Consider the following 56,753-nt stretch of genomic DNA (forward strand, 5'->3'; position numbering starts at 1 on the left):
ACCGCCGACCATCTGATCGTGATCGGCCAGGGCCGGCTGCTCGCCGACACGTCGATGGCCGACTTCATCCACCACAACTCCCGCAGCTACGTACGGCTGCGCTCCCCGCAGCGGGAGCGGCTGCTGGACGTGCTGCACGAGGCGGGGCTGATCGTGGTCGAGGCGGGCGGCGGCATGCTGGAGGTCGACGGCGCCACCACCGAGGCGCTGGGCGAGCTCGCCGCGCAGCACCAGATCGTGCTGCACGAGCTGAGCTCCCAGCGGGCCTCCCTGGAGGAGGCGTTCATGCAGATGACGGCGGAGTCCGTGGAGTACCACGCGCACGCGGACCACAGCCCGGCGCCACCGCCCGCGGGTCCGCGCTGGGGCGATCAGTGGGACCGGCGGACCGGTGGCGGCCCCGCCGGGGCCGACGGCGGGGAGGGGTGACGGCGATGGCATCGGTACCCGCGGTCCTGGCCTCCGAGTGGACCAAGATCCGTACGGTCTCCTCGACCGTCTGGACGCTGATCTCCGCGTTCGTCGTCACCGTCGCGATGAGCGCGGCGCTCTGCGCCCTGATGAACGCCCAGTTCGACGACCTCCCCGTGATGGAGCGGGCCACCTTCGACCCGACCCTCATCAGCTTCTCCGGCATGGTCCTCGGCCAGTTGGCCATGGTGGTCTTCGGTGTGCTGGTGGTCGGTACGGAGTACAGCTCGGGCATGATCCGGACCTCGCTGGCGGCGGTGCCCCAGCGCGGTTCGTTCCTGTTCAGCAAGGTCGCGGTGGCCGGTCTGCTGGCCCTGGCGGTGGGCATCACGACCAGCTTCGCCTCGTTCTTCCTCGGCCAGGCCCTGCTGGGCGAGCACCGCACCGACATCGGCGCGGACAACGTCCTGCGGGCGGTGGTCGGCGGCGGCCTGTACATGGGGCTGATCGGGATCTTCTCCATGGGCGTGGCGACGATGCTGCGCAGTTCGATGCTGTCGCTCGGCATCCTGATGCCGTTCTTCTTCCTCGTCTCCCAGATCCTGTCGGTGGTGCCGGGGGCCAAGAAGGTCGCCCGGTACTTTCCCGACCAGGCCGGTTCCAAGATCATGCAGGTGGTCCCGGACGCGTTGAACAGCGATCCGGCGCCGTACGGGCCGTGGGGCGGGCTCGGCATCCTGATCGCCTGGGTGGCGGCGGCGCTGCTCGGCGGCTACCTCGTGCTCAAGAAGCGGGACGCCTGACGAGGGGGCGGGCCCGCCGGTACGGGGCCGTCCGCCGCCGGTCCGCCGGGTCCGGAGGGCGGCGCGCCCCCGGAACGACTTGGCCGGAACCGTCAGGGGCTGGTTATCCTCCTAACTCTTACGGGGGTGTGCGGCCGCTCGGCCCGGCCCCGACGACAGACGTGAGTCGATGGGGCTGAAGCATGATCGAGGCAGTCGGCCTGACCAAGCGCTATGGCGCGAAGACGGCCGTGCACAACCTTTCCTTCCAGGTGCGGCCGGGCGCCGTCACCGGATTCCTCGGTCCCAACGGGTCGGGCAAGTCCACCACCATGCGCATGATGCTGGGCCTGGACCGGCCGACCTCCGGTCACGTCACGATCGGCGGCCACCCCTACCGCAGCCTGCCGAACGCACCGCGGCTGGTGGGCGCGCTGCTGGACGCGAAGGCCGTGCACGGCGGCCGCAGCGCCCGCAACCACCTCCTCTCGCTCGCCCAGCTGGCCGGCATCCCGGCCCCCCGGGTCGACGAGGTGCTCGGTGTCGTCGGCCTCCAGGACGTGGCGCGCAAGCGGTCCAAGGGCTTCTCGCTCGGCATGGGCCAGCGGCTCGGCATCGCGGCGGCGCTGCTCGGCGACCCGCAGGTGCTGCTCTTCGACGAGCCCGTCAACGGCCTCGACCCCGAGGGCATCCTCTGGGTCCGCAACCTGATGAAGATGCTGGCGGCCGAGGGCCGCACGGTCTTCGTCTCCAGCCATCTGATGAGCGAGATGGCGCTCACCGCCGACCATCTGATCGTGATCGGCCGCGGGCAGTTGCTCGCCGACATGAGCGTCACGGACTTCATCTCCGCCAACTCGGCCGACTTCGCCCGGGTCAGGGTTCCGGACGGGTCCGCCGAGCACCGCGAGAAGCTGACCGCCACGCTCACCGGGGCGGGCGGGCAGGTCATGCCCGAGCCGGACGGGGCGCTGCGGGTCACCGGCCTCCCGCTGCCCCGGATCAGCGACCTGGCGCACGGGGCGGACGTCCGGCTGTGGGAGCTCTCGCCGCACCAGGCGTCGCTGGAGGAGGCGTACATGCGGATGACGCAGGGCGTCGTGGACTACCGTTCGACGGCGGACGAGCGGGCCGGTCTCCAGGAGCCGGTGCACAACGGGTACGGGGCTCCGCAGCCGCCGGTCCCGGAGGCTCCGCAGCACAACTGGTACGCCCCGCCGCCGCCCGGACAGGACCCGTACGCACAGCCCCCGGCCGGTCCCGCGGCCCCCGCCGCTCCCCCGGCTCCCGCCGCTCCCGCGGACCTGACCAAGCACGACACCAGCGAGGACGCCCGATGACCACGCCGCCGCCCCCGCAGGCACCGTACCGAGAGCAGGACCTGTCGGCCGCGCTCGGCTCCTACACCTCGCCCATCCCGGTCCGCGCCGCGACCCTCGGCGACGCGCTCGCCTCCGAGTGGACCAAGATCCGTTCCGTGCGCTCCACGATCTGGACGCTCGGCGTCATGGTCGTGCTGCTGGTCGGGATCGGGCTGCTGACCGCGGTCGCGGTCAACGCCGCCGATGCCGACATGGGCTCGATGCCGGTGCTCAGTCTCGGCTTCTACGGGGTGCTGCTGGGCTCGCTCTGCGTGATCACGCTCGGCGTGCTGACCATCGCCTCGGAGTACGGCACGGGCATGATCCGCACGACGCTGACCGCCTGTCCCAGCCGTTACCGGGTGCTGTGCGCGAAGGCGATCGTCTTCTTCCTGCTCACCTTCGTCATCACGACCGTGACCACCGCCCTGGTCGCGGCGGCGCAGACCGCCATCGTCGGCGGCGAGACACCCTCCGGCGACGACTGGCTGCGCGCGACGGTCGGCGTCGGTCTCTACACGGCGACGCTGGGCCTGCTCTCGCTCGCGGTCGGCGCCATCGTCCGGCACTCCGCCGGGGCGATCACGATCATGATCGGCCTGGTGCTGCTGCCGCTCGTGCTGGGCATGTTCATGTTCTCGGAGTCACTCTCCGACCTGCGGATGAAGCTCTTCGAGTACTCGATCCCCAACCAGCTCAGCGCGTTCTACTCGACCTCGGTGGCCGATTCGGGGCCGTCCGGCTGGGACCCGCTGTGGATCATGCTCGGCGTCTCGGGAGTGGCGCTGTTCCTCGCCTGCCTCTCCATGGACCGCCGGGACGTCTGACCGGACCCGCCCCCGACGGTCCCTCAGTAACGGGGCGCGTTCCTGGACCGCTGCACCTGCGTGGTGCGGCGGTCCTTCGCGTTCCAGCAGGCCTTGTGCCAGTGCCTGCGGTCGTCGATGCCGGCGTACTCGGACCAGGCCACCAGGTGCGGGACGCCGGACGGGATCTCCTGGTCGCAACCGGGGCAGCGGTAGTGCTTGCCCACCGCGCTCGCCCCGCTCACCGGGCGGACCGACCACTGCTCGCCCTGCCACTCCTCGGTGCGCCCGCCGCCGCCGTACCGGGCTCCCGGTTCTGCCGCGCTGTCGTGGGGACTCTCGCCGCCTCGGGAGCGGTTTCGGCGCGGGGACACGTGACACCTCACAAAACAGGCCGGGCAGTTCCCGTCCAGCGTAGGGCCATTCGGCCGACGGCGGCGCCCGGAGCCCTCCGGGGCGTCACCCCCGAAGGGGGTGAGTTACCGGAAAATCGCAACAACCTGTCTCCGGCCCGTGCCCTTGGCACGTGTCAGACGTTGTTGCCTGTAGGGGAGAGCCGCGTCGGCCGCAAGGAGGCAATTGGCGATGCGTGTGGGAACGTTCGTACTGGCAGCCCAGTTTCCGGGGCAGGGGCCTGCCGAGGCGCTGCACCGCGCGGTCCGGTCCGCCGAGGTCGCGGAGGAGTCCGGGCTCGACTCGGTCTGGCTGGCGGAACACCACTTCGTGCCGTACGGGGTCTGCCCGTCCGCCGTCACCCTGGCCGCGCTGCTGCTCGGCCGCACCCGCAGGATCCGGGTGGGCACGGCGGTCAGCGTGCTGCCCACCCAGCACCCGGTCGCGCTCGGCGAACAGGCCGCGCTGCTCCACCTCACCAGCGGCGGCCGGTTCACCCTCGGCGTCGGCCGGGGCGGCCCGTGGGTCGACCTGGAGGTGTTCGGGAGCGGCCTGGCGGCGTACGAGAAGGGCTTCCCGGAGTCCCTGGGGCTGCTGCTCGACTGGCTGCGCGAGCCGCGGGTGGCCGGGCGCGGGGAGCGGTACGGCTTCCGCGAGGTCGCGGTGGTCCCCCGGGCCGACGAGCTGGTCGACGAGGACGGCGAAGGGCTCGGCGGCCCCGAGGTGATCGTCGCGTGCACCTCGCCGAAGACGGTGCGGCTCGCGGCGGAGAACGGGCTGCCGATGCTGCTCGGGATGCACTGCAGGGACGAGGAGAAGGCCGACATGGTCGCCCTGTGGCGCTCCACCGCCCTCGCCGCGGGCCGTTCGCCCGAGAGCGTCCGTGCCGCCGGGCACGTCTCCGCCGGGGTGGTCCAGATCGCCGACCGGCACGAGGGCGCCGTGGAGACGCTCGTGAAGACGATGCCCGGCTGGCTGCGGCAGGGGCTGGACGCCCACGTGACGGTCGACGGACGGCACCGGGTGATGCGCGATCCGGTCGCGTACACGGAATTCCTGTGCGGCCTCCATCCGGTGGGCCCGCCCCGGCTCGCCGCCGACCGGCTCGCCGCCACCGCCGAGCGGACGGGCATCACCCGCTTCGCGCTCCTGGCGGAGGGCTCGGGGGATCTGACGGCCACGGAGGAGAACGTGGCGCGGCTGGGCACCGAAGTGCTCCCGCTGCTCACATGACGCCCCGCCGGGAACACGGGCACCTCCGTTCCGGAGCAGGCCGGCCGGAGCCCATCCGGTCCGGGACGGCGGCGGAAGCGTTCGGATCCCGTACGGCCGCGACCGGCCGGACGGGCCCGGGGCGTGCTGCGGAAGCGACGTCGTCCGCCCACGGACGGGCCGGTGACATCCGGTCCGACGGGGCTCCCGCGACACGGCCCAGGGTCTTCCGTTCGGATCGGGCCGGATCGGTGAGCGGGGTCCGGTGCTTCCCCAAGCTCTCAGCTTCGTTCGAGCAGGGAGACCCCATCGATCGCAAGGCGGAGGAGGGAGCCATGGCTCCGCCATGGCGACCGACGACAACGCGGAAGGGGGTCCCCCTGGCCCTCAAGGCCTTGGGGGAAATGCGCACCGGAGCACGCGAGCCCGGCCCGATCCGAACGAGAGGCCCTAACAGTCCCGCAGTTGGGGGGACTGGTTGAGCAATTGGCCCCGCACCGAGGTGAAGCGGGCCAGCCGCTCGTCGGCCGAGGCGTCCAGCGGGAACACCGCGACGCGGTGGCAGTTCTGGAATGCCAGACGCACCCCGAAGTGCCGTTGGAGCGCGCCGCGGATCGCATCACTCGCGAGCGCGCGCAGCAGCTGACCACGTGCCTGCTCGTCCGGCGGGGGCGTCTGGTTGTCGGCGAACTCTCCGCCGTCCACCTTCAGCTGGGCCACCAGAGAGCTGATCATCTCCCATGCGTAGGGCAGGGAGGTCCGGACGCAGTCGACGAAGTCCGCTTCGTCGACCTCGCCTCGCTCGGCCTGTTCCAACAGCGCCGGTGAGACGTCGAGCGACATGGGTTCTCCTCTCGCGACCCCGTTGCCTTGGCCGGGGCCTTACGGGCAGGGAAGAAGGGCGGCGACGCAGCGTACACGGACGGCGACCTCCTGCTTACACGGTACGGGCGCAGTCCTGGCCGCACCAGGAGATTGGGAACACAACCGGCCATCGACGAACGGACCCAAAGAGGGGCAAGCCCCGTCGAGGACCGTCAACGTGGGGGCGGAGCGACGGGGGTGACGGGGGAGAATCGCGTGGAGCGCCCCTCGTCGAGTAGCGTTGCCGACCATGCGTCTCGTCATCGCCCGCTGCTCCGTGGACTACGCCGGCCGGCTCACGGCCCATCTGCCCTCCGCTCCCCGTCTCATCCTGGTGAAGGCGGACGGGAGCGTGTCGATCCACGCCGACGACAGGGCGTACAAACCCCTCAACTGGATGTCGCCGCCCTGCACCCTCAAGGAGGGCACCGGCGACACCGCGGACGTCTGGACCGTGGTGAACAAGGCGGGCGAGAAGCTCATCATCACGATGGAGGAGATCCTCCACGACTCGTCCCACGAACTGGGCGTCGACCCGGGCCTCATCAAGGACGGCGTCGAAGCGCACCTGCAGGAACTCCTCGCCGACCGGATCGAGACCCTCGGCGAGGGCTACACCCTGATCCGCCGTGAGTACTTCACCGCCATCGGGCCGGTGGACATCCTGTGCCGGGACGCCGACGGGGGGACCGTGGCCGTGGAGCTGAAGCGGCGCGGCGACATCGACGGCGTGGAGCAGCTGACCCGTTATCTGGATCTGCTCAACCGCGATCCCCATCTCGCCCCGGTGAAGGGCATCTTCGCGGCCCAGGAGATCAAGCCGCAGGCCCGGGTGCTGGCGACGGACCGCGGGATCGACTGCGTCGTCCTGGACTACGACGCGCTGCGCGGCATCGAGGACGACAAGCTGCGGCTGTTCTGACCCCGCCGGTCCCCCTCCCCCGCCCGTCTTCCCGGACGCCGGACGTGTGCATCGCGTCCGGCGTCCGCCCGTTCCGGGGTGGGTTCAGGCCGCCACCGGGCCGCCGGCCGGGCCCGCCGCCGCGGCCGAGGACGACGAGGGTCCGCTCGCCGAGTCGGAGGTGTCGGGCGAGGTCGGCTCGGGTTCGGTGGCCGTGTCCGTCGGTTCCGGGGTCTCGGTCTCCGTGGGGGTCGGGCTGGGGCTCTCCGACTTCGTCGGGCTGGAGGACTTGGTGGGGCTCGACGACTTGGTGGGCCGGTCCGAGGACGGTTCGTCGCTGGTGGGCCGGTCCGAGGACGGCTTGTCGCTCGGCCCCGGCGATCCGGTGGACGGCGAGCCGCTGCCGCTCGGCGTGATCTCGCTGCCCGACGGGCCGGGCGTCGCATCGCCGCCGCCGGAGGAGGCGGAACCGGGGGTCGAGCCGTCCGCCGGGTCGCCGGCCGGGTCCTCCTCCGTGCCGCCGTCCTGCTCGCCGGAGGACTGCTCGCTCGTGACGCCCCGGTTCCCCGGTACGTCGTCGCTGCCGGACGTCATGCCCAGCACCACGACGGTGCCGAGCACACCGGCCAGGAGCACGCCCGCGGCCGTCGCGACCAGGTTGCGCCGGGCGAGGCCCAGCACCGAGGGCCGGCCACTCCGCGCGGCGGGCGCGGCCGCGGGGGCGCTCTGGCGCGCTATCACCGTGGTGGGGCCCTCGTCCGGCCGGGACGGCGACATGGGCTGCGTCGTTGCCGCCATCGGGCGGGCGGGCGTCGCCTGTTCCACCGGTTCCGCGAACGGCACGTCCTCGCCCACCTGCGCGAGGGCGCCGGGCAGCGGTCCGCCGGAACGGTCGGCGACCAGGGCGAGCGCCCGCCGTCCGGCCACCGCGCCCGACTTGTCGGCGAGCGCCCCGCGCATGCCGATCGAGGTCTCCAGTTCGGCGCGGGCCCGGTCCGGGTTGCCGGAGAGCAGCGCGAGGACGCCCAGTTCGTGGTGGAAGTACGCCTCCTCGGCGACCTCCCCGGCGATCCTGGCCGCCTCCTGGCCGATCCTCAGCGCCCGTTCCCAGGCTCCCCAGTGCAGTCCCGCCGCGAAGGCCGGGGCGGCGCTGCGGGCCAGCAGCACGGCCGCGCTGGTCTGTCCCGCGCCGTCGCCGGGCACCAGCTGTGCCATCGCCGCGACGACGGCGTCGGCCTCGGCCGCCGCCCGCTCGGGGGTGACGGAGGGGTGGCCGGCCCACCAGGCGTAGTGCTGGGCCGCGGTCCGGGCCCGGTCGGTGGCGTCCTCGCCGTATCCGGCGGCCTCCAGCTGGGCGACGACCCCGGCGGCCAGCCGGTAGCGGGGGCCGGCCGGGGAGAGCAGTCCGCAGCCGGCCAGCTCGCCGAGCGCGGCGTCCGCGTGGGTGTCGCCGACGAGGGCCGGCAGATGGGCCTGGTGCGGCACCTCGCCGCCGAGCGCCACGGCGAAGCGCAGGGTGTCGCGGGCCGGTCCGCTCAGCCGTGAGGCGAGCAGCGCGGCGGGGGCCGCGCCGTCGCCGAGGCTGGGCAGCGGTGCGCGGCCCCCGTCGACGGCCCCGTCGTGCCCGAAGGGCGGGACCGCGGGCCGGTCCCCGGGTCCGTACGCCTCGGGGGCGGCGCCCAGCAGGTCGCGCTGGCGCAGCAGGGCGCCCGCCTGGACGAAGCGCAGCGGCAGTCCCTCGGACTCGAACCAGAGGTCGCCCGCCCAGTTCCGCTCCTCCTCGGTGAGGGGGCGTTCGACGACCTGCTCCAGCAGCTCGGTCGAGGCGTCGCGGCCGAGGCCGGCGAGGAGGACCTCTTCGAGGTACGGGTCCGCGCCGGACACGACGACGTCCGGCGCCGTCGCGAGCAGGAAGGCGCACTCGGGGGTGGCGTCGAGCAGCTCCTCCAGCGCGGCCCCGCCGAACTCCAGGTCGTCGAGCAGGACGACGGCGCCGATGCGCCGGACCTCTTCGAGCAGGGCGGTGCGGTCGGGGCGGTACAGCGGCGCCTCGTTCACGGCCTCGAAGAGCCCGTACAGCAGGTCGGTGGCGGTCCTCCGGTAGCCGGAGAGCCGCACCACTCCGTCCGGCGCGAGGTCCGCGCAGTCCGCGGCGACGGCGTCCAGCAGGGTCGTGCGGCCCGATCCGGCCGGTCCGGTGAGCCGCACCGAGCGGCCCCTGGACAGCAGGCGCACCAGTCGTTCGCGTTCCTCGGCGCGCTCCAGGAGCGGGAGCTGCGGGGCGGGCGGGCCCGGCGGCACCGGCGGGGCGAGGGCGCGCTCGTGGTCGGCGCGCCCGGCCGCGGTGCGCCGGACCGGGGCGGTGGGCTGCTCCCCCGGCGGGCACAGTTCGACCTCGCTGCCGTCGACCGGGTTGACGGTGAGGAGGTAGTCGCCCGATATGAGGCGGACGAAGCGGGCCTGTTGCGGCGTTTGCCGACCGAAATCCGGGGCCCCGGGGGTGCCCTTGGCCGAGCGGGGCCGGGGGCCCTGGGAACGGCCGTGGTCCGGTCCGTCACCGGGTCCGTCGGTGTCCCGGCCGAACTCTTCCGGCTCCCGGTGTGTCGGGTCCATCGTCAAAGCCCCCAGACGCGTAGCGCACGATTGCCCCTCCGGCCTCGCACGCCCCGCTGTCGCTTCCGGTCCGGTTTCCGCCGGGTGGGTTCGTCAATCGGCGGACGGCCGAACCCTAGACCGTCGGCCGGGGTCCCCGCACAGTCGGGGGGTGGTGCCGCCCGAAGCGCGCGCTCTCATGCGGATTGCACGCTTTCGTTCGCAACGGTTCCGGGCCGGGTGCGGCACCGGGGCCGTACGGCCGCGCGCGGGGCTGCGGCCGACCGCGAAGGACCGCCGCGACGGCGCCGGGGCGGCGTGCACCGGGTGCGCGGCGACGGGCGGGGCCGTACGGCGCGGGACCACCGCGCACGGCGGCGTGCACGACGCCCGAAGCGGGCCCGTGCGGGTGCTACACGCGCGGCAGCGAGTCCGCAGCGATTCCGCCCTCGATGGCCAGAATGCGATGCAGGCGGGTTGCCACCAGCAGGCGCTGCATCTGCGGCGGCACGCCGCGGAGCACCAGTCGGCGGCCGGCGCGTCCGGCGCGGCGGTGTGCGCCCATGATGACGCCGAGCCCGGTGGCGTCCCAGGAATCCAGCTCGGTCAGGTCGAGCACCAGGTCGCCGACTCCGTCGTCGAGGGCCGAGTGCAGGGCCGTACGGGCGTCCGCCGCGCTTCGGACGTCGAGGCGGCCCCCGACGACCAGCTCGGCGTGGTCGCCCCTGATGTGCATATGCGCTCCCCGGAATGCTCCGTAGCAAGGTTCGTCTGTCTGTTCCGTCTCTCCCACAACTGACTGCGGCGGAGACGGAGAGGTTGCCGTCTGTAAGCGAACCGATACCGAATTCACTCTGTGGAGTGACCAGGGCCCGGCCAGGATCCGCGTGGATCCGCGGTCTCCGGAAGGCGCCCCCCGGGCCCCCGGGCCCGATCGACGGCGGATCGGGCGCCCGGAGGACCGAAAACGATCAGTACGTGTAGAAGCCCTGCCCGCTCTTGCGGCCGATGTCACCTGCGTCCACCATCCGGCGCATCAGCTCCGGTGCGGCGAACTTCTCGTCCTGGGACTCGGTGTAGATGTTGCTCGTGGCGTGCAGCAGGATGTCGACGCCGGTCAGGTCCGCCGTGGCGAGCGGGCCCATGGCGTGGCCGAAGCCCAGCTTGCAGGCGATGTCGATGTCCTCGGCCGAGGCGACGCCCGACTCGTACAGCTTGGCGGCCTCGACGACGAGCGCCGAGATCAGCCGGGTGGTGACGAAGCCCGCGACGTCGCGGTTGACCACGATGCAGGTCTTGCCGACGGACTCGGCGAACTCCCGCGCGGTGGCGAGGGTTTCGTCGCTGGTCTTGTAGCCGCGGACGAGCTCGCAGAGCTGCATCATCGGGACCGGTGAGAAGAAGTGCACGCCGACGACGCGCTCGGGGCGCTCCGTCACGGCCGCGATCTTGGTGATCGGAATGGCGGAGGTGTTGGAGGCGAGCACGGTGTCCTCGCGGACGATCTTGTCGAGCGTCCGGAAGATCTCGTGCTTGACCTCCAGCTTCTCGAAGACGGCCTCGACGACGACGTCCGCGTCGGCGATCGCGTCGAGGTCGGTGGTGGTGGTGATGCGGGCCAGCGCGGCCTCGGCGTCGTCCGCCGCCAGCTTGCCCTTGGAGACGAACTTGTCGTACGAGGCCTTGATGCCGTCGCGTCCACGGGTCAGGGCCTCGTCGGTGACGTCGCGCAGCACCACGTCCCAGCCCGCCTGGGCGGAGACCTGCGCGATGCCGGACCCCATGAGTCCGGCTCCGATGACGGCGAGCTTCCTGGCCACGTCTGCACCCCTTGGTTTCTGTCCGCCTCTGCAGCTGGTCCCTGCACGGCCGGTATCGACGGTTGTTCACATGCTCTCCGGCGGACATTAGTACCCGTGAGGGGTGCTGGGGCGCCGAAGAGATGCGCGTCACGTCTCAAATGACGGACATCACACCGGGACCCGTCATCCGACGGCGCGCCGGGCGTAGTTGAGGACCTTTTCGCCGAGGAGCCCCTCGATCTCGTCGAGCAGGACGAGCGCGTCGCGGGAGACCTCGACCGCCTTGCGGCCGGCCAGCATCTCCCGGCTGATCCGGCCGACCAGGGCCCCCTCGATCCAGGCGAGCTGACCGCCGACCAGCTCCGGCAGCGGATCGTCCGCCGCCGCGCCGGTCTCCTCGCGCAGGGTGGCGACGACGGCGTCCAGCACCTCGCCCTGGAGCCGGGCGAGACGGGCCTGGAGGGTGGGCGCCTCCTCGATGACCCGCATGAAGTCGGCGAAGCCGTCCATCAGTCCGAGCTCCGGCGAGACCGCGACGGCCAGCGCCCGCAGCTCCCGCAGGACCGCCTCGGCCGCCGACTCCCCCCTGTCGCGGGCGCGGACGAACCGGGCCACCCGCTGGGTGACGCCCTTCATCCGGTCGAGGAAGAGGTCCTCCTTGGCGGGGAAGTAGTTGTACACCGTGTTCACGGAGACGTCCGCCAGCTCGGCGATCTCCGCGACGGTCACCGTCACGAAGCCGCGCTCCAGGAACAGCCCGGTCGCGAGGTCCGAGATGTGCTGCCTGGCCTGGCGCTTCTTGCGCTCCCTGAGTCCCTCGGTCATCCCCCCATCGTAGGTGTCGGGCGTGAGCCGATGAAAAATTGGTGTCATTGCATTTTTTGGGTGTCTCTGTTTTTGTGGTCACTATGCCAATCATCAGCGCGACCGGGCTCGCCCGGTCCTTCGACAGCAGGAGCGGGCCGGTGCACGCCGTGCGGTCCGTCGACCTGACGGTCGCGGCCGGCGAGATCGTCGGCCTCCTCGGCCCCAACGGGGCGGGCAAGACCACCACCCTGCGGATGCTGACCACACTGCTCGCCCCCACCGGCGGCACGGCCGTCGTCGCCGGGCACGACCTGGCCGACGACCCGGCCGGGGTACGCGCGAAGTGCGGATACGTCGCCCAGTCCGGCGGCGTCGACCCGCACCTGACCGTCCGGGAGGAGCTGGTCACCCAGGGGCGGCTGTACCGGCTGGGCAAGCGGGAGGCGACCGCGCGGGCCGCGGAACTGGCCCACGGCCTCGGCCTCGACGGGCTGCTCGACCGCAGGGCCGTCACGCTCTCCGGCGGTCAACGGCGGCGCCTGGACATCGCGATGGCCCTCACCCACCGCCCGCCCGTCCTCTTCCTCGACGAGCCCACCACCGGACTCGACCCGGCCGGCCGCGCCGACCTGTGGGGGCTGGTGCGCGGGCTGCGCGACGGCTCCGGCACGACGGTCGTCCTCACCACCCACTACCTGGACGAGGCGGACGCGCTCGCCGACCGGCTGGTCGTGATCGACCGGGGAACGGTGGCGGCCGAGGGCACGCCGGCCGCGCTGCGGACCGAGTACACCGGCTCCGCCACCGCCTCCCTCCAGGACACCTTCCTCGCGATCACCGGCCGCGCCCCCGCACCCGCCGACGCCGCACCCCTCTCCGTCTAACGTCTAGGACCGCCGATGCTCCTCCTGCACGACACCGCGCTCGTCTTCGGGCGGTACGCCCGGCAGACCCTGCGCTCCCGTTTCCAGATGCTCTTCGGCGTCCTGATGCCGCTGCTGTACCTGTTCTTCTTCGGCCCGCTCCTGAGCGGTCTGCCGCTCGGCTCGACCGGTGACTCCTGGCAGGTCCTGGTCCCCGGACTGCTGCTCCAGCTCGCCCTGTTCGGCGCCTCGTTCTCCGGGTTCTCGATCATCGTCGAGAAGTCCTCGGGGGTGGTGGAACGGATGCGGGTGACCCCGGTCAGCAGACTGGCGCTGCTGCTGGGCCGGGTCCTGCGGGACGCCGTGCTCTTCGTGTTCCAGGCGGTGCTGCTGGTACTGGCCGCCCTGGCCATGGGGTTGCGCGCACCGCTGCCCGGGGTCCTGATCGGCTTCGCGTTCGTCGGGCTGCTGACGGTCGCGCTGGCCTCGCTGTCCTACGCGCTGGCCATGAAGGTCGCGACGCCGCAGGAGTTCGGCCCCGTCATCAACGCGGTCACCATGCCGGTGATGCTGCTCTCCGGCCTGATGCTGCCGATGACCCTGGGGCCGGGCTGGCTGGACGTCGTCTCGCGCCTCACCCCGCTGCGTCACCTCGTGGACGCGGTGCGGGACGCGTACGTGGGCGCGTACGCCACCGCGGACATGCTGCACGGGGCACTGGTGGCGGTCGTCCTCGCCGCCGGGGCCGTGGCGGTGGGCGCCCGGGCCTTCCGGCGGGCCGGGGCCTGAGCCGTGCCGTGCCCCGGCCGGGCCCGCCGGGGCATGGCACTAGCCTGACGGCATGGTCAACCTGACACGTATCTACACGCGCACCGGCGACCGGGGCACCACGGCCCTCGGCGACATGAGCCGGACCGCCAAGACGGACCTGCGGATCTCCGCGTACGCCGACGCCAACGAGGCCAATGCCGTCATCGGCACCGCGATCGCGCTCGGACAGCTCCCCGAGGACGTCGTGAAGGTCCTCGTCCGCGTGCAGAACGACCTCTTCGACGTGGGCGCGGACCTGTCGACACCGGTCGTCGAGAACCCGGAGTACCCGCCGCTGCGGGTCGAGCAGAGCTACGTCGACAAGCTGGAGGCGGACTGCGACCACTTCCTGGAGCAGCTGGACAAGCTGCGCAGCTTCATCCTGCCGGGCGGTACGCCGGGGGCGGCCCTGCTGCACCAGGCGTGCACGGTGGTCCGGCGCGCGGAGCGGTCCACCTGGGCGGCGCTGGAGGTGCACGGCGACACGATGAACACGCTGACGGCCACGTACCTCAACCGGCTCTCCGACCTGCTGTTCATCCTCGCGCGGACGGCGAACAAGGAGCTCGGGGACGTGCTGTGGGTGCCGGGCGGCGAGCGGTAGTCCACCGGCACCCGCCCGTCCCCGCTCACGGCGGATGCCCCGGTGCCCCGGCAGTCGGCCGCCGGGGCACCGGGGCTCGGGGAGCCGGGGCGGGTGTCAGCTCAACGTCTTCGACCCCGGCTTCGGCTCCGTCCCCGTCCCCGCTCCCGGGTCCGCCTTCGGGAACAGCGTGTAGCTCCCCGCGATGACCACGTTGATCCCGATCACGAACAGCATCTTCTGCTGCCACCCCTGCAGCGTCGACGCGTCCCCGTCCCCGCCGACGTACCAGATCGCCAGCTGGAGCAGGACCAGCGCCGTCACCGCCGCGACGATCCACCGGGCGGCGACCCGCCACTCGTGCGCCGCGCGCGCCATGCCGTACTTCGGCGGCTTCACCGGCGGCGGGCCGCCCGCGAAGCGGTGGGCCACCCGGGCGTCGACCCAGCGGATCGTCGAGTGGCCGAGGCCGACCGTGAAGCCGATGTAGACCGCGGCCAGCCCGTGCTTCCAGTCGGGCGGCGTGCCGTTCTTCAGGTCGATCGCCGTCACCACCAGCAGCACCACCTCCAGCAGCGGCTCGCACAGCAGCACGGCTGCGCCCAGTCGCGGCTTCTTCGCCAGGTACCGCAGCGCGAGTCCCGCGGCCAGCAGCACCCAGAAGGCGACTTCGCAGAGCACGATCAGTACGGCGATCACGGCGTTTCTCCCTTCGGTCCACTTCAGCCTCCCAGCCGTCCGGGGCGCACTCGTCGTCGGCGATGATGAACCCGGCCTGCATACTTCGATGTACTGGCGCCTCGGCCCCGGCGGGGAGGCCCGGGCGCGGGAGGCCGTGTTGGATGGGAGGGTGTCCTCCTCCTTCCGCCCGCACCGCCACGACGTGCTCCTGGCCGTCGTCGGCCTGTCCGGCGGCATACTCCTGTGGCTGCTAGGGCTGCACCTGCAGGGCAACCGCCTCTTCACCGCCCCGTGGGTCTGCCTGGTGCCGCTCGTCGTCGTCTCCGGGCTCGAACTCCTCCGCCGGACCGCCCCGCAGGTGGGGCTGGTCGTCGGCACGCTCGCGATGGTCGCTGACCAGTTCACGGTCGGGAACCTGGCGACGGTCCTGCTCTTCACCGACCTGGTGTACGCGGCCGTGCTGTACGGGAAGCCGTCCGCCGCCCGCCGCATCCCGGTGACCACGTTCCTGATCATGGTCGCGGTCACGATCGGCTTCCTGGCCTGGTTCCGCAATCCGCAGGCCCTGCTCATCGGTGTCGTCACCGGCATGATCTCGTTCGGCCCCGCCCTCACCGGGGCGAGCGTCCGCAACCACCGGGACGCCGCCGAGACGGCCCGGCTGCACGCCGAACAGACCGCGCTGCTCGCCGAGATGGACCGGGTGCAGGCGGTGACCGCCGAACGCACCCGGATGGCCCGCGAGTTGCACGACGTGGTGGCCAACCACCTGTCGGCGATCGCCGTCCACTCCACCGCCGCCCTCTCCATCGACAAGCCGGCCACCTCGCGCGACGCGCTGGGCGTGATCCGGGAGAACAGCGTCGCCGGACTCGCCGAGATGCGCCGGCTGATCAAGCTGCTGCGCACCGGCGGCTCCTCGGAACCGGCCGCCTCGCCCACCCTCGCCTCCCTGGACGCACTGGTGGAACAGGCCCGTACGAACGCCGCGTCGAGCGGTCTGACCTGCACGTTCGAGGACACCCGGGAGGAACGGGAGCCACTGCCCGCACCGGTCGAGCTGGCCGCGTACCGGATCGTCCAGGAGTCCTTGACCAACGCGCTCAAGCACGCCGCGCCCGGCCCGGTCGGGGTGCGGCTCGACCGGGCCGGTCCGGTGCTCACGGTCGAGATCAGCAGTGTGATCGGGGAGCGCCCGGGGCCCCGCGCGCCCGGGTCGGGGGCCGGTCTGGTGGGGATGCGGGAACGGGTGGCGCTGCTGGGCGGCACCATCGAGGCGGGCCCCTCGGTCGCCGGGGACGGGGCGAGAATATGGCGGGTACGGGCCGAACTGCCCGTGACGGAAGGGACATCGAGAACATGACGATCCGGGTGTTGGTCGCCGAGGACCAGTCGGCCGTCCGTGCCGGGCTGGTGCTCATCCTGCGCAGTGCGCCCGACATCGAGGTCGTCGGCGAGGCCGGGGACGGCGAGGAGGCGGTGCGCCTGGCCCGCGAACTGCGCCCGGACCTGGTGCTGATGGACATTCAGATGCCGCGGCTGGACGGGGTGTCGGCGACCGGACAGGTGGTGTCCGAGCAGCTCGCGGACGTCCTGGTGCTGACCACGTTCGACCTGGACGAGTACGTCTTCGGGGCGCTGCGCGCGGGGGCCGCGGGCTTCCTGCTGAAGGACACCGACGCGCACGACTTGATCGAGGCGGTGCGCACGGTGGCGCGCGGCGAGGGGCTGATCGCCCCGGCCGTGACGCGGCGGCTGATCGCGGAGTTCGCCGGAACCGCTCCCGTACGACCGGCGAGGACGCCCGACCCCTCGGTGCTGGACGCGCTCACCCGGCGGGAACGGGAGGTTCTCGGCTGTCTCGGCGAGGGCCTGTCGAACGCCGAGATCGCGGTACGGCTCTCCATGGCGGAGGCGACGGTGAAGACGCACGTCAGCAGGCTGCTGGGCAAGCTGGAGCTGCGCAGTCGGGTCCAGGCGGCGGTACTGGCGCAGGAGTTGGGCGCGTTGTGAGCGAACGATCGCGACGCGATCTTTGGTCTGGACCTCTTGACGATTGGTCCAGACCTTCCTAATCTCACCGGACACACTGCGGTGAGTACGCCATGACAAGGCGCGCTCAGGGCGGCGCAGGGTTTGCAGTCCACGGACCACCCCCGTTTGTCCGGACCTCACCCGAGGAGCACCGTTGAGCACTGAAACCCCCCTACGCCGTACCCGACTCAGACTCGGGCACGGAAGAGCCACCAGATCCAGAGCGGTCGCGGGCCTCACCGCCCTGCTCCTTCCGCTCGCCGCGATGGTCGGCCTGGCCTCCCCCGCCGAGGCCGCCACTTCGGCAACCGCCTCCTTCACCAAGAAGTCCGACTGGGGCAGCGGCTTCGAGGGCCAGTGGACGGTGAAGAACACCGGCACCACCGCCCTGTCCTCCTGGACCATCGAGTGGGACTTCCCCTCCGGCACCGCGGTCGGCTCCGCCTGGGACGCCACCGTCACCAGCTCCGGAACCCACTGGACCGCCAAGAACCTCGGCTGGAACGGCACGGTCGCCCCCGGCGCCTCCGTCAGCTTCGGCTTCAACGGCACCGGCCCCGGCGCCCCGACCGGCTGCAAGCTGAACGGCGCCTCCTGCGACGGCGGCAGCGTCCCCGGCGACAACGCCCCCTCCGCGCCGGGCACCCCCACCGCGAGCGCCGTCACCGACACCTCGGTCAAGCTGAGCTGGTCCGCCGCGACCGACGACAACGGCATCAAGAACTACGACGTCCTGCGGGACGGCGCGGTCGTCTCGACGGTCACCGGCACGACGTACTCGGACTCCGGCCTCAAGGCCGGCACCGATTACTCGTACACCGTGCAGGCCCGTGACACCGCCGGCCAGACCGGCCCGGTCAGCGGCGCGGTCAAGGTGCACACCACCGGTGGCGGCGGCACCCCGGGCACGGGCGACAAGGTCAACCTCGGCTACTTCGCCAACTGGGGCGTCTACGGGCGCAATTACCACGTCAAGAACCTGGACACCTCGGGTTCCGCCGCGAAGATCACGCACATCAACTACGCCTTCGGCAACGTCCAGGGCGGCAAGTGCACGATCGGCGACTCGTACGCCGACTACGACAAGGCGTACACCGCCGACCAGTCGGTCGACGGCGTGGCCGACACCTGGGACCAGCCGCTGCGCGGCAACTTCAACCAGCTGCGCAAGCTGAAGGCGAAGTACCCGCACATCAAGATCCTGTGGTCGTTCGGCGGCTGGACCTGGTCCGGCGGCTTCGGTGACGCCGCGAAGAACCCGGCCGCGTTCGCCGAGTCCTGCTACGGCCTGGTCGAGGACCCGCGCTGGGCCGATGTCTTCGACGGCATCGACATCGACTGGGAGTACCCCAACGCCTGCGGTCTGACCTGTGACACCAGCGGACCGGACGCGCTGAAGGGCCTCACCTCCGCCCTGCGCGCCAAGTTCGGCAAGGACTACCTGGTGACCGCCGCCATCACCGCCGACGGCTCCGAGGGCGGCAAGATCGACGCCGCCGACTACGCCGGTGCCGCCCAGTCCCTGGACTGGTACAACGTGATGACGTACGACTTCTTCGGCGCCTGGGAGGCCAAGGGTCCGACGGCCCCGCACTCCCCGCTGACCTCGTACGACGGCATCCCGCAGGACGGCTTCAACTCCGCCGCCGCCATCGCCAAGCTGAAGGCCAAGGGCGTGCCCGCCTCCAAGCTGCTGCTCGGCATCGGCTTCTACGGCCGCGGCTGGACCGGCGTGACCCAGTCCGCCCCGGGCGGCACCGCCACCGGCCCGGCCTCCGCCACCTACGAGCCCGGCATCGAGGACTACAAGGTCCTCAAGAACAGCTGCCCCGCCACCGGCACGGTCGCCGGCACCGCCTACGCCCACTGCGGCACCAACTGGTGGAGCTACGACACCCCGGCCACCATCACGTCCAAGATGACCTGGGCGAAGAACCAGGGCCTGGGAGGCGCGTTCTTCTGGGAGTTCAGCGGTGACACCGCCAACGGTGAACTCGTGGGTGCCATCCACAACGGCCTGAAGTAGTCCGTACGGCACCGCGCAACACCCCGCGAAGCAGCCGGGGAGACAGGTCCGCCCCCTGTCTCCCCGGCTTTCGCATGCCCGCGTTCCCCGCCCCCTCCCGTCTCCCCCGCACGTCCGCGCTCCCCCGCGGGCTTCCTCTGCCGGCCGGCCCCCGGTGTACCGGCCGGCCCCCGGGTCCAGGGCCCACCGCCCGTTCCCCGCCGCCCGCTCGCCCGGGGGACGGCACGAGGCCCCGGGTGCGATCCCTCGCACCCGGGGCCTCGTGGGCAATCCGTCGTTCGTCGTCCGGGGCCGGACAACCCGTCGTACGGGCTCTCAGGCCACGTTGACCCGCTGGCCGGGCGGGGCCGCCTCCAGCCAGGCGAGGAAACCGGTCAGCGCGTCCTCGCTCATGGCCAGCTCCAGGCGGGTCTCCCGGTGGAGGCAGCCGAGCACCACGGCGTCGGACAGGAGCGCCAGCTCCTCCTCGCCCTCGGGCATCCGGCGCGCGACCACCTCGATCGCGGAACGCTCCAGGCCGCGGCGCGGACGGGGCGAGTACGAGAAGACCCGGAACCAGTCGATCCGGTCCTCGCTGTACCGGGCGACCCCGTACACCCAGCCCTTGCCCGAGAGGTCGGGCTCCTCCGGCACGTTCCACCGCAGACTGCAGTCGAAGGTCCCGCCGGAGCGCTGAATCAGCCTCCGGCGCAGACCGAAGACGAAGAGTCCGATCAGAATCAGTGCGACGACCAGGGCGCCCACCCACAGCGCGAGGAACATCTCCACCGACCTCCTCGCGTCGTCGAGTAACGGATACCACCGGGAATACAACCGCACCTGCATCGCCTCAGCCGCGACACGGTCTGGAGGGTTCTCCAGCTCGGGCCGCGGCTGAGGGTAAAGCTACGTGGTCGCGGAGCGCTAGCGCACCGCCACCGCACGCAGTCGCACTTCGGCGCGCCGCTCGGAAGCGGCGTCCGTGTCCGACTTCGCACGCTCCAGCGCACGCTCGGCGCGCTGGACGTCGATCTCGTCCGCCAGCTCCGCGATCTCGGCGAGCAGCGAGAGCTTGTCGTCCGCGAACGAGATGAAACCGCCGTGCACAGCGGCGACCACGGTCCGGCCGTCGCTCGTACGGATCGTCACCGGGCCCGATTCCAGCACACCCAGAAGCGGCTGGTGACCGGGCATGACGCCGATGTCGCCGGACGTGGTGCGCGCGACGACCAGGGTGGCCTCGCCGGACCAGACACTGCGGTCCGCGGCGACCAGCTCGACGTGCAGCTCAGCAGCCAAGGGTGGCTCCTCGGGTCACCACCCGGCCGTTCGAGCCGGGTGTTGGGTCAATTCTACGGGGCGTGATGAGGGGGACGGGACACGCCCGCCCCCCTCGGTGAGCCATGGGCTCAGGAGACGCCGAGCTCCTTGGCGTTGGCCTTGAGGTCCTCGATGCCACCGCACATGAAGAACGCCTGCTCGGGGAAGTGGTCGTACTCGCCGTCGCAGATCGCGTTGAACGCGGCGATCGACTCGTCGAGCGGGACGTCCGAACCGTCCACGCCGGTGAACTGCTTGGCGACGTGGGTGTTCTGCGACAGGAAGCGCTCGACGCGACGGGCACGGTGGACGACGAGCTTGTCCTCCTCGCCCAGCTCGTCGATACCGAGGATCGCGATGATGTCCTGGAGGTCCTTGTACTTCTGGAGGATCCCCTTGACGCGCATGGCGGCCGAGTAGTGGTCCTCCGCGATGTAGCGCGGGTCCAGGATCCGGGACGTGGAGTCCAGCGGGTCCACGGCCGGGTAGATGCCCTTCTCGGAGATCGGACGGGAGAGAACCGTCGTCGCGTCGAGGTGGGCGAAGGTGGTGGCCGGGGCCGGGTCGGTCAGGTCGTCCGCGGGGACGTAGATCGCCTGCATCGAGGTGATCGAGTGACCACGGGTCGAGGTGATGCGCTCCTGCAGCAGACCCATCTCGTCGGCCAGGTTCGGCTGGTAACCCACCGCGGACGGCATGCGGCCGAGCAGGGTGGACACCTCGGAGCCGGCCTGGGTGTACCGGAAGATGTTGTCGATGAAGAAGAGCACGTCCTGCTTCTGCACATCGCGGAAGTACTCCGCCATGGTCAGACCGGCCAGCGCGACGCGAAGACGCGTGCCCGGCGGCTCGTCCATCTGACCGAAGACCAGGGCGGTCTTGTCGATGACGCCCGAGTCGGCCATTTCCTCGATGAGGTCGTTGCCCTCACGGGTGCGCTCGCCGACACCGGCGAACACCGACACACCGTCGTGGTTGTTGGCCACGCGGTAGATCATTTCCTGGATCAGAACGGTCTTGCCGACACCGGCACCACCGAACAGACCGATCTTTCCACCCTTGACGTACGGGGTGAGGAGGTCGATGACCTTGACGCCGGTCTCGAACATCTCGGTCTTGGACTCGAGCTGGTCGAAGTTGGGCGCCTTGCGGTGGATCGCCCAGCGCTCGGTGACCTCGGCCTCGGCCTCGGGCTTGTTCAGGATCTCACCGAGGGTGTTGAACACCTTGCCCTTGGTGATGTCGCCGACCGGGACCGTGATGCCGGTGCCCGTGTCGGTCACCGGGGCCTGGCGGACCAGACCGTCGGTGGGCTGCATCGAGATCGCGCGGACCAGGCCGTCGCCGAGGTGCTGGGCGACTTCCAGGGTCAGCGTCTTGAGCTTGCCGTCCTCGGCCGGGTCGGCCACCTGGACGTTCAGCGCGTTGTAGATGTCCGGCATCGCGTCGACGGGGAACTCCACGTCGACGACCGGGCCGATGACCCGGGCGACGCGGCCCGTGGCAACGGCCGTCTCAACTGTCGTCGTCATTACTTGTCACTCCCCGCGGTCGCGTCGGCCAGCGCACTGGCACCACCGACGATCTCGCTGATTTCCTGGGTGATTTCGGCCTGGCGGGCCGCGTTGGCAAGCCTGGAGAGCGTCTTGATGAGCTCACCGGCGTTGTCGGTGGCGGACTTCATCGCGCGGCGGCGGGCGGCGTGCTCGGAAGCAGCGGCCTGCAGCAGCGCGTTGTAGATCCGGCTCTCGACGTATCGCGGAAGCAGGGCGTCGAGGACGTCCTCCGCCGACGGCTCGAAGTCGAACAGCGGCAGGATCTCGCCCTTGCCGCCCTCCTCCTTCGTGGCATCGAGGCTGAGCGGCAGCATCCGGTTGTCCACCGGGTTCTGCGTCATCATCGACACGAACTCCGTGTAGACGATGTGCAGCTCGTCCACGCCGCCCTCGGCGGTCTCCTGGGTGACCGCCTCGATCAGCGGGGCCGCGGCCCGCTTGGCGTCCTCGTACGACGGGCTGTCGGTGAAGCCCGTCCACGAGTCCTCGATCTTCCGCTCGCGGAAGCCGTAGTAGGCGACGCCCTTGCGGCCGATCACGTAGGTGACGACCTCCTTGCCCTCGCCCCGGAGCCGCTCGGTCAGTCGCTCCGCGGCCTTGATGGCGTTGGAGGAGTAACCGCCGGCCAGGCCGCGGTCGCTCGTGACGAGCAGGATCGCGGCCCGTGCCGGGGTCTCGGCCTCGGTGGTCAGCGGGTGCTTGGTGGTGGAACCGGTCGCCACCGCGGTCACCGCACGGGTGAGCTCGCTGGCGTACGGCGTCGATGCCGCCACCTGGCGCTGCGCCTTGACGATGCGCGAGGCGGCGATCATCTCCATCGCCTTGGTGATCTTCTTCGTGGCGGTGACGGAGCGGATGCGGCGCTTGTAAACGCGAAGCTGAGCGCCCATCGATCAGCCCTCGCCCAGGAGCTTGCCGTCCGAGGTCTCGAACTGCTGCTTGAAGGCGGCGACCGCGTCGGCGACCGACTGCAGCGTGTCGTCGGACATCTTGGCGCCCTCGCGGATGCTGGTGAGGAGGTCCTTGCGCTCGCGGCGCAGGTACTCCAGCAGCTCGCTCTCGAAGCGACGGATGTCCTCGACCGGGACGTCGTCCATCTTGCCGGTGGTGCCGGCCCAGATGGAGACGACCTGCTCCTCGACCGGGTACGGAGAGTACTGCGGCTGCTTCAGCAGCTCGACCATGCGCTTGCCGCGCTCCAGCGAGGCCTTCGAGGCCGCGTCCAGGTCGGAACCGAAGGCGGCGAACGCCTCCAGCTCGCGGTACTGGGCGAGGTCCACGCGCAGACGGCCGGAGACCTGGCGCATCGCCTTGTGCTGGGCGGAACCACCGACGCGGGAGACCGAGATACCGACGTTCAGGGCCGGACGCTGACCGGCGTTGAACAGGTCGGACTCCAGGAAGCACTGGCCGTCGGTGATGGAGATGACGTTGGTCGGGATGAACGCCGACACGTCGTTCGCCTTGGTCTCGACGATCGGGAGGCCCGTCATCGAACCGGCGCCCATCTCGTCGGAGAGCTTCGCGCAGCGCTCCAGCAGACGCGAGTGGAGGTAGAAGACGTCGCCCGGGTAGGCCTCACGGCCCGGCGGACGGCGCAGCAGCAGCGACACGGCGCGGTAGGCGTCGGCCTGCTTCGAGAGGTCGTCGAAGATGATCAGGACGTGCTTGCCCTGGTACATCCAGTGCTGGCCGATGGCCGAACCGGTGTACGGCGCCAGGTACTTGAAGCCGGCCGGGTCGGACGCCGGGGCGGCGACGATGGTCGTGTACTCGAGCGCGCCGGCCTCTTCGAGGGCACCGCGCACGGAGGCGATGGTGGAGCCCTTCTGACCGATGGCGACGTAGATGCAGCGCACCTGCTTGTTCACGTCGCCCGAGCGCCAGTTGTCGCGCTGGTTGATGATCGTGTCGACGGCCAGGGCGGTCTTGCCCGTCTGGCGGTCGCCGATGATCAGCTGACGCTGGCCGCGGCCGATCGGCACCATGGCGTCGACGGCCTTGTAGCCGGTCTGCATCGGCTCGTGCACCGACTTGCGGACCATGACGCCAGGGGCCTGCAGCTCGAGGGCGCGGCGGCTGTCGGTCGCGATCTCGCCGAGACCGTCGATCGGGTTGCCGAGCGGGTCGACGACGCGGCCGAGGTAACCCTCGCCGACGCCGACGGAGAGCACCTCACCGGTGCGCTGCACCGGCTGGCCCTCTTCGATGCCGCTGAACTCGCCGAGGACGATCGCACCGATCTCGCGCTCCTCGAGGTTGAGGGCGAGACCGAGGGTGCCGTCCTCGAACTTCAGCAGCTCGTTCGCCATGGCCGAGGGAAGACCCTCGACCTTCGCGATGCCGTCGCCGGCAACGCTGACCGTACCGACCTCCTCGCGCGAGGCCGCGTCCGGCTTGTACGCCTGGACAAAGTTCTCCAGCGCGTCCCGGATCTCCTCCGGCCGGATCGTGAGCTCCGCCATCTGGGTTCCCTGCTCTCCTTGTTGGGCCCGAAGTTTCTTAAGGGGGTCTGGGGGCCGACCCCCAGGAATCTTCTGCAATTTCTGCACGGCCCAACCGGGCCGCTGGTCTTGCTCTGTCTTTGGTTGCCGAGTCGGTCAGCCGGCCATGCGACGGGTCGCCTCTTCGAGGCGCTCCGCGATGGTGCCGTCGATGACCTCGTCGCCGACCCGCACCGCGATCCCGCCGAGGACCGCGGGGTCCACGTCGAGGTTCAGGTGCATCGGGCGGCCGTAGATCTTCGTCAGCGCGGCGCCGAGGCGCTGCTTCTGCCGATCGCTCAGCGGCACTGCCGAGGTGACCACCGCGACCATGCGTTCCCGGCGCTCCGCGGCGAGCTTGGAGAGGGACTCGAGTCCCGCTTCCAGGCTACGTCCACGCGGCTGGGTGACAAGGCGGACGATGACGCGCTCGGTGGCGGGCCGCGCCTTGCCGCCGAGCAGGCTGCGCAGCAGCTGCCCCTTGGCGGCGGTGGACGCGGAACGGTCGGTGAGCGCGGCGCGCAGCTCCTTGTCGGAGGCCACGATCCGGCCGAACCGGAACAGCTCGTCCTCGACGTCGTCGAGGTCATCGCTGCGCTGGGCGGCGATGAGGTCGGCGATGTTCGCCAGCTCCTCGACCGAGTCGACCAGGTCGCGCGACTGCGACCAGCGGGAGCGGACCATGCCGGAGACCAGGTCGACGGTCTCGCCGCCCACCTGACCGCCCAGCAGTCGTCCCGCCAGCTCCGCCTTGGCCTCGCCGGCCTGCGACGGGTCGGTCAGGACCCGCCGCAGCGACACCTCGCGCTGGAGCAGCGCCGTGACGGCGGCCAGCTCCTCGGCGAGCTTCGCCGCGTCGACCGACGTGCTGTCGGTCAGCGCGTCGAGACGCTCACGTGCGGCAGCCAGTGCCTCGCGGCTCGAGCCGTTCATCGGACGGCCTCGGCCTTCGCTTCGAGCTCGTCGAGGAAGCGGTCCACGGTGCCGCTCTGCCGGGCGTGGTCCTCGAGGGACTCACCGACGAGCTTGCCGGCCAGGTCGGTGGCGAGCTTGCCCACGTCCTGACGCAGCGCGGCGGCCGCGGCCTTGCGGTCGGCCTCGATCTGGGCGTGACCGGCAGCGATGATCTCCTCGCGCTGCCGCTGGCCTTCCGCCCGCATCTCCTGCAGGATCACGGCGCCCTGCTCCTGTGCCTCCTGGCGCAGGCGCGCGGCCTCGTGACGGGCCTCGGCGAGCTGAGCCTTGTACTGCTCGAGCACGCTCTGGGCCTCGGTCTGGGCCGCATCGGCCTTCTCGATACCGCCTTCGATGGCCTCGCGGCGCTCTTCCAGAACCTTGTTGATGTTCGGGAGGAGCTTCTTGGCGAGGAAGCCGAAGACGATGACAAAGGCGATGAGGCCGATGACGAGCTCGGGGATCGGCGGAACGAGCGGGTTCTCCGCTCCCTCCGACGCGAGCTGCTGAACCAGGGGGTTCACATCAGTGCCTTCCGTCGAATGGGCTGTTCGCGACCAGGTCAGGAGGTCGGGTAGACGAACGGCATGACCAGACCGATCAGGGCGAGCGCCTCACAGAAGGCGAAGCCGAGGATCTGGTTGGCGCGGATCAGGCCGGCAGCCTCGGGCTGACGGGCGAGGGCCTGGGTGCCGTTACCGAAGATGATGCCGACGCCGACGCCGGGGCCGATGGCGGACAGGCCATAGCCGACGGAGCTGAGGGAACCGGTGACGGCGGCAAGGGTCTGGGACATGCCAGTTCTTCCTTCTCTTTCACGGACCGGCGGGGGTTGGCCACCGGACGACTGGGGGTAGGGCAGGCGCGATCAGTGGTGCTCGGCGACAGCGCCCTGGATGTAGGTGCACGCCAGGAGCACGAAGACGTACGCCTGAACGGCCTGGATGAAGAGCTCGAAAGCCGTCATCACGATGACCATCACGAACGACACACCCGCGTAGGCGATACCGATGCCGTTGAGCAGGTACCAGCTGGCGATGGTGAAGAGCAGCAGCAGCGTGTGACCCGCGAACATGTTCGCGAAGAGTCGGACCGCGTGCGTGAAGGGACGGACCAGGGTGTTCGAGAAGAACTCGATGACCATGATCAGCGGCAGGACCGGGCCGAGCGACTTGTCGTAGCCGGTCAGGTTCTTGAAGCCGCCGACGAAGCCGTGCCGCTTGAAGGTGAGGCTCATCCAGAGGATGTAGACGATCAGCGCCAGGGCGGCCGGGTACGCGATGATCGACGTCACCGGGAACTGGGCGAGCGGGATGATCGACCAGAGGTTCATCATCCACACGAAGAAGAAGATCGAGACCATCAGCGGGACGTACTTCTCGCCCTCGCGCTTGCCGAGCGTCTCGTAGACGATGCCGCGGCGGACGAAGTCGTAGCCGGCCTCGGCCACCATCTGCAGCTTGCCCGGGACGATCTTCGGCTTACGGAAGGCGGCCCAGAAGAAGCCGACGATGATGACCGTACCGAGGAGCGCCAGCAGCATCGTCTTGTTGAAGTAGACGTTGCTGTCCGCGTCACCGAAGATCGGCTCGAACAGGAAAGAGTGCAAGCCGGGACCCGGGAAACCACAACCGTCGAAGATGTGGCAATCGGTCTCGAAGGCGAGCACCTGTGTCGGGTCAGCACTCACCGCGGGCTCCTTCAGCGTGGCGCATAGGTACGGCAACCTCGTTGTGTCGGCGCGGCGCGCAGCCGCGGTTCGGCACTGGACTGGTGTTACGGATGTGTGAGCGGCAGTCAGGCATTGAGCCTCGCGATCGAGCAGGCGTCAGCTCACATGCCCGCGCCCGCAGTGCCGCAGTTGGAACCGGACGATAGCAGGGTCTTGAACCCGCACTTATCCCGCCCCTACCCTTCACGACTTCGAGCCCGTGTTCTTGGGCTTTTCCGCCTTGTCGGACTCGGGTTCGACGTAAAGGATCTTGGCCTTCATGTGTGCGCGCGTCTGCGCGCCGATCCACACGAGGGTCAGTGCGACCAGAGTGATCGCGAACGCCTTCGGGTTGAACATCGTCGTGTCCTTGAAGGCGGCGACGAAGACGAACAACAGCAGAAGTTGCGTCGTGTACAGCATCAGGCCCATTGCCTGGAACAGCTGGGGCAGGGACCGCGCGGTCCGCTGCAGGACCACCAGGCCGATCCCCATGAAGAGGACCACGACGAGCGTCGCGACGAGCGCGCCGATGGCTCCCTTGCCGCCCGCGACACCAGCGCTGACGGCAACGGCGACGGCGCCGGCGGCAGCGGTGGGTACGGCGGTCTGGAGGAGAGTCCGGGCGTCGTTGGACGGCATGGCGGCAGCTCCGCTTGCAGGGGGTGGGCAGGGTGTCGTCATGGACGATCGTAGGCCCGGTCCGAGTCGATGCCTCGGGCCGATGGACCGCGCTACTACAAGTCCTTCGGCTCCGTCACCGGGCTTCGTGAACGGTATCACAAACTATTTGATGAGGTCTTTACCAAGAAAGTGTGCTCACAGTCACACGTGAGAGTGAATCCGCGCATGTGAGCAAGACAACTCAACACCTTGCCTGGTATTGCCCTCTGGTGACCGAATCATCAGCGTGCGGATTCGGCCTTGCCTCTGTCCGAAAAACGAGTTCGATCGCCGATCGCGGTCGCTCCGTTGACGCCGGAAACTCCCACCACGACCGGGGTCCGCTCCATCGGGCCCGTCTCCCCGCCCTGCCCCATCTCGCCCGCCCCGGGCCCCTGTTGGGCTTCGGAGGCCGCCGGGAGGGGCGCTTGGGGATCACCGTCTCCCCCGCGTCGCCGACGGCGGTAGCGGGGCGGCAGGAAGCGTTCCGCCCAGTACGGCGCCTTCGGCGTGAAGCGGGGCATCAGCAGCAGTACGAGGCCCAGCGCGCTCAGCCCCATGACGACCAGGACGATCCACAGCGACGTCGAGTGCACCGAATAGCCGACCGTCCCGAAGGCGATCAGGGCCGACCAGAAGTACATGATCAGCACCGACCGGCTGTGCGAATGGCCGATCTCCAGCAGCCGGTGGTGCAGATGGCCGCGGTCCGCGGCGAACGGCGACTGCCCGTTCCAGGTGCGGCGCACGATCGCCAGCACCAGGTCCGCGGCCGGGATCGCGATGACCGTCAGCGGCAGCAGCAGCGGGATGAAGACCGGCAGCATCGCGTGCGTGCTCTCGCGCTCGCTGCCCGCGAAGAGCTTCATCGTGTCCGGGTCGACCTGCCCCGTGATGGAGATCGCCCCGGCCGCCAGCACCAGGCCGATCAGCATCGAGCCCGAGTCGCCCATGAAGATCCGGGCCGGGTGCATGTTGTGCGGCAGGAAGCCCAGGCACATGCCCATCAGGATCGCCGTGAAGAGCGTCGCGGGGGCCGCGGCCTCGATCGTGTGCCCGTACCAGAGCCGGTACGTGTACAGGAAGAACGCGGCGGCCGCGATGCAGACGGTGCCGGCCGCGAGACCGTCCAGACCGTCGACGAAGTTGACCGCGTTGATGGTGATGACGACCAGGGCGACCGTGAGCAGCGTGCCCTGCCACTGGGTGAGCGCGACGGTGCCGACGCCGGGGATCGGCAGCCACAGGATCGTCAGACCCTGGATGACCATGACCGCGGCGGCGATCATCTGGGCGCCGAGCTTGATCAGGGCGTCTATCTCGAACTTGTCGTCCAGCACCCCGATCAGCCAGATCAGCGCGGCCCCGGAGAGCAGCGCCCGCGGTTCGTTGGAGAGCTGGAAGACCCAGTCGAGGTTGTGGAGGTGGGCCGCGACGATCAGCCCGGCGCACAGCCCGCCGAACATGGCGATGCCGCCGAGTCTCGGTGTCGGTTCCCGGTGGACGTCACGCGCACGGATCGCGGGCATCGCCCCGATCACGATGGCGAACTTGCGCACCGGGCCGGTCAGCAGGTAGGTCACCGCAGCCGTGACACAGAGCGTCAGCAGGTAATCACGCACGGGCTGCCCCATAGATTTCGCCGGCCATCTCAGCCCACACCTTAGACCGTCCGGCGGTTGCGGACGGCCGCGCTGCGTCGGCCTCACAGACGAGGACACGGAGACCGGGCCGAACGGTTGCACGGACGACGACCAGGGGATTTCCGACCGGATCCGGCCCGTCCGGACGGGCCGCCCTACCCCGGGTAGGGCGGGTGCTTGCCGACCAGTTCCCGTACCTCGTCACGGACGTCGCCCTCCTGTCGCACCGCCGCCCCGAGGAGCACCGCGAGCCGCGCCATGTCGGTCCCGTCCATGCCCTGGGTGGTGACGGCCGCGGTCCCGAGCCGGATGCCGCGGGCGTCCCCGTAGGGCAGCGCGCAGGTGTCCAGCACCACACCCGCCGCCGCCAGCCGGGCACGGGCGCCCGGTCCGTCGACGCCCAGCGGGGCCGGGTCGGCGACGATCAGATGGGTGTCCGTGCCGCCCGTGGTGATCTCGAAGCCCTCCGCCTCCAGGCCGGCCGCCAGCACCCGGGCGTGGTCCACCACCCGGTGGGCGTACGCCGTGAACGCCGGGGCGGACGCCTCCCCGAACGCGACGGCCTTCGCGGCGATCGTGTGCATCTGCGCACCGCCCTGGGTGAACGGGAAGACCGCCCGGTCGATCCGCTCCGCCAGCTCCGCCCCGCACAGGATCATCCCGCCGCGCGGCCCGCGCAGCACCTTGTGCGTGGTCGCGCAGACCACATCGGCGTACGGCACCGGGCTCGGCGCCGCTCCCCCGGCGATCAGCCCCATCGGGTGCGCGGAGTCGGCGATGAGGTACGCGCCCACCTCGTCGGCGATCTCCCGGAACAGGGCGTGGTCGGGATGGCGGGGGTAGGAGATCGAACCGCTCACGATCGCCTTGGGCCGGTGCGTACGGGCCAGGGCGCGCACCTGCGCGTAGTCGATCAGACCGCTCTCGGAGTCCACCCCGTAGCCGACGAACTCGAACCAGCGGCCGGAGAAGTTGGCGGGCGAGCCGTGGGTGAGGTGTCCGCCGTACGGGAGTCCCATCGCGAGCACCGTGTCGCCGGGGCGCAGCAGGGCGGCGTACGCGGCGAGGACCGCGGAGGAGCCGGAGTGCGCCTGGACGTTGGCGTGCTCGGCGCCGAAGAGGGCGGTGGCCCGGCGGCAGGCGATGCGCTCGGCGGCGTCGGCCTGCTCGCAGCCGCCGTGGTGGCGGGCGCCGGGGTAGCCCTCGGCGTACTTGTTGGCGAGCGGCGAGCCGAGGGCGGCGAGGACCGCGGGAGAGGTGAAGTTCTCGGCGGCGGTCAGCTGGAGGGTGTCCGACTGCCGGCGCAGCTCCCCCAGCAGCACGTCGGCGATCTCCGGGTCCTCCCGGAGCAGGGCGCCGAAGTCCTGCGGCAGGGCGGTCCCGGGGGCGGAGGGGGGTGCGGCGGGAGTGGTGACCGGCATCGAGGAACTCCGGACCTGGAGAGGGGTGCGCTGGCGTCAGCTCCAATGTAGGCCCGCAACGGCCCCCCTGCCCGCTGTACGGCGCCGCCGTCCCTCCGTCGGCCCTCCGCTACCCGGCCGGTGCGTACGGCCGCCGGAGTGGCCCGGACGGGGCCGTACGGGGGCACCGCGTCAATGGTGTGCGGGAACGCCCGTCAGCGCGGTGACCACCGGGTCCAGGGCCTGATCGAGCACCATCCCCGACGCGCCCCTCGCACCGCTCGGCCCCGGGGGGGCCTCCCGGGCTTCGGCCCGCTGCGCCGGCCTCCGGCCGTCAAGGGCACCGCGTCAATGGTGTGCGGGAACGCCCGTCAGCGCGGTGACCACCGGGTCCAGGGCCTGATTGATCTCGTCGCCGATGGACCGGAAGAAGGTGATCGGGGCCCCGTACGGGTCGTACACCTCGTCCGCCTCGGCGGTGGGGGCCAGCAGCCAGCCGCGCAGCGCGGCGGCGGCGCGGACCAGCGCGCGGGCGCGCTCCACGACGCCCTCGTCCCGCGGGTCCGGCAGGGTGGCGGGGTCTATCGCCCGGACCAGCCGGGTGAACTCCTTGAGGGTGAAGGTGCGCAGGCCGGCCGAGTGCCCCATCGAGATCACCTGGGCGCGGTGGTCGCGGGTGGCGGTGAGCACCAGGTCGGCGCGGATCACGTGCTCGTCGAGGAGTTCCCGGCCGACGAAGCCGGCCGGGTCGGCGCCGAAGTCGGCGAGGACGGTCTCCGCGTTGGCCTCCATGGGTGCCCCCTCGTGCCCCCAGGTGCCCGCGCTCTCCACGATCAGCCCGCCGCCGAGCGGATCGCCGAGGCGGTCCACCAGGGCGTGCCGGGTCAGCCGCTCGGTGATCGGTGAGCGGCAGACGTTGCCGGTGCTGACGTGGAGGATGCGGAAGGTGTCGGCCCGCCCCGTTATGCCACGCCCCTCAGGGGCGGTCAATTCGCCACCTCGAGGTCGGGTACCACCTTGCGGAGTTCCTCGACGGAGAGCGCGCCGGCCCTCAGCAGCACGGGGACCTTGCCGGTCACGTCGACGATCGACGACGGCACGATGCCGGGCGTCGGGCCGCCGTCCAGGTAGACGGAGACGGAGTCCCCGAGCATCTCCTGGGCCGCGTCGCAGTCCTCGGGGGCCGGGTGGCCGGTGAGGTTGGCGCTGGAGACGCCCATCGGGCCGACCTCGGTGAGCAGCTCGATGGCGACCGGGTGCAGCGGCATCCGGATGGCGACGGTGCCGCGGGTGTCGCCGAGGTCCCACTGGAGCGACGGCTGGTGCTTGGCGACGAGCGTGAGGGCGCCGGGCCAGAAGGCGTCGACGAGCTCCCAGGCCTGCTCGGAGAAGTCGGTGACCAGGCCGTGCAGGGTGTTCGGGGAGCCGATCAGGACCGGGGTCGGCATGTTGCGGCCGCGCCCCTTGGCGTCCAGCAGGTCGGCGATGGCCTCGGAGCTGAAGGCGTCCGCCCCGATGCCGTACACGGTGTCGGTGGGCAGCACGACCAGTTCGCCGCGGCGGACGGCCGACGCTGCCTCGCGCAGGCCCGTCTTGCGGTCGGTCGCGTCGTTGCAGTCGTATCGCCGTGCCATCAGCCGGCCTCCTCAAGCGTGTACGGGTATGACGGGTACGGGCCGGACGTGCGGTGGTCCCCGGTCACGGCATGGCCTTGCGGGCCGTGGCGAACCTCGGCCGGTTGTTCAGGTCGGGGTGGTCGGCGGCATCCGCCCAGCCCCGTTCCTCGGTGAAGATCCACGGCACCTGGCCGCCCTGGGTGTCGGCGTGCTCGATGACGACGAGTCCGCCGGGGCGCAGCAGGCGGTGCGCGGTGCGTTCGATGCCGCGGATGGTGTCGAGGCCGTCCTCGCCGGAGAACAGGGCCATCTCCGGGTCGTGGTCGCGGGCCTCGGGCGCCACGTACTCCCACTCGGTGAGCGGGATGTACGGCGGGTTGGAGATGACCAGGTCGACCTGGCCGTCGAGCTCGGGCAGGGCGGTCAGCGCGTCGCCCTGGTGGACGGTGACGCGGGAGCCGTCGGCGTTCTTCCGGGTCCAGACGAGGGCGTCGTCGGAGAGTTCGACCGCGTGCACGCGCGAGCGCGGCACCTCCTGGGCCATGGCCAGGGCGATGGCGCCCGAGCCGCTGCAGAGGTCGACGACGACCGGTTCGACGACGTCCATCGCTCGCACGGCGTCTATCGCCCAGCCGACGACCGACTCGGTCTCCGGGCGCGGCACGAAGACGCCGGGCCCGACCTGGAGCTCCAGGTAGCGGAAGAAGGCCCGGCCGGTGATGTGCTGGAGCGGTTCGCGGGCCTCGCGGCGGGCGATGGCCTCCCAGTAACGGGCGTCGAAGTCCGCGTCCGGCACCCGGTGCAGCTCGCCCCGCTTGACGCCGTGCACGAACGCGGCGAGTTCCTCCGCGTCGAATCGCGGCGAGGGCACACCGGCGTCGGCCAGCCGCTGGGTGGCCTGGGCCACCTCGGCGAGCAGCAGGTTCATCGCGGTTCTCCGTACGGTGTTACGGGCGGGGCTGGCTGGTTTACGCGGCTGCGAGCTTGGCGGCCGAGTCGGCGTCGACGCAGGCCTGGATCACGGCGTCCAGGTCGCCGTCGAGCACCTGGTCCAAGTTGTACGCCTTGAAGCCGACGCGGTGGTCCGAGATCCGGTTTTCCGGGAAGTTGTACGTACGGATCTTCTCGGAACGGTCGACCGTGCGCACCTGGCTGCGACGTACGTCCGAGGCTTCCTGCTCGGCGGCCTCCTGCGCGGCGGCGAGCAGCCGCGAACGCAGGATGCGCATGGCCTGCTCCTTGTTCTGGAGCTGGCTCTTCTCGTTCTGGCAGGAGGCGACGACGCCGGTCGGCAGGTGGGTGATGCGGACCGCGGAGTCGGTGGTGTTGACGGACTGGCCGCCGGGGCCCGAGGAGCGGTAGACGTCGATGCGGAGGTCGTTGGCGTGGATCTCGACGTCGACCTCCTCGGCCTCGGGCGTGACGAGCACACCGGCGGCGGAGGTGTGGATGCGGCCCTGGGACTCGGTGGAGGGCACCCGCTGCACGCGGTGCACCCCGCCCTCGTACTTCAGCCGGGCCCACACGCCCTGGCCGGGCTCGGTGGCGCCGTTGCCGCCCTTGGTCTTCACGGCGACCTGGACGTCCTTGTAGCCGCCGAGCTCGGACTCGGTGGAGTCGATGATCTCGGTCTTCCAGCCGACGCGCTCGGCGTAGCGCAGGTACATGCGCAGCAGGTCGCCGGCGAACAGGGCGGACTCGTCGCCGCCCGCGCCCGCCTTGATCTCCAGGAGCACGTCCTTGTCGTCGCTGGGGTCGCGCGGGACCAGCAGGAGGCGGAGCTTCTCGGTGAGCTCCTCGCGCTGCTTCTCCAGCTCCTTGACCTCGGCGGCGAAGTCGGGGTCGTCGGCGGCGAACTCGCGGGCCGTCTCGATGTCGTCGCCGGACTGCTTCCAGGAGCGGTACGTCGCGACGATCGGGGTCAGCTCCGCGTAGCGCTTGTTGAGCTTGCGCGCGTTGGCCTGGTCGGCGTGGACCGCCGGGTCCGCGAGCTGCTTCTCCAGATCGGTCTGCTCGCCGATCAGTTCCTCGACCGCCTCGAACATCTTCGGGCTCCTGGTTCCTTCACTCGCTCTGCGTGCCTGCTGGACGGCGTGGTGCCGGCCGGGCGGGGCGTGGTGGGCCCCGCGGCCCCGGCCGGAAAAAACGCCGGTCCCGATGCCCCCGGAAGAGGGCACCGAGAACCGGCGCAGTGGCTCGCTACTTGCTGGCGGAGCCGGCAGCCTTGCCGAAGCGGGCCTCGAAGCGGGCCACGCGGCCACCGGTGTCGAGGATCTTCTGCTTGCCCGTGTAGAACGGGTGGCACTCGGAGCAGACGTCGGCGCGGATGCTGCCGCCCGCGATGGTGCTCCGGGTGGTGAACGACGCGCCACAGGTGCAGCTGACCTGCGTCTCGACGTACTCGGGGTGGATGTCGCGCTTCAAGGGTTTCTCCTAGGTTCGGGAGGGCGCCGGGTCGCACGCGCGGATTGCGCGTCCGTGAACCGGGGCCGACGTACCAGTCTGCCAGGACCGGCCGCATCTCCCAAAACCGGGGGCGGTCCGCAACTATTCCCGGCTTGTCCGGTCATCCGTTCCGCGGCCGGCCCGGGGTCACCGGACGACGCCGCCCGCGACGCCCTTGTCGCCCGCCGAGTCCTCGGTGGCGGAGGCGGGGATCGCCCGGTCCGCCTTCAGTGCCGCCCACACCTGCCGGGCGGACTTCTCCAGCGGCACGACGCGGTTCGGGTCGGCCGGGTCGTACTGCACGGGCAGGGTCACCATGTGGACGTTCTTCGGGGCGAGCCCCTTGAGCCCGGTGGCGAAGGAGGTGAGCTCCTCGACCGAGCCGAGGTCGGAGTCGGTGGTGACGGCCTTGGTGGCGGTGTCCGCGAGGTCGAACAGCTTCTTCGGGTTCGAGAACACCCCGACGCTCCTGACCTGCTCCATCAGTGCCTTGACGAACGCCTGCTGGAGCTGGATCCGGCCGAGGTCGCTGCCGTCGCCGACGCTCTTGCGGGTACGGACGAGGCCGAGCGCCTGCTCGCCGTCCAGGGTGTGGGTGCCCGGTTCGAGGTTCAGGTGGCTCTTGGGGTCGTCGATCGCCCGGGTGGTGGTGATCTCCACACCGCCCAGTTCGTCGATGAGCTTCTTGAAGCCGGTGAAGTCGACTTCGAGGTAGTGGTCCATGCGGATGCCGGACATCGACTCGACGGTCTTGACCGCGCAGGCCGGTCCGCCGACCTCGTACGCCGTGTTGAACATCGCGCGCTGTTCGCCGGCGACGGGCTCCCCCGTGGTGTCGCTGGTGCAGTCGGGGCGGGTGATGAGGGTGTCGCGCGGGATGGAGACGACGGAGGCCGTTTCGTGGCCCTTGTTGATGTGCAGGACCATCGCGGTGTCGGAACGCGCCGTGCCCTCGTCGGCGCCGTACGCGGAGTTGGCGCCGGACCTGGAGTCGGAGCCGAGCACGAGGATGTCCTGGGAGCCGTCGTCGATGTCGTCGGGGCGGTCCTTGCCGAGCGCCGCGTTGATGTCGACGGCCTTGAGGTTGCCGTTGAGCGTGACGTAGGCGTATCCGAGCCCGGCACCGCCGAGGACCACGACACCGGCCAGGCTCCAGGCCGCGATCACCGTCGCCCTGCGGCGACGGGAGGGCTTCTTCCGGCGCTTGCCGGTGGGGCGTATTCGCCCGCCGCTCCCGCTCTGCTCGGCCATCCCTCTCCCTCGGTCGTCGGCGTCCGCCGGGCCGCTCGGCCCCGGCCGCCGGACGGGGCCGCGCCACGGCGCGCCCCGGTCACCTTTTCGCCGCCTTTGGCGACTTGTCGGTACTTGGTACGACGCGGCGGTACGAAGAAGGGTTGCACAGCCGACTGTTGGGTCCGTGTGAGGAAATACGGAGTGGTCGACACCGGTGGACAGCCGGTGACACCCCGCTCACCTGCGGTTTCTCGCCCTTTGCGGGCACTGCCGCGGCCCCGGGCGCGACGGCCGCCGTGTGGCGAAGGTCTCGGACCGGCCGGGCCGGTACGCGGAACGGGGCCGCCCCCGTCACCGAAGTGACGGGGGCGGCCCCGCGATTCGACCGGTCCGGCCGGTCCGCTGCGACGTCAGTCGTTGCCGTTGCCCGGCGCCGGCGTCGTCTTCTGGATCTGGAGCAGGAACTCCGCGTTGGACTGGGTCTTCTTCATCCGGTCCAGGAGGAGCTCGATCGCCTGCTGCTGGTCGAGCGCGTGCAGCACCCGGCGCAGCTTCCAGACGATCGCCAACTCCTCGCCGCCCAGCAGGATTTCCTCCTTGCGGGTGCTGGACGCGTCGACGTCCACCGCCGGGAAGATGCGCTTGTCCGAGAGCTTCCGGTCGAGCTTGAGCTCCATGTTGCCGGTGCCCTTGAACTCCTCGAAGATCACCTCGTCCATGCGCGAGCCGGTCTCGACGAGCGCGGTGGCCAGGATGGTCAGCGAGCCGCCGTCCTCGATGTTGCGCGCCGCGCCGAAGAAGCGCTTCGGCGGGTACAGCGCGGTCGAGTCGACACCACCGGACAGGATGCGGCCGGAGGCGGGGGCGGCGAGGTTGTACGCACGTCCCAGACGGGTGATCGAGTCCAGCAGGACGACCACGTCGTGACCCAGCTCCACGAGGCGCTTGGCGCGCTCGATGGCCAGCTCGGCGACGGTGGTGTGGTCCTCGGCGGGCCGGTCGAAGGTGGAGGAGATGACCTCGCCCTTCACCGACCGCTGCATGTCGGTGACCTCTTCCGGACGCTCGTCGACCAGGACGACCATCAGGTGGCACTCGGGGCTGTTGACCGTGATCGCGTTGGCGATGGCCTGCAGGATCATGGTCTTGCCGGTCTTCGGCGGGGCCACGATCAGACCGCGCTGGCCCTTGCCGATCGGGGCGACCAGGTCGATGATCCGCGTCGTCAGGACGTTGGAGTCGGTCTCCAGGCGGAGCCGGTCCTGCGGGTAGAGCGGCGTCAGCTTCTGGAACTCCGGGCGGCCGCGGCCGCTTTCGGGCGCCATGCCGTTCACCGAGTCGAGACGCACCAGGGCGTTGAACTTCTCGCGGCGCTCGCCGTCCTTGGGCTGGCGCACCGCACCGGTGACGTGGTCGCCCTTGCGCAGGCCGTTCTTGCGGACCTGGGCGAGCGAGACGTACACGTCGTTCGGGCCCGGCAGGTAGCCGGAGGTCCGGATGAACGCGTAGTTGTCGAGGATGTCCAGGATGCCCGCGACGGGGATCAGGACGTCGTCGTCCGAGACCGGGACCTCGCCCGCGAAGTCGTCGCGGCCCCGACGGCCGCGGCGGTCGCGGTAGCGGCCCCGACGGCCGCGCCGGCCGCCCGCCTCGTCGTCGTAGCCGTCGTCCTGCGGGCCGCCGCCCTGCTGGCCCTGGCTCTGGCGCTGCTGGCGCTGGCCGCCCTGCTGGCCCTGGTCGTCGCCCTTGCCCCGGCGGTCGCGCTGCCGGTCGCGGCGATCCCCGCGCTCGCCGCGCTCCTGGCGGTCGCCGCGCTGGCCGCGCTCCTGGCGGTCGCCGCGACGGCCCTCGGCCGTGTCGGCGGCGGCCTCGGCCTTGGCCTCGGCGCGCTCCTCGCCCTTCGGCTCGGCCGGCGTCTCCGTCTTGGCCTCGGCGGGCTTGCTCTCGGCCTTGGTCTCCGGGCTGCCCGCCTGCGCGGTCGCACGGCGCCGACGGCGCTCGCCCGCGGGCTGGTCGTCGCTGGCCGGCTGGCCGGGGATGTCGATCTGCTGCTGGGCCGCGGCCTTCTCGGCGGGCGCGGCGGCGGAGTCGTCCCCGGTGCGCGCCTTGGAGGTGGCCCGGCGCTTCGGCTTGGTCTCGGTCTCCGCGGCGGGCGCGGCGGCCTTGGGCGCGGCGGAGCTACCGGCCTGCGCCTCCTTGATGACCTCGATCAACTGGCCCTTGCGCATCCGCGCAGTGCCCTTGATACCGAGGCCGGACGCGACCTGCTGCAGCTCGGCCAGGACCATGCCGTCAAGGCCGGTGCCGGAGCGGCGGCGCCGTGTGGTGGTGCCAGTGGCAGCACCTTCGGCGGGCGCGGCGCTGTCGACGCTCTTGTCGGCAGTCACGCCCATCAGATCGGTGGTGTCGCTCACGAAGGGTCCTTCCCTGGAGCGGACGTCGGCCTTCTGGCTCGGCGACCGGTTGTGCTGTCCGACTGCGGTCTTTTCTTGCGGACCGTGCCGGGGCGGTGGTCCGCCGGGTACGGCGGAGAGATGAAGGTGTGCAAGGGCCCGGCCCGAGGTCCCCCTGCTCGGCCCACTCCTGGACGAGCGAGGGGTGTCGTGCCGGTTCCGGAGCGTGCACGAAACTGCTCAGGCAGGCTGCTCAGGCAGTTGGGGAGGCTCCCGGAAGAATTGGTGGTCCCGGAAAGGGACACGAAGCAACGCGCCACATAGACGTCGGTTGCAGACTTGAGGTTAACACTACCGGCTCCAACAAACATTCCCCCTCTCACTCACCGGCAATCACTTCTCGGCTACGGGGCGAGCGGCAGCACGCTCGCGCCCGGGGCGTCGAGGGCGAGACGGTTGGCCGCCCACCCCCCGCCCGCCAGCTGTGCGACCTTGTCGGCCGCACCGTCCTCGGCCAGCGCGAGCACCGTCGGCCCGGCACCGGAGATGACCGCGGGAACGCCCTCGGCGCGCAGTCGGTTCACGAGCTCCACGCTCTGCGGCATCGCCGGGGCGCGGTATTCCTGGTGCAGCCGGTCCTCGGTGGCGGTGAGCAGCAGCTCGGGCCGCCTGGTCAGGGCCTCGACGAGGAGTGCGGCCCGGCCGGCGTTGAAGGCGGCATCGACGTGCGGGACCGTGCGCGGGAGCAGTCCGCGGGCGGTCTCGGTCAGAACCGGCTCGCTGGGTACGAAAACCACCGGAACGATGGATTCTGCGGGGTCCATCCTGATCGCGCGCGCCGATCCGCCGTCCATCCACGCGAGGGTGAATCCGCCGAGCAGACAGGCCGCGACGTTGTCGGGGTGGCCCTCGATCTCGGTGGCGAGCTCCAGCAGCGCGGCGTCGTCGAGCCGGGTGTCGGCGCCGGTCGTCACGGCGCGGGCGGCGACGATCCCGGCGCAGATGGCGGCCGAGGAGGAGCCGAGGCCGCGCCCGTGCGGGATGCGGTTGGCGCAGACGATCTCCAGGCCGCGGGGCTGTCCGCCGAGCAGGTCGAAGGCCGTGCGCAGGGAGCGCACGAGGAGGTGCCTCTCGTCGCGGGGCAGTGTGTCGGCGCCCTCGCCCGCGATGTCGATGTGCAGTCCGGAGTCGGCGACGCGCACGACGACGTCGTCGTAGAGCCCCAGCGACAGGCCGAAGGCGTCGAAACCCGGGCCCAGGTTGGCGCTGGTCGCGGGGACGCGCACCCGGACGGCGGCGGCTCGGAAGGCAGGACCGGCCATCGGTTGGACGACTCTCCTTGTGAGGCGGCGGGGGTGGTGAAGCGATTTGTCTGTCGGTCGGGGGGTTGTGGCGGCGGGGAGTGGAATTCCGGGGAACCCGATGGCCACAACGGCCCCTGTACCGCGGCAGATGCGGCGGTACGGCTGAGTACAGCTTATCGAAGGAAGGTTCTGTGGCGACATAGGGCGCACAGGAGGCGCACGATGCGTGTCGCACGCCTCCTATGCGCTCTCCGTCCCGAAAAGGGTGGTTGAGCTGGGTTCTTGCTCACCGGGGAACGGCTTTCCGGCAATGCCGCGGGGCGTTTGCCGACCAGTGCGCCGGGCTTTGCGGAGCGGCTCCGCAAGTCCCTCGCCGGACGGATTCGCCGGGCCCTTCCGCATGGTTTTCCGGCGCCCGGAACGGGGTTTCCCACTTCCGTCGGCGGCGCCGGGCCGGATTTTTCCGCCGGCCGGTCGCCCCGGCCCGCCGCGAACGGCTGCCGCGGGCGCTCCCGGGCCCGGCCGGCCGGAAGGAACCGCACCGGCCGGGCCCGGAAGTCCTACGCGAGGCCCAGCTTCTCGGCGGCGGTGGCCGCGTCGACGGGGACCGTGACCGGCTGCGGGGCTCCCGCGACGGCCCAGTCGGGGTCCTTGAGGCCGTTTCCGGTGACCGTGCAGACGATCTTCTGGCCCGGGTCGACCTTGCCCTCCTCGGCGGCCTTCAGCAGACCGGCCACGGACGCGGCCGACGCGGGCTCGACGAAGACGCCCTCCTGGGAGGCCAGCAGCCGGTAGGCGGACAGAATCTGGCGGTCCGTCACCTCGTCGATGAAACCGCCCGATTCGTCCCTGGCGTTCAGCGCGTACTGCCAGGAGGCCGGGTTGCCGATCCGGATCGCGGTGGCGACGGTCGACGGGTCCTTGACGATCTCGCCGCGGACGATGGGCGCGGAGCCGGACGCCTGGAAGCCCCACATCCGCGGGGTGTGCGTGGACACGCCGTCCCCGGCGTACTCCTTGTAACCCTTCCAGTAGGCGGTGATGTTGCCCGCGTTGCCGACCGGGAGGACGTGGATGTCCGGGGCGTCGCCGAGCGCGTCGACGATCTCGAACGCGGCGGTCTTCTGGCCCTCGATGCGGACCGGGTTGACCGAATTGACCAGCGCCACCGGGTAGTTGTCCGAGAGCGAGCGGGCCAGCGTCAGGCAGTCGTCGAAATTGCCGTCCACCTGGAGGATCTTGGCGCCGTGCACGAGCGCCTGGCCCATCTTGCCGAGCGCGATCTTGCCCTGCGGCACGAGGACGGCGCAGACCATCCCGGCCCGCACCGCGTACGCGGCGGCGGAGGCGGAGGTGTTGCCGGTGGAGGCGCAGATGACCGCCTTCGCGCCCTCCTCCTTGGCCCGGGTGATGGCCATCGTCATGCCGCGGTCCTTGAAGGACCCGGTGGGGTTGGCGCCCTCGACCTTGAGGTGCACCTCGCAGCCCGTGCGCTCGGAGAGGACCTGAGCGGGGACGAGCGGCGTACCGCCCTCACGGAGCGTGACGACCGGCGTCGTGCTCGTGACCGGAAGGCGGTCCCGGTACTCCTCGATGATGCCGCGCCACTGGTGGGTGCCCTTGTTGGTCATGGGTCTTCACTCCCCTTCAACACGCATGATGCTGGCGACACCGCGCACGGTGTCGAGCCCGCGCAGCGCTTCGACGGTCGCCGAGAGGGCGGCGTCGGCCGCGCGGTGGGTGACGACGACGAGGGAGGCCTCGCCGCCCTGTCCGGCGGCGGCCTCGTCGCCACCGCTCGGATTCCTGCCCTGCTGACGGACGGTATCGATCGATACGCCCTGTTCGGCGAAGACCGTCGCGACCTGGGCGAGCACGCCAGGCTTGTCGGCCACGTCGAGGCTGATGTGGTACCGCGTGACGACGTCGCCCATGGGGCTCACCGGCAGTCGGGTGTACGCGGAGTCACCGGGGCCGGTGGCCTCGTTGAGCTTGTTGCGGCAGACCGCGACCAGGTCGCCGAGGACCGCGGACGCGGTGGGCGAGCCGCCGGCGCCGGGGCCGTAGAACATGAGCTGTCCGGCCGCCTCGGCCTCGACGAAGACCGCGTTGTACGCCTCGCGCACGGAGGCCAGCGGGTGGCTCAGCGGGATCATCGCGGGGTGCACGCGGGCGGTGACGGAGTTCCCGTCGGCGGCGCGCTCGCAGATCGCGAGGAGCTTGACGGTGCAGCCCATGCGGCGGGCGGAGACGATGTCGGCGGCGGTGACCTCGGTGATGCCCTCGCGGTGCACGTCGCCGATCCTGACCCGGGTGTGGAAGGCGATCCCGGCGAGGATGGCGGCCTTGGCGGCGGCGTCGAAGCCCTCGACGTCGGCGGTCGGGTCGGCCTCGGCGTAACCGAGCGCGGTGGCCTCGTCGAGCGCCTCGGAGTATCCGGCCCCGCTGGTGTCCATCCTGTCGAGGATGAAGTTGGTGGTGCCGTTCACGATGCCGAGGACCCGGTTGACCTTGTCGCCGGCGAGGGACTCGCGCAGCGGCCGGACGAGCGGGATGGCACCGGCCACGGCGGCCTCGTAGTAGAGGTCCCGCCCGTGCTGCTCGGCGGCGGCGTGCAGGGCCGCGCCGTCCTCGGCGAGCAGCGCCTTGTTCGCGGAGACGACGCTCGCGCCGTGCTCGAAGGCGGTGGTGATGAGGGTGCGGGCGGGCTCGATGCCCCCGATGACCTCGATGACGACGTCGATGTCGCCCCGTTTGACCAGGGCCGTGGCGTCGGTGGTGATCAGCGCGGGGTCGACGCCCTCGCGCGCCTTGGAGGGCCGGCGCACGGCGACCCCGGCGAGCTCGACCGGGGCGCCGATGCGCGCGGCGAGGTCGTCGGCGTGCGTCGTCATGATGCGCGCCACCTCTGAGCCGACCACTCCACAGCCCAGCAGCGCCACCTTCAGCGGACGCGTACGCATCATCCGACCTCGTTTCCTTTACATCCGATGTGTGGACCAGTCTCACTCACCAAACGGGGGTTTCTGCCACCGGTCCGGATCCTGAGACATCTATTTCATCAACCGACATCGAGACGCAGGAGATCTTCCTCCGTCTCGCGCCGGACGATCACCCGCGCCGCTCCGTCGTGCACGGCGACGACGGGCGGGCGCAGGGCGTGGTTGTAGTTGCTCGCCATCGAGCGGCAGTACGCGCCGGTGGCGGGCACCGCGATCAGGTCGCCGGGGGCGATGTCGGACGGCAGGAACGCGTCCTTGACCACGATGTCCCCGCTCTCGCAGTGCTTCCCGACGACGCGGACGAGCATCGGCTCGGCGTCGGAGGTGCGCGAGGCGAGCGCGACGGTGTACTCGGCGTCGTACAGCGCGGTGCGGATGTTGTCCGACATGCCGCCGTCGACGCTGACGTACGTGCGCAGCCCCTCCAGGGGCTTGACGGTGCCGACCTCGTACAGCGTGAAGGCGGTCGGTCCGACGATGGCGCGGCCCGGCTCGACGGAGATCCGCGGGGTGGCGAGCCCGGCGGCCTCGCACTCGCGGGTCACGATGTCGCCGAGCGCCTTGGCGATCTCGTGCGGCTCGCGCGGGTCGTCCTCGGAGGTGTACGCGATGCCGAGGCCGCCGCCCAGGTCGATCTCGGGCAGTTCCACGCCGTGCTCGTCGCGGACCTCGGCGAGCAGCTGCACCACGCGCCGGGCGGAGACCTCGAAGCCGGCCATGTCGAAGATCTGCGAGCCGATGTGCGAGTGGATGCCGATGAGTTCGAGCCCGTCGAGGGTGAGCGCCCGGCGCACCGCCTCGGCGGCCTGTCCCCCGGCCAGCGCGATGCCGAACTTCTGGTCCTCGTGCGCGGTGGCGATGAACTCGTGGGTGTGCGCCTCGACGCCGACGGTCACCCGGATCTGGACGCGCTGCCGCCTGCCGAGCCGCTGCGCGATGTGCGAGACCCGGGCGATCTCCTGGAAGGAGTCGAGCACGATGCGCCCGACGCCGACGGTGACCGCCCGCTCGATCTCCTCGGCGGTCTTGTTGTTGCCGTGGAAGGCGATGCGCTCGGCGGGCATCCCGGCGTCCAGTGCGCAGGTCAGCTCTCCGCCGGAGCAGACGTCGAGGTTGAGTCCCTCTTCCTTCAGCCAGCGCACGACGGCGCGCGACAGGAACGCCTTGCCCGCGTAGAAGACGTCGGCGTCCCGTCCGAAGGCGTCGGCCCAGGCCCGGCAGCGGGCCCGGAAGTCGCTCTCGTCGAGGACGTAGGCGGGGGTGCCGAACTCCTCGGCCAGCCGGGTCACCCCGATCCCGCCGACGGTGACCGCGCCGTCCCCGTCCCGGGTGACGGTACGGGCCCAGACCTTGGGGTCCAGGGCGTTGAGGTCGGCGGGCGGGGCCGTGTAGTGGCCCTCCGTCATGACGTCGGCGTGGCGGGGACCGGCGGGGTGTGCGGATCGGCTCATCGTGTTGCTCTGCTCTCTCGGATCTCTCAGAGGACTTCGGGTGCGCTGACGCCGAGCAGGGACAGGCCACCGGCCAGCACCGTCCCGGCGGCTTCGGCGAGAGCGAGCCGGGAACGGTGGGCGGCCGAGGGTTTCTCGTCACCGACGGGGAGCGGCGAGGCACCGTCGTGGAAGTCGAAGAAGGCCGCCGCGACGGCCTCCAGCTGCCGGGCGACCCGGTCCGGCTCGCGGTGCCGGGCGGCGGCGGCGAGCACCTCGGGGTGGTCGGCGAGCAGTGCGCCGAGCGCGGGCGCGTCCACGTCCTGCTCGTACCCGGCGTCGAAGCCGAGCCGGCGGGCGTTGCCGCTCAGCGCGCGGGTCCGGGCGTACGCGTAGCGCACCCGGAACAGCGGGTTGCTCTCCTGCTGCACGAGCAGTTCCGTGCTCCCGGTGCCCCGGGGCCGGTCGTGCGGGGCGGCCCGCAGCAGCGCCCAGCGCGCGGCGTCGGTCCCGAGCCGCTCGAAGAGGTCGCGGTCGGCGGCGGGCACCGGCACCACGTGCAGCGCCTCGCCGTCCGCGGTCCGCTCCCCCACCGTCGCCCCCCGGGCCCGGAGCAGTCGCTCGACGGTGTCGGTGACGACCCGGGCGCGGAGCTCCTCGACGGGTGCGAACGATACGGAGGTGCCGGCGAGGGCGTCCCCGTGCCCGTACGCGATGCCGTGCTCCCGAATGGTCCGAACGAGCGGTCCGAGCCCGCGCGCGGCGGTCGGCAGGGTGAAGTTCAGGAAGCCCGGTCCGGTGACCTCGACGCCCGCGATCCCCGGCGCCTCCCGGATCCGTTCCCGCAGGATCTCGGCCACGTCCCTGGCGGGCAGCGCGGCGGGTCCGGCCAGCTGGAGCGCGACGGCGCAGGCGTAGTCCCCGCGCCCGCCGGGCCTGGTCCGCTCCACCCGCACGCGCGCGGGGACGGGCGCGCGCAGGGCGTTCTCGTCGACCGCGCGACGCACGGCGTGCAGCACGGTCCTGGAGAGGTCGGCGGGGGTCACGGGACAAGCGTATGGGAGAAAGGGGGGCACATCGCGACCCGTTTCGCCATGCGGTCACCCCGCGGCGCTCTCCGCCCTCCCGGCACCGTGCCTGCCGTCGAACGACGAGGGGGCCTCCCGGTCCGCCAGCCGTCGCACGAGCCGTACCAGCTCGCTCGGCTCGAAGGGCTTCGCCAGGAACGCGTCGACGCCCGCGGCGACCCCGCTGTCCACCTCGTAGGGCGTGCAGGCGCTGATGATCGCCACGGGCAGATGTCTGGTCCGCGGGTCGGAGCGCAATCTGGTGGCGGTCTGCAGACCGTCCAGCCGGGGCATGACGACATCGAGCGTGATCACATCGGGAAGGACCCGATGCACCAGATCCAGACACTCGACACCATCGGTCGCGGTCACGACCTCGAAGCCCTCAAGCTCGAGATTGACCCTGATCAACTGCCGGATGACCTTGTTGTCGTCGACAACAAGCACGCGGCCGCACGCCCCTGACACACTCCGAGAGTAGGGGCGCCCCCGTGGCTGCGTCCGGGTTTTACCCACTTCCGCCCCCGGACGGGTGGCGCGAGGCGTTGGCCGGATGCATCCGGCGCACACCTCACGCCCCCTCCCCGGCCCTCCGCCCGGCCCCTCGACGCCGCTCCCTACGACCCGGAAATACCTGTTCACGGACACCCTCCGGAAGCTGGTAGTGTTTCCTCCGTCGCCGAGCAACACAGCGATACGCCCCCGTAGCTCAGGGGATAGAGCATCGGCCTCCGGAGCCGTGTGCGCAGGTTCGAATCCTGCCGGGGGCACCTTGCAAAAGGTGCCGAACAGGCCCTCTGATCAGGCAACAAGCCCGATCGGAGGGCCTTTTCCATGGGCGGTCGCGCATCGTCCGCGGCAGCCTTCCTCGATCCGTGTGTTCCCGCCCGTCGCCGCCGGTTCTAGATCTTCGATGTCTTCCACCAGTGGCCGCTCTTCCTCGGCACCCGCGGAACGACGACGATCCGGCCCTCGGTGAAGTACTCGACCGCACGCGCCAACTGCCGCCATCCTTCACGGGTGAAGTTGCGGCTCGCGCAGAGCATCACGCCGCGGCCCCGCGAGAAGGCGGCGTCGTCCCGGAGTCCCGGGGCCGGGACGATACAGAACTGCGGCACGGGGGAGCCCAGTGTGCGCCAGGAGAACCCGGAGATCTCGTCCCACTCCCAGAAGTCCTCGTCCTTCACGTAGTGACCCACCACGCGTTCCCCGTCCGAGCCCAGCTCGTCGCGGTAGTGGTAGATACGCAGCCCCGCCGGGGAGAAGGCGAGGCTCGTGTACGAGAGCCCCCCGATGTACAGCCCTTCCCGGCCGCCCCGTCGGTCCATGTCCGCCTCTTCTCGTCGGCGCGCCACCGCGCCGTTCGCCACCGTGCTGTTCGCCTTCGCGCGGATGTGCGTCGGTTCATGCTTCCCGGTGACCGGAACGCGCCCGGGGCTCCGGGGCGGACGTCACGGCTTCGTTCCGCGCCGGCGGAAGAAGGACCGACGCCGGGTCGGGGCCCCGGGCTCCGCGGGTGGCGTGGGGAGCGGTTTCGCCGGTGGGGCCGGTGCTGTCGGTGCCGTCGGTGAGGGTGGTGCCTCCGGTGTCGCCGGCGAGGGTGGCCGGACCGGTGTCCCCGCCGGGGCGTCCGGTTTCGCCGTCCCCTCCTGCCCTGTCGCCGCGCCGGGTTCCGACAGCGCTTCCGTCGCACGGTCCATCAGGGCCAGGCCCTGGAGCGCCGGGGCCAGCATGGCCGCGCCCTGCGCGTCCTTCGGGACGAGGGCGCCCAGAGCCCGCAGGCGGGCGCGCAGGTCGTCAACGGACTTGCGCACGTCGTCCCGCATCGAGCCGTCGTGGTGGTCCCGGGCGAGCAGTGCGGCCGTCAGCAGTGCCCGGGCCCAGTCGTGGCCCCGGTCCATCAGCCACTTGTACTCGCTGTCGGTACGGTCGGCGAACGCGCCGAAGTGCAGCAGATGGCTCTCCACCGCTGTCCGCCATGCGGCTTGCGGAGAGTGCGCGGTCAGGCGTTCGGCGAGGTCGGCCAGGGTTCCCGCCAGGTCGGCCCGCCGGCCGGGTTCTCCTCGCCCGGTGGCCGAGTAGGTCTCCTGGCCGGTCAGGGCCTGCCGCAGTCGGCGTGCCCGCGGATCGCCCAGCGCGCTCTCCGCGTACCCGAGTGCTTCCGCCAGGGAGATCGGCACGCCGGCGGACAGAGTCCGCTCCTCCGCGCGGACCGCTTCCGGGTCCAGTTCGGCGGCCCGGCCGAGCGCGGCGGCCGCACCGGGCCGCCCGGCGGCTCTCAGGTGCACCGCCTGGCGGGCGAGAGCGCGGGCCCGGCTTCCCCAGCCGACCCGGACCGCCTCCAGGACGAACGCGTCCACGCCGAGGGCGTTGTCCCAGTTGCCGCGGGCCGCCTCGATCCGGGCGGCGACATCGGCGGCCATGTCGACCGCGTAGCCGAGGTGGGCGTCCTTGTCGGCGTTGAGCACGGCGATGCCCTCTCGGTACCGGGACAGCGCCTGCCCGGCGCAGGCGAGCGCCTGATCGGGGTCCCCGTGCCGCAGATGGACCACGCTCGCGACGCTGAGCACCCGGGCCAGTTCGAGCGACCTCGGGGGGCCTGCCGCGGGCAGGCCCGCGATGGCGTAGGCCGCGATCGCCCGGTCCGCGCAGAGGAGGGCGGCCAGTCCGTGTCCGGCCAGCCCGTGCGCCCGCGCCCTGCGCATACGGACATCGGCGATCAGCAGGCGCTGCTTGGCGGCGGGGACACCCGACCGCGCGTAGGAGGTCTCGCTCTCCTCCAGCAGCCGCACCGCTTCCACCGGCCGCTCCAGGGCCGTGTGCGAGGCGGCCATCGTGTACAGGAGGGACGCGAGCATCTCGAACAGCCGCGGCTCGTCGGGGCGGGAGCTCAGCTCCCCGCGGACGATGTCCACCGCTTCCTGGTGCAGGCGCAGCGACTCCTCCCGCGCGCCCGTCGCGGAACCACCGCCCCGCTGGGCCTCCAGACCCTGCCAGTACAGCGCACCGACCCGGTCCTCCCACCCGCTGTGACCGGCCTGCATGCCGCCTCCGTCCGGGTACGCCCCCTGCCGGGCACCCGTACCCGGCACACTTCCGTTCCCACGGGGCAGAGTTCGCCAAGTATGCACGGATGAGGGGGAGTTGGTACAGGGCGCCGGACCGCATCGCGGGGTGGGCGAGGAGTACGGACCGGGCGTCCGCCGCGGGCTACTCCCCCGGTTCCTCCGGCCCTCCGGAGGAACCGATCTGTTCGGCCTTCAGGGCCAGGTCCTGGAGCACGTCGGCGGAGGTCACGTCCGTCCGGCCGGAGTCGTGCACCTGGGCCAGCATCGCGAAGGCCAGGGTGAACGCGCCGACCAGTTGTTCCACCGCGGCGCCGACCTCGCGGCCGATGAGTGTCGCGACCTCGTCGAGCGAGGCGTTCTCGGGGACGGAGATCCGGGGCATGGTCTCGTTCAGGAGGACCGTCACCACGCCGGGGTCGGTGTCCAGGTCGTTCCGGTCGGCGTCCTCCTCCAGGAGCCGACGGATCTCGCCCGCCTCCGTGAGGATGCCCACCACGCGCTTCACCACTTCGCTCTGCTCCATCCGGCGAGCATAGGTGCGGGGTGGCGCGACCGGTCCGACACCGGGATCACCGACACGCCGTCACCCGTGACCGCCCACCGGGACCGAACCGTGACCTCGCGGTGGCCCGAGTCGTTTTCGCCAACGGCGTGGACGCGCCGGACGGCCCGCCGACGCCGGCGCGGGGGCCGGGCGGGGACGCCTCGCCCAATGCGGCCGAGAGCTGCGGCGACCTGGCGGGGTCGGCGTTCCGGCGGCCGGACACATCGGCTCGCACCGTCCGCGCAACCGGCTCCGCCGACGCGGCACCAGTACGACCGGGGGAGGCTTTCGGATTGAACCCCCTTGCGGGCAAGCGCTGTTGAGCTTTCACTCCTTCGCGCCGCCACCCCTTCACGCCGGTGGAAACGTGCCGGCGGACGCGCCCCTGCGGGCGCGGCGCGGCACGTGTGCACCGATGGCCGGTCCCGGGGCGGCCGTCGGCCGCGCACGAGTGTGCGAAGGGTACGCGGGGCAGTGCCCGACGAACAGTCAGGAAGGTTTCCAGTGGCTGGTTCTGGCTGTCCGTCAGCATGTACCGATAGCGCATGGAACCGGCCTTTGTCATGCCCGCCAGGAAAAGACCGCATGTGGAGGGCGGATCGTCCGACCCGTGGTGCACACTCCTCGCAGACACTGCTTCGTTGAATTGCGTGGGGAGGCGATGGCGTGTTCGCAGGAATCGACGAGGTCGACTGGGCCTCGATGGAGCATGCCTACGGGCCGGCCGATGACGTGCCCGCGATGCTGCGGGGTCTGGCGTCCGCCGATCCGGCGGAGCGCGAGGCGGCCCTGGACGGGATGTACGGGGCCGTGCACCACCAGGGCGATGTGTACGCCTGCACGCTGGCCAGCATTCCTTTCCTCTTCGAGCTGGTGGCGGATCCGGGCATCCAGGACCGCGGCAGCATCGTCGAGTTGCTCACCAGCATCGGCGGCATCGATCTGGACGAGGACGACGAGGAGGAGATCGACGAGGAGGAGATCGAGGGCGCGGCCAACTACGCGATGGCGGCGACCGCCGTCACCGCGGGCGCCGGGGTCTTCTTCGAGCTGATGGCCGACGAGGATCCGGGGGTCCGGCTCGCCGCTCCCCTGGCGCTCGCCGCGCTGCACGGCCGTCCGGACCGGGTCCTCGCACTGCTGCGGGAGCGCATGCCGATCGAGCCGGCCGAGGAGGTGCGGCTCGCCCTGGTCGAGGCCGCGGGGCGGGTGGCCCTGCGCCATCGCGCGCTGGCCGGGCAGGCCGCGGCGTGGCTGAGCCGGCTGGCGGGCGAGGGCTTCCCGGCGGGGCTGCGGCTGGCCGCGCTCGCCCAGCTGGCGCGGTGCGCGCCGGACGCGCTGCCCGGCGATGTCGTACGGGTGGTGACGGGGCTGCTGCGGCAGCTGCGCTCGAAGCCCGCGCGCCGGGGCGGGGCGGGCACCGCGGGCGGGACGGGCACCGCGACCGACACGCAGCAGGCCGAGGCGGTCGGGGCCGTGGAGGCGTACCCGGACGCGGGCGGGCCCGGCGAGCCGCCCGCCGAGGAGCGGTCCGCGCCGGTGACCCTGGTGGGGAAGTCGCGGGGGCTGTCCGGCGAGGAGGAGGCGGAGCATCCCGCCCCCTGGACCGCGGATCTGCTGCGCACCCTGCACGTCGGGCTCGACGACCGGGTCGCCGAGCGCACGGCGCTCCTGGCCGACCAGCTGCGCAGCCCCGACCGCCGGCAGCGGATCGACGCGCTCCGGATGAGCAGCGGGCTGGTCCGGGTCTGGCGCGGTTCGTACGGGGAGCTCGTCCGGCTGGTCGGTGAGCAGCTCGCCACCCCCGACCCGCAGCTGGCCGAGGCCGCCTCGCACGTGCTGGAGGACCTCTTCGGGCTCGCGGCGCCCGCGGCCGACGCGCTGGCGGCACGGGTGGCGGCGGACCCCGGTGCCTGGGTGAAGGACTGGTCGAGCGGGCCGCCGGGACTCGGCAGCGCGGTGAAGGCGCTGGCCCGGCTGGGGGACGCCCGGTCCCTGCCCGCGCTGGCCGCCGCGCTGGAGCGGCCCGAGGTGCCGCACGACGTGGGGTTCGCCATCGGCTTCCTGGGGGCGACGGCGGACCCGCTGGCCGAGGTGCTGTGCCGCAGGCTCGGCGAGGTCCCGCTGGACGGGAGGGCGCACGACCGGGCGGGCCCGCTGCTCACCGGGCTGGCCGCGCTGCGGGCGCAGGAGGCGCTGCCGGAGGTGCTGCGGATACTGCGGGGCGCGCCGGCGCACCGGGGCGAGTGGCTGCGCACCGCGGCGCTGCGGGCGCTCGCCGCGTTCGGGCCCGCGGCGCACGGTGCCGTGCCGGAGCTGCGGGCACTGCTGCGGAGCCCCGGGTCGGCGTCGGCGACGGAGGTCGCACAGGCCCTGTGGGCGGTCGACGGGGACGCCGACGCCGTGCTGCCGGTGCTGATCGAGGGCCTCCAGGCGGAGCACGTCCACGAGCGGCGGTCCGCGGTGAACGCGCTGGGCGGGCTCGGGGCCCGGGCGGAGGTGACCGCGCCGCGGCTGCGCGCGCTGCTGGGGCACGAGGATCCGTGGCTGCGGCTGGACGCGGCGATCGCGCTGTGGGACGTGACCGGGCGGGCCGACGAGTCCGTACCGCTGCTCCTTGCGGCCTGGGAGGCGAACCGTCACTCCAGGGTCCGGGTGGCGGAACGCCTGGCGCAGTCGGGGGTCGCTGGTGCAGGGTCGGAGTCGGCACGCGCGCTGCGCGCCGAGCTCGCCTCCGTCCGCCGTCACAACGCGATGGACGGCGGATACGGCAGCCACGACACATACGAGGACGAGAAACTGCTGGCGTTCTGCCGGCAGGCCCTTCGGGGCGGTACGGGGAAGGGACCCGCCACATGATCATTTTTGGCACGCGAGGCTATCTGTACCAGCTGGCCATATTGACGCTCGTCTGCGGCTGGTGCGGCAATCCGGCCGCCCACACGCTGCGCAAGAGGGTCACGAAGTTCACCCTGTTCTTCGTGCCGCTGTTCCCGTTCTCGACGAAGTACGCGACCCAGTGCACGTTCTGCGGCGGCGAGCAGCAGATCCCGAAGGAGCAGGCCGACCAGCTGCTGGCGCAGCAGGCGGCCGCGCAGAACGGCAACCCGTTCGGCCAGCCGCAGGGACAGCCGGGGTACGCCCAGGGCGCCCCGGGACAGAACCCGTACCAGAACTGAGCTCCGCGCCCGTACCGGCGGGGAAGACCTCGTCGGCACCGGGCGGGCGGGACGGTCCGGTGGCGGTGCCCCCACGGCGTCCCGCCGCATCCCATGGTGTCTCCCGGCATCCACGGTGCCTGCGACGTTCCCCGGCTCCTCGACGTTTTCCGGCTCCTCGGCGTCCCCGGTGCCCGTCGCGTCACCCCGGCAACGGACCACCCCTTCTCTGCACTGAACGGGCACAACGGACTTACCTTCCCATAAGGTCTATCTGGTATGGGCCGCCGGAAGGGAGGGAGTCATGCGCCCGGATCGCCGGACGTGGCGCCGTGCGGCGGCGGCCCTCGGGCTCGTCGCCGGTGTCGCGCTGTCGTCCGGCTGCGGCGACACCGGCGGGCTGCACAGCGCCGGGCCGACCCCGACGGCCATCGGCCCCACCCGGCTCTGGCCCCGGCTGCCGCCCGCATCCGCCGCCCCGTACGACTACGGCGAGGGCGAGACCGCCCGCATCCCGGGGATCACGGTGCCGGACGGCGACGTGCGGCGGCTGGATCCGGTGGCGGTGGTACGGGCCGGCATCAGGGCCCGCACCAACCGGACCAGCGGTACGGCCGACCTTCCCGCCGACGTCGTCCGGAGGATCGACGCGTGCCCCTCCGAGCCGGCCTCCTGCCCGGTGCTCCCGCCCTACTTCCGCGATCTGACGGGCGACGGCCGGGAGGAGATGATCCTCGGCATCGAGTTGCCCGGCCGTCAGGTCTCCATCCGGGTGTACATGCCGGATTCGGGCGGGCTGACCCGGATCCTGTCCACCTCGGACGCCGTGATCAGCGTCGAACTGGCCGGGCGGGACCTGATCGTGCGGGTGCCGTCGGCGATCACCGGGTACGAGTACCGCACCGCCTGGTCCTGGGACGCCGGACAGCGCGCGATGCTGCCCGCCCGGGACGAGATCCTGCGGATTCCGCCGTCCCGGACGCCGCGGCCGTCCCTCACGGCCTCCCGGCCCGCCGTCTCTCCCCCGGCCACGTCGCCCGGGGTCCTCGCGGAACGCCGATGAGCCGCCGCGACACGAGGGACCGGGAGCCGGGCCGGAGCGGCGCGGTACAGCGCGGTACGGGCGCCCGGGAGTCCGGCCGGAGCGGCACGGCCCGGCGCGGTACGGACGGGTCCGCGCCGCGTCGGCGCAGGGTCCGGGTGCCCGCCTGGACCGCGACGCTCACCTGGAAGGCGGCCCTCTTCATCACCGTGATGTGCTGCGCGCTCGCCGCGCTGCTGGGCGCGCTCGTGCACACCGGGATGGCCCGCGAGACCGTCGGCCAGTCCCGCGAGAAGGCCCTGGCCCGGCTGGCGGACGCCACCGTCGCGTACCAGACGGGCGAGGCGATGCCGCCGGGTTCGGGGATCGATCCGCCCGGACTGCCCGCCGAGCTGCGCGCCCTGGCCGTGAGCGGCGAACGCGGCACGCTGGTCGGCGACCTGGCCGGGCATCCGGTCATGTGGGCGGCGGCCCCGGCGGACGGCCGCGCGCTGGCCGCGGTGGTGGACTACGGCCAGAGCGCCCGCACGATCGACAATCTCGACAGGGCGATCGTCGGTTCCGCCCTGCTGGCCATCGCCGTCACCGTGCTGGTCGGCGCGTTCGCCGTCACCCGGGTCACCCGGCGGCTGCACCAGACGGCCCGGGTGGCCCGCCGGATCGGCGCGGGCGACCTGGACGCCCGGGTGGCCGACCCGCGCACGACGGACCCCTCGCGGCCGCAGGACGAGGTCGCCATCGTCGCCGGGGCGCTGGACACGATGGCCGCCACGCTCCAGCGCAAACTGCAGACCGAGCAGCGTTTCACCGCCGACGTGGCGCACGAGCTGCGCACCCCGCTGACCGGTCTCTCGGCCGCCGCCGAGCTGCTGCCGCCGGGGCGGCCGTCGGAGCTGGTGCGGGACCGGGTCCGGGCGATGCGGGCGCTGACGGAGGACCTGCTGGAGATCTCCCGGCTCGACGCCCGCACGGAGAGGGTCGATCTCGCCGTGTACGAACTGGTCCCGCTCGTCGAACGGGTGGTGCGTGCCTCCCGGACGCAGACCGCGGTCCGGATCGCGGACCCGGCTCCCGGCCGGCCGGAGCGGTCCGTGCGGGTTCGTGTGGAGACCGATCTGCGGCGGCTGGAGCGGGTGCTGGGCAATCTGATCGCCAACGCCCACAAGCACGGCCGTCCCCCGGTGGTGCTGACGGTCGACGGGCCGGTGGTGACCGTGCGCGACCACGGCCCGGGTTTCCCGGAGTACCTGCTGACCGACGGCCCCCAGCGGTTCCGCACCGAGGGCGCGGGGCGGGGGCACGGTCTCGGGCTGACCATCGCCGCCGGGCAGGCCGAGGCGATCGGCGCCGAACTCGTGTTCCGCAACGCCCCGGACGGCGGGGCGACGGCCCGGGTGGTGCTCCCCGAGCCCCTGGCCCCGGACTGCGGGGCGCCCGATGACGACGCGTCGGACGGCGGGACGACGGGCGGCGGGGGCGGATCGGAATCCGGCCCGCGCGAGGAGCAGTGACGGGCCGCCGGATGCCGCCCCGCAAGCAGATCCGGCCGACCGCGCACCTCCTCGGCCCGCCCGGACATACTTGCTACGACATAAGGGAAATGGGCACCGGCTCTTGCTACGTTGCGTGGCATGACCGCAACGACGGCGGACGCGCCCCCGCCCGCTCCCCGCCTGCCCAAGCGGCGCGGGGTCGAGCTGCTGCTCCTCGTCGGGGCCGTTCTCGTCCCCGTCCTCGGTTACGCCGCCGTCGGCCTGGGCAGGAACGGCGCGGTGCCGCCCGATGTGGCCGGTTACGGGGCGGGCCTGGGGCTGCTCGCCCTCCTCGCCCATCTCGCGGTCCGGTTACGCGCCCCGTACGCCGATCCGCTGCTGCTGCCCATCGCCGTGCTGCTCAACGGGCTCGGCCTGGTGCTCATCTACCGGCTCGACCTGGAGACGCCGAAGGACCAGGCGGCCCCCACCCAGCTGATCTGGTCCACGCTCGGCGTGTCGCTGTTCATCGCCGTGGTGGTCCTCCTGCGCGACCACCGGGTGCTCCAGCGGTACGCGTACCTGTCGGTCGCCGCGGCCCTGGTGCTGATGATCGTGCCGATCTTCTTCCCGGCGGTGAACGGGGCCAAGATCTGGATCCGGGTCGGCGGTCTCTCCTTCCAGCCGGGCGAGTTCGCCAAGATCCTGCTCGCCGTGTTCTTCGCCGCGTACCTCGCGGCGAACCGCAACGCGCTCGCGTACACCGGCCGCCGGTTCTGGAAGCTCCAGTTCCCCACGGGCCGGGTGCTCGGCCCGATCGTGGCGATCTGGCTGCTCAGCGTCGGCGTGCTGATCCTGGAACGCGACCTGGGCACCTCGCTGCTCTTCTTCGGCCTCTTCGTGATCATGCTGTACGTGGCGACCGGCCGGACCGGCTGGATCGCGGTGGGCCTGCTGCTCGCCGCCCTCGGCGCGTTCGTCGTCGGCTCCTTCGAGCCCCATGTGCACAGCCGGGTGCAGGACTGGCTCGATCCGTTCGCCTCGATCGACGCCGGTCGGGGCCCCGGCCAGCTGGCCCAGTCGCTGTTCGCGTTCGCCGCGGGCGGGATGCTCGGCACCGGGCTCGGTCTCGGCCACTCCATCCTCATCGGCTTCGCCGCCAAGTCCGACTTCATCCTGGCGACGGCGGGCGAGGAGCTCGGGCTGACCGGGCTGACCGCGATCTTCCTGCTGTACGCGCTCCTGGTGGCCCGCGGCTACCGGGCCGGTCTCGCCCTGCGCGACCCCTTCGGACGGCTGCTGTCGATCGGCCTCGCCTCGATCCTGGCGCTCCAGGTGTTCGTGATCGCGGGCGGGGTGATGGGGCTGATCCCGCTGACGGGCATGGCGATGCCGTTCCTCGCCCAGGGCGGTTCGTCCGTCGTCACCAACTGGATCATCGTGGCGCTGCTGATCCGGGTCAGCGACCAGGCCCGCAGACCTCGGCCCGACGCCGTGGAGACCGGAATCATCGCGCCGGTGCCGGAGGGCGACCGGTGAGCCCGTCCTTCCGTTTCCGTGTCGCCTCGCCCCCGTACCCACCCCTGTCGGCCGGGCCCCCGTCCCCGTGCCCGCCCCGAGCACCGGAGGCCCGGTCGTGATCCGCTGCATCCGCCGCGCCGCCGCGCTCTGTCTGCTGCTGCTCGTGGCACTGCTCCTGAACGCCGCCCGCATCCAGGTCATCGACGCCGACAGCCTGGACCACAACCCCGCCAACCGCCGTCTGACGATCACCCGTTACGGCCAGCCGCGCGGGAACATCCTGGTGGACGGCAGGTCCGTCACGGGGTCCGAGGACACCGGCGAGCAGCTCAGGTACGAACGCACGTACCGGAACGGTCCGCTGTACGCCCCCGTGACGGGCTACGCCTCGCAGACGTACGGCACCTCCCTGCTCGAGTACACCGAGGACGACGTCCTCTCCGGCACCGATCCGATGCTCGCCCCGTTCCCGCTGTGGAACGACATCACCCGCGCCCAGCAGCCCGGCGGCAACGTCGTCACAACTGTCGAGGACGCCGTGCAGCGCGCCGCCTACGACGGGCTCGGCGGGCGACGGGGCGCGGTCGCCGCCCTGGAGCCGGCGACGGGGCGCGTCCTGGCGCTGGTCTCGACCCCCTCGTACGATCCCGGGCTGCTCTCGGGCACCGGTTCGTCCGTCACCGACGCCTGGCGGCGGCTGAACGGGGCGGAGAGCCGGCCGATGCTCAACCGGGCGATCCGGCAGACCTATCCGCCGGGTTCCACCTTCAAGATCGTGACGGCCGCGGCGGCGCTCGACGCGGGGGTCGTCACCGATCCCC

General features: G+C 71.7%; 53 protein-coding genes and 1 tRNA gene (2 of these 54 running past the window's edge). 19 read left to right on the forward strand and 35 right to left on the reverse strand.

Annotated features, from left to right (window positions below):
• From ABZZ04_RS04765 to ABZZ04_RS04780, 4 genes are all read left to right on the forward strand, one after another.
• Positions 1-429, forward strand: partial view of an ATP-binding cassette domain-containing protein gene (locus ABZZ04_RS04765; protein ID WP_356930750.1) — the final stretch only. It extends 576 nt beyond the left edge of the window; only the last 429 of its 1,005 coding nucleotides appear in the window; its start codon lies beyond the left edge, outside the window; it ends in the stop codon at positions 427-429.
• 5 nt (positions 430-434) lie between these two features.
• On the forward strand, positions 435-1,214 hold the full coding sequence (locus ABZZ04_RS04770; RefSeq protein ID WP_356930751.1) for an ABC transporter permease subunit: 780 nt from the start codon (positions 435-437) through the stop codon (positions 1,212-1,214).
• 182 nt (positions 1,215-1,396) lie between these two features.
• Positions 1,397-2,533, forward strand: a complete 1,137-nt coding sequence (locus ABZZ04_RS04775; RefSeq protein ID WP_356930752.1) for an ABC transporter ATP-binding protein — start codon at positions 1,397-1,399, stop codon at positions 2,531-2,533.
• Positions 2,530-3,381: an ABC transporter permease subunit gene (locus ABZZ04_RS04780; protein WP_356930753.1), complete on the forward strand. Its 852-nt coding sequence runs from the start codon at positions 2,530-2,532 to the stop codon at positions 3,379-3,381. Before ABZZ04_RS04775 ends, ABZZ04_RS04780 begins: the two co-directional genes overlap by 4 nt.
• 23 nt (positions 3,382-3,404) lie before the next feature.
• Here the strand turns inward: ABZZ04_RS04780 and ABZZ04_RS04785 are convergent, their stop codons facing one another.
• Complete coding sequence (locus tag ABZZ04_RS04785; RefSeq protein WP_356930754.1) at positions 3,405-3,734, reverse strand: ATP/GTP-binding protein; 330 nt, start codon at positions 3,732-3,734, stop codon at positions 3,405-3,407.
• Between the two features lie 211 nt (positions 3,735-3,945).
• On the opposite strand from ABZZ04_RS04785, the gene ABZZ04_RS04790 reads away from it, so the two are divergent.
• Complete coding sequence (locus ABZZ04_RS04790) at positions 3,946-4,986, forward strand: LLM class flavin-dependent oxidoreductase (RefSeq protein ID WP_356930755.1); 1,041 nt, start codon at positions 3,946-3,948, stop codon at positions 4,984-4,986.
• 429 nt (positions 4,987-5,415) lie between these two features.
• Here the strand turns inward: ABZZ04_RS04790 and ABZZ04_RS04795 are convergent, their stop codons facing one another.
• Positions 5,416-5,808 carry an SCO5389 family protein gene (locus ABZZ04_RS04795; RefSeq protein ID WP_356930756.1) on the reverse strand — a complete coding sequence of 131 codons (393 nt, stop codon included), beginning with the start codon at positions 5,806-5,808 and terminating at the stop codon, positions 5,416-5,418.
• 271 nt (positions 5,809-6,079) lie between these two features.
• Between ABZZ04_RS04795 and nucS the strand changes: the two genes are divergently transcribed.
• Complete coding sequence (gene nucS / locus ABZZ04_RS04800; protein ID WP_356930757.1) at positions 6,080-6,751, forward strand: endonuclease NucS; 672 nt, start codon at positions 6,080-6,082, stop codon at positions 6,749-6,751.
• Positions 6,752-6,835: 84 nt separating this feature from the next.
• On the opposite strand, the gene ABZZ04_RS04805 is transcribed toward nucS, so the two are convergent.
• The 4 genes from ABZZ04_RS04805 to ABZZ04_RS04820 form a co-directional block, all read right to left on the reverse strand.
• Complete coding sequence (locus ABZZ04_RS04805; RefSeq protein WP_356930758.1) at positions 6,836-9,343, reverse strand: ATP-binding protein; 2,508 nt, start codon at positions 9,341-9,343, stop codon at positions 6,836-6,838.
• 391 nt (positions 9,344-9,734) lie between these two features.
• On the reverse strand, positions 9,735-10,058 hold the full coding sequence (locus ABZZ04_RS04810) for an STAS domain-containing protein (RefSeq protein ID WP_072486732.1): 324 nt from the start codon (positions 10,056-10,058) through the stop codon (positions 9,735-9,737).
• Between the two features lie 235 nt (positions 10,059-10,293).
• The gene (locus ABZZ04_RS04815) at positions 10,294-11,142 is read right to left on the reverse strand and encodes a 3-hydroxyacyl-CoA dehydrogenase family protein (protein ID WP_356930759.1); all 849 of its coding nucleotides are present in this window, start codon (positions 11,140-11,142) and stop codon (positions 10,294-10,296) included.
• Positions 11,143-11,307: 165 nt separating this feature from the next.
• Entirely contained in the window at positions 11,308-11,949 is a 642-nt protein-coding gene (locus ABZZ04_RS04820) for a TetR/AcrR family transcriptional regulator (protein ID WP_356930760.1), read from the reverse strand.
• 83 nt (positions 11,950-12,032) lie between these two features.
• Between ABZZ04_RS04820 and ABZZ04_RS04825 the strand changes: the two genes are divergently transcribed.
• From ABZZ04_RS04825 to ABZZ04_RS04835, 3 genes are read left to right on the forward strand one after another with little or no spacing between them, the layout of a single operon-like run.
• A complete protein-coding gene (locus ABZZ04_RS04825) occupies positions 12,033-12,815 on the forward strand; it encodes an ABC transporter ATP-binding protein (RefSeq protein WP_356930761.1) in 783 nt (260 codons plus the stop codon).
• Between the two features lie 15 nt (positions 12,816-12,830).
• Entirely contained in the window at positions 12,831-13,583 is a 753-nt protein-coding gene (locus ABZZ04_RS04830) for an ABC transporter permease (RefSeq protein ID WP_356930762.1), read from the forward strand.
• A gap of 52 nt (positions 13,584-13,635) precedes the next feature.
• Positions 13,636-14,208 (forward strand): cob(I)yrinic acid a,c-diamide adenosyltransferase, encoded by a 573-nt coding sequence (locus ABZZ04_RS04835; protein WP_356930763.1) that lies wholly within the window; start codon positions 13,636-13,638, stop codon positions 14,206-14,208.
• Positions 14,209-14,304: 96 nt separating this feature from the next.
• Here ABZZ04_RS04835 and ABZZ04_RS04840 read toward each other — a convergent pair whose 3' ends face one another.
• Entirely contained in the window at positions 14,305-14,886 is a 582-nt protein-coding gene (locus ABZZ04_RS04840) for a hypothetical protein (protein ID WP_356930764.1), read from the reverse strand.
• A 151-nt stretch (positions 14,887-15,037) separates the two neighbouring features.
• Here ABZZ04_RS04840 and ABZZ04_RS04845 point away from each other — a divergent pair, with 151 nt between their 5' ends.
• The 3 genes from ABZZ04_RS04845 to ABZZ04_RS04855 all read left to right on the forward strand — a co-directional run bounded on the left by ABZZ04_RS04845 (position 15,038) and on the right by ABZZ04_RS04855 (position 18,928).
• Complete coding sequence (locus tag ABZZ04_RS04845; RefSeq protein WP_356930765.1) at positions 15,038-16,231, forward strand: histidine kinase; 1,194 nt, start codon at positions 15,038-15,040, stop codon at positions 16,229-16,231.
• The gene (locus ABZZ04_RS04850) at positions 16,228-16,881 is read left to right on the forward strand and encodes a response regulator transcription factor (RefSeq protein ID WP_356930766.1); all 654 of its coding nucleotides are present in this window, start codon (positions 16,228-16,230) and stop codon (positions 16,879-16,881) included. The genes ABZZ04_RS04845 and ABZZ04_RS04850 overlap by 4 nt, the downstream gene beginning before the upstream one ends.
• 175 nt (positions 16,882-17,056) lie before the next feature.
• Positions 17,057-18,928, forward strand: a complete 1,872-nt coding sequence (locus tag ABZZ04_RS04855) for a glycoside hydrolase family 18 chitinase (RefSeq protein ID WP_356930767.1) — start codon at positions 17,057-17,059, stop codon at positions 18,926-18,928.
• Between the two features lie 315 nt (positions 18,929-19,243).
• On the opposite strand, the gene ABZZ04_RS04860 is transcribed toward ABZZ04_RS04855, so the two are convergent.
• The 25 genes from ABZZ04_RS04860 to ABZZ04_RS04980 form a co-directional block, all read right to left on the reverse strand.
• Complete coding sequence (locus ABZZ04_RS04860; RefSeq protein ID WP_148840410.1) at positions 19,244-19,690, reverse strand: DUF2550 domain-containing protein; 447 nt, start codon at positions 19,688-19,690, stop codon at positions 19,244-19,246.
• A gap of 141 nt (positions 19,691-19,831) precedes the next feature.
• Entirely contained in the window at positions 19,832-20,206 is a 375-nt protein-coding gene (locus tag ABZZ04_RS04865) for a F0F1 ATP synthase subunit epsilon (protein ID WP_148839239.1), read from the reverse strand.
• A gap of 110 nt (positions 20,207-20,316) precedes the next feature.
• Positions 20,317-21,759 (reverse strand): F0F1 ATP synthase subunit beta, encoded by a 1,443-nt coding sequence (gene atpD / locus ABZZ04_RS04870; protein ID WP_148839238.1) that lies wholly within the window; start codon positions 21,757-21,759, stop codon positions 20,317-20,319.
• Positions 21,759-22,673: a F0F1 ATP synthase subunit gamma gene (locus ABZZ04_RS04875; protein WP_148839237.1), complete on the reverse strand. Its 915-nt coding sequence runs from the start codon at positions 22,671-22,673 to the stop codon at positions 21,759-21,761. Before ABZZ04_RS04875 ends, atpD begins: the two co-directional genes overlap by 1 nt.
• Positions 22,674-22,676: 3 nt before the next feature.
• Positions 22,677-24,248, reverse strand: coding sequence for a F0F1 ATP synthase subunit alpha (gene atpA, locus ABZZ04_RS04880; protein ID WP_356930768.1), 1,572 nt, complete (start codon positions 24,246-24,248; stop codon positions 22,677-22,679).
• A gap of 135 nt (positions 24,249-24,383) precedes the next feature.
• On the reverse strand, positions 24,384-25,199 hold the full coding sequence (locus ABZZ04_RS04885; protein ID WP_356930769.1) for a F0F1 ATP synthase subunit delta: 816 nt from the start codon (positions 25,197-25,199) through the stop codon (positions 24,384-24,386).
• A complete protein-coding gene (locus ABZZ04_RS04890) occupies positions 25,196-25,744 on the reverse strand; it encodes a F0F1 ATP synthase subunit B (RefSeq protein ID WP_283854040.1) in 549 nt (182 codons plus the stop codon). Before ABZZ04_RS04890 ends, ABZZ04_RS04885 begins: the two co-directional genes overlap by 4 nt.
• Before the next feature lie 38 nt (positions 25,745-25,782).
• Entirely contained in the window at positions 25,783-26,016 is a 234-nt protein-coding gene (locus ABZZ04_RS04895) for a F0F1 ATP synthase subunit C (protein ID WP_072483720.1), read from the reverse strand.
• A gap of 72 nt (positions 26,017-26,088) precedes the next feature.
• On the reverse strand, positions 26,089-26,925 hold the full coding sequence (gene atpB / locus ABZZ04_RS04900; RefSeq protein WP_283855932.1) for a F0F1 ATP synthase subunit A: 837 nt from the start codon (positions 26,923-26,925) through the stop codon (positions 26,089-26,091).
• A 210-nt stretch (positions 26,926-27,135) separates the two neighbouring features.
• Positions 27,136-27,573 carry a hypothetical protein gene (locus ABZZ04_RS04905; protein ID WP_356930771.1) on the reverse strand — a complete coding sequence of 146 codons (438 nt, stop codon included), beginning with the start codon at positions 27,571-27,573 and terminating at the stop codon, positions 27,136-27,138.
• Positions 27,574-27,836: 263 nt separating this feature from the next.
• Positions 27,837-29,228, reverse strand: coding sequence for an MraY family glycosyltransferase (locus ABZZ04_RS04910; protein WP_356930772.1), 1,392 nt, complete (start codon positions 29,226-29,228; stop codon positions 27,837-27,839).
• A gap of 164 nt (positions 29,229-29,392) precedes the next feature.
• Positions 29,393-30,658, reverse strand: a complete 1,266-nt coding sequence (gene glyA / locus ABZZ04_RS04915; protein WP_356930773.1) for a serine hydroxymethyltransferase — start codon at positions 30,656-30,658, stop codon at positions 29,393-29,395.
• A 327-nt stretch (positions 30,659-30,985) separates the two neighbouring features.
• Positions 30,986-31,627: a protein-tyrosine-phosphatase gene (locus ABZZ04_RS04920; RefSeq protein ID WP_148839229.1), complete on the reverse strand. Its 642-nt coding sequence runs from the start codon at positions 31,625-31,627 to the stop codon at positions 30,986-30,988.
• A complete protein-coding gene (locus ABZZ04_RS04925; RefSeq protein WP_356930774.1) occupies positions 31,624-32,271 on the reverse strand; it encodes an L-threonylcarbamoyladenylate synthase in 648 nt (215 codons plus the stop codon). The genes ABZZ04_RS04920 and ABZZ04_RS04925 overlap by 4 nt, the downstream gene beginning before the upstream one ends.
• 64 nt (positions 32,272-32,335) lie before the next feature.
• Complete coding sequence (gene prmC, locus ABZZ04_RS04930) at positions 32,336-33,181, reverse strand: peptide chain release factor N(5)-glutamine methyltransferase (protein WP_356930775.1); 846 nt, start codon at positions 33,179-33,181, stop codon at positions 32,336-32,338.
• 40 nt (positions 33,182-33,221) lie between these two features.
• A complete protein-coding gene (gene prfA, locus ABZZ04_RS04935) occupies positions 33,222-34,298 on the reverse strand; it encodes a peptide chain release factor 1 (protein ID WP_356930776.1) in 1,077 nt (358 codons plus the stop codon).
• Between the two features lie 154 nt (positions 34,299-34,452).
• Positions 34,453-34,677, reverse strand: a complete 225-nt coding sequence (gene rpmE, locus ABZZ04_RS04940) for a 50S ribosomal protein L31 (protein ID WP_356930777.1) — start codon at positions 34,675-34,677, stop codon at positions 34,453-34,455.
• Positions 34,678-34,845: 168 nt separating this feature from the next.
• The gene (locus ABZZ04_RS04945; protein ID WP_356930778.1) at positions 34,846-35,949 is read right to left on the reverse strand and encodes an LCP family protein; all 1,104 of its coding nucleotides are present in this window, start codon (positions 35,947-35,949) and stop codon (positions 34,846-34,848) included.
• 392 nt (positions 35,950-36,341) lie between these two features.
• On the reverse strand, positions 36,342-38,345 hold the full coding sequence (rho, locus tag ABZZ04_RS04950) for a transcription termination factor Rho (RefSeq protein ID WP_356930779.1): 2,004 nt from the start codon (positions 38,343-38,345) through the stop codon (positions 36,342-36,344).
• Positions 38,346-38,728: 383 nt separating this feature from the next.
• Positions 38,729-39,646: a homoserine kinase gene (gene thrB / locus ABZZ04_RS04955; RefSeq protein ID WP_356930780.1), complete on the reverse strand. Its 918-nt coding sequence runs from the start codon at positions 39,644-39,646 to the stop codon at positions 38,729-38,731.
• Between the two features lie 542 nt (positions 39,647-40,188).
• Entirely contained in the window at positions 40,189-41,259 is a 1,071-nt protein-coding gene (thrC, locus tag ABZZ04_RS04960; protein ID WP_356930781.1) for a threonine synthase, read from the reverse strand.
• Positions 41,260-41,265: 6 nt separating this feature from the next.
• Positions 41,266-42,594, reverse strand: coding sequence for a homoserine dehydrogenase (locus ABZZ04_RS04965; RefSeq protein ID WP_356930782.1), 1,329 nt, complete (start codon positions 42,592-42,594; stop codon positions 41,266-41,268).
• A gap of 95 nt (positions 42,595-42,689) precedes the next feature.
• Complete coding sequence (gene lysA / locus ABZZ04_RS04970) at positions 42,690-44,081, reverse strand: diaminopimelate decarboxylase (RefSeq protein WP_356930783.1); 1,392 nt, start codon at positions 44,079-44,081, stop codon at positions 42,690-42,692.
• A gap of 26 nt (positions 44,082-44,107) precedes the next feature.
• Positions 44,108-45,106, reverse strand: coding sequence for an ArgS-related anticodon-binding protein NrtL (nrtL, locus tag ABZZ04_RS04975; RefSeq protein ID WP_356930784.1), 999 nt, complete (start codon positions 45,104-45,106; stop codon positions 44,108-44,110).
• 54 nt (positions 45,107-45,160) lie between these two features.
• On the reverse strand, positions 45,161-45,595 hold the full coding sequence (locus ABZZ04_RS04980) for a response regulator (protein WP_356930785.1): 435 nt from the start codon (positions 45,593-45,595) through the stop codon (positions 45,161-45,163).
• A 230-nt stretch (positions 45,596-45,825) separates the two neighbouring features.
• Here ABZZ04_RS04980 and ABZZ04_RS04985 point away from each other — a divergent pair.
• Positions 45,826-45,897, forward strand: a tRNA-Arg gene (locus tag ABZZ04_RS04985).
• Between the two features lie 132 nt (positions 45,898-46,029).
• Here ABZZ04_RS04985 and ABZZ04_RS04990 read toward each other — a convergent pair.
• The 3 genes from ABZZ04_RS04990 to ABZZ04_RS05000 all read right to left on the reverse strand — a co-directional run bounded on the left by ABZZ04_RS04990 (position 46,030) and on the right by ABZZ04_RS05000 (position 48,718).
• Complete coding sequence (locus tag ABZZ04_RS04990; protein WP_356930786.1) at positions 46,030-46,455, reverse strand: hypothetical protein; 426 nt, start codon at positions 46,453-46,455, stop codon at positions 46,030-46,032.
• A gap of 123 nt (positions 46,456-46,578) precedes the next feature.
• Positions 46,579-48,171 carry a hypothetical protein gene (locus ABZZ04_RS04995; protein WP_356930787.1) on the reverse strand — a complete coding sequence of 531 codons (1,593 nt, stop codon included), beginning with the start codon at positions 48,169-48,171 and terminating at the stop codon, positions 46,579-46,581.
• Between the two features lie 166 nt (positions 48,172-48,337).
• Positions 48,338-48,718: a hypothetical protein gene (locus tag ABZZ04_RS05000; protein ID WP_356930788.1), complete on the reverse strand. Its 381-nt coding sequence runs from the start codon at positions 48,716-48,718 to the stop codon at positions 48,338-48,340.
• Positions 48,719-49,405: 687 nt separating this feature from the next.
• Here ABZZ04_RS05000 and ABZZ04_RS05005 point away from each other — a divergent pair.
• The 6 genes from ABZZ04_RS05005 to ABZZ04_RS05030 all read left to right on the forward strand — a co-directional run.
• The gene (locus tag ABZZ04_RS05005) at positions 49,406-51,598 is read left to right on the forward strand and encodes a HEAT repeat domain-containing protein (RefSeq protein ID WP_356930789.1); all 2,193 of its coding nucleotides are present in this window, start codon (positions 49,406-49,408) and stop codon (positions 51,596-51,598) included.
• Positions 51,595-51,918, forward strand: a complete 324-nt coding sequence (locus ABZZ04_RS05010) for a zinc-ribbon domain-containing protein (RefSeq protein ID WP_356930790.1) — start codon at positions 51,595-51,597, stop codon at positions 51,916-51,918. Before ABZZ04_RS05005 ends, ABZZ04_RS05010 begins: the two co-directional genes overlap by 4 nt.
• Positions 51,919-52,201: 283 nt before the next feature.
• Positions 52,202-52,960 (forward strand): hypothetical protein, encoded by a 759-nt coding sequence (locus tag ABZZ04_RS05015; RefSeq protein WP_356930791.1) that lies wholly within the window; start codon positions 52,202-52,204, stop codon positions 52,958-52,960.
• A complete protein-coding gene (locus ABZZ04_RS05020) occupies positions 52,957-54,450 on the forward strand; it encodes a HAMP domain-containing sensor histidine kinase (RefSeq protein ID WP_356930792.1) in 1,494 nt (497 codons plus the stop codon). Before ABZZ04_RS05015 ends, ABZZ04_RS05020 begins: the two co-directional genes overlap by 4 nt.
• Positions 54,451-54,570: 120 nt before the next feature.
• Entirely contained in the window at positions 54,571-55,950 is a 1,380-nt protein-coding gene (locus tag ABZZ04_RS05025; protein WP_356930793.1) for an FtsW/RodA/SpoVE family cell cycle protein, read from the forward strand.
• 97 nt (positions 55,951-56,047) lie between these two features.
• A protein-coding gene (locus ABZZ04_RS05030) for a penicillin-binding transpeptidase domain-containing protein (RefSeq protein WP_356930794.1) crosses the window boundary here: on the forward strand, positions 56,048-56,753 show its beginning. It continues 752 nt past the right edge of the window; only the first 706 of its 1,458 coding nucleotides appear in the window; the start codon lies at positions 56,048-56,050; the stop codon falls past the right edge of the window.

Origin of the sequence: Streptomyces sp. NPDC006435 (assembly GCF_040612315.1) — a bacterium.
Classification (GTDB): domain Bacteria; phylum Actinomycetota; class Actinomycetes; order Streptomycetales; family Streptomycetaceae; genus Streptomyces.

Coding starts and splice junctions, on each gene's coding strand:
- ABZZ04_RS04945 (WP_356930778.1), bottom strand. CDS start 35,949: ATGGCCGAGCAGAGCGGGAGCGGCGGGCGAATACGCCCCACCGGCAAG.
- prmC (WP_356930775.1), bottom strand. CDS start 33,181: ATGAACCTGCTGCTCGCCGAGGTGGCCCAGGCCACCCAGCGGCTGGCC.
- ABZZ04_RS04895 (WP_072483720.1), bottom strand. CDS start 26,016: ATGTCCCAGACCCTTGCCGCCGTCACCGGTTCCCTCAGCTCCGTCGGC.
- atpD (WP_148839238.1), bottom strand. CDS start 21,759: ATGACGACGACAGTTGAGACGGCCGTTGCCACGGGCCGCGTCGCCCGG.
- ABZZ04_RS05020 (WP_356930792.1), top strand. CDS start 52,957: ATGAGCCGCCGCGACACGAGGGACCGGGAGCCGGGCCGGAGCGGCGCG.
- ABZZ04_RS04875 (WP_148839237.1), bottom strand. CDS start 22,673: ATGGGCGCTCAGCTTCGCGTTTACAAGCGCCGCATCCGCTCCGTCACC.
- ABZZ04_RS04905 (WP_356930771.1), bottom strand. CDS start 27,573: ATGCCGTCCAACGACGCCCGGACTCTCCTCCAGACCGCCGTACCCACC.
- prfA (WP_356930776.1), bottom strand. CDS start 34,298: ATGTTCGAGGCGGTCGAGGAACTGATCGGCGAGCAGACCGATCTGGAG.
- ABZZ04_RS04805 (WP_356930758.1), bottom strand. CDS start 9,343: ATGGACCCGACACACCGGGAGCCGGAAGAGTTCGGCCGGGACACCGAC.
- ABZZ04_RS05000 (WP_356930788.1), bottom strand. CDS start 48,718: ATGGAGCAGAGCGAAGTGGTGAAGCGCGTGGTGGGCATCCTCACGGAG.
- ABZZ04_RS05010 (WP_356930790.1), top strand. CDS start 51,595: ATGATCATTTTTGGCACGCGAGGCTATCTGTACCAGCTGGCCATATTG.
- nucS (WP_356930757.1), top strand. CDS start 6,080: ATGCGTCTCGTCATCGCCCGCTGCTCCGTGGACTACGCCGGCCGGCTC.
- ABZZ04_RS04825 (WP_356930761.1), top strand. CDS start 12,033: ATGCCAATCATCAGCGCGACCGGGCTCGCCCGGTCCTTCGACAGCAGG.
- ABZZ04_RS04990 (WP_356930786.1), bottom strand. CDS start 46,455: ATGGACCGACGGGGCGGCCGGGAAGGGCTGTACATCGGGGGGCTCTCG.
- glyA (WP_356930773.1), bottom strand. CDS start 30,658: ATGCCGGTCACCACTCCCGCCGCACCCCCCTCCGCCCCCGGGACCGCC.
- ABZZ04_RS04910 (WP_356930772.1), bottom strand. CDS start 29,228: ATGGGGCAGCCCGTGCGTGATTACCTGCTGACGCTCTGTGTCACGGCT.
- thrB (WP_356930780.1), bottom strand. CDS start 39,646: ATGGCCGGTCCTGCCTTCCGAGCCGCCGCCGTCCGGGTGCGCGTCCCC.
- lysA (WP_356930783.1), bottom strand. CDS start 44,081: ATGAGCCGATCCGCACACCCCGCCGGTCCCCGCCACGCCGACGTCATG.
- ABZZ04_RS04775 (WP_356930752.1), top strand. CDS start 1,397: ATGATCGAGGCAGTCGGCCTGACCAAGCGCTATGGCGCGAAGACGGCC.
- thrC (WP_356930781.1), bottom strand. CDS start 41,259: ATGACCAACAAGGGCACCCACCAGTGGCGCGGCATCATCGAGGAGTAC.
- ABZZ04_RS04835 (WP_356930763.1), top strand. CDS start 13,636: ATGGTCAACCTGACACGTATCTACACGCGCACCGGCGACCGGGGCACC.
- ABZZ04_RS04790 (WP_356930755.1), top strand. CDS start 3,946: ATGCGTGTGGGAACGTTCGTACTGGCAGCCCAGTTTCCGGGGCAGGGG.
- ABZZ04_RS04925 (WP_356930774.1), bottom strand. CDS start 32,271: ATGGCACGGCGATACGACTGCAACGACGCGACCGACCGCAAGACGGGC.
- ABZZ04_RS05015 (WP_356930791.1), top strand. CDS start 52,202: ATGCGCCCGGATCGCCGGACGTGGCGCCGTGCGGCGGCGGCCCTCGGG.
- ABZZ04_RS04850 (WP_356930766.1), top strand. CDS start 16,228: ATGACGATCCGGGTGTTGGTCGCCGAGGACCAGTCGGCCGTCCGTGCC.
- ABZZ04_RS04995 (WP_356930787.1), bottom strand. CDS start 48,171: ATGCAGGCCGGTCACAGCGGGTGGGAGGACCGGGTCGGTGCGCTGTAC.
- ABZZ04_RS04965 (WP_356930782.1), bottom strand. CDS start 42,594: ATGATGCGTACGCGTCCGCTGAAGGTGGCGCTGCTGGGCTGTGGAGTG.
- ABZZ04_RS04830 (WP_356930762.1), top strand. CDS start 12,831: ATGCTCCTCCTGCACGACACCGCGCTCGTCTTCGGGCGGTACGCCCGG.
- ABZZ04_RS04885 (WP_356930769.1), bottom strand. CDS start 25,199: ATGAACGGCTCGAGCCGCGAGGCACTGGCTGCCGCACGTGAGCGTCTC.
- ABZZ04_RS04780 (WP_356930753.1), top strand. CDS start 2,530: ATGACCACGCCGCCGCCCCCGCAGGCACCGTACCGAGAGCAGGACCTG.
- ABZZ04_RS05025 (WP_356930793.1), top strand. CDS start 54,571: ATGACCGCAACGACGGCGGACGCGCCCCCGCCCGCTCCCCGCCTGCCC.
- ABZZ04_RS04770 (WP_356930751.1), top strand. CDS start 435: ATGGCATCGGTACCCGCGGTCCTGGCCTCCGAGTGGACCAAGATCCGT.
- atpA (WP_356930768.1), bottom strand. CDS start 24,248: ATGGCGGAGCTCACGATCCGGCCGGAGGAGATCCGGGACGCGCTGGAG.
- ABZZ04_RS04820 (WP_356930760.1), bottom strand. CDS start 11,949: ATGACCGAGGGACTCAGGGAGCGCAAGAAGCGCCAGGCCAGGCAGCAC.
- ABZZ04_RS04860 (WP_148840410.1), bottom strand. CDS start 19,690: ATGTTCCTCGCGCTGTGGGTGGGCGCCCTGGTCGTCGCACTGATTCTG.
- ABZZ04_RS04810 (WP_072486732.1), bottom strand. CDS start 10,058: ATGCACATCAGGGGCGACCACGCCGAGCTGGTCGTCGGGGGCCGCCTC.
- ABZZ04_RS04795 (WP_356930756.1), bottom strand. CDS start 5,808: ATGTCGCTCGACGTCTCACCGGCGCTGTTGGAACAGGCCGAGCGAGGC.